This window comes from Pseudomonas nabeulensis (genome assembly GCF_004682045.1).
GTDB lineage: Bacteria > Pseudomonadota > Gammaproteobacteria > Pseudomonadales > Pseudomonadaceae > Aquipseudomonas > Aquipseudomonas nabeulensis.
On the sequence record NZ_QUZT01000012.1, the window covers coordinates 1 to 57,671 of the forward strand.

Below are 57,671 nucleotides of genomic sequence, written 5' to 3' on the forward strand. Positions count from 1 at the left end.
GAAAGCCGCTCATTTGCTGTTTCCTTAGCTGACAGGCATTAGGGCTTGCCCCCGATGACAGTGTGTCAGTCAGCCCATTGGTTACTGACCCACCGCTATCGGGGGCAAGCCCCCTCCCACATTTGACCGAGCAGGACCTTTTGGCCTTTTTGGTATCCCTCTCTGCAAGGAACGCCCATGAAACACCTCGCCGTCATCATCACCCTCGGCCTGCTCAGCGGCTGTAGCTTCAAGCCCGTCAAGAGCGAGCCCGCTTTCGGCGAGGTGCTCAAGCAACCGCCCTTGGCCGATTCGATCCTGCGCGACGGTGACCAACTCAGCTATCAGGTTCACGTCACGCCAAGCAAAGGCTCCAGCGTGCCGGACATCGCCCAGGTCCGCGCCTCCTGCGCTACACCGGAGGCGAGCCTGCTGTTCCTGGAGTCCCCAGGCACCCTGGCTGCGAACGGCCAGCCCACGCGCTTCACGGTGATGCGCACCCTCACCCCGGCAGTCGTGGACAACCTTAAACTGAACACGAGTTTTATCGACGCCTGCGCCCATACCCCACGCCCGGACTGGCGCGTGGTCAGCGGCACAGCGACCCAACGCCAGTTGCTGATCGACCGCGCCAGCCTCAGAACCGTGGGCGACAGCGTACAGGTGTGGGCCGCCATCGATGAACCGTTCATCCTGACCAACAAACTCAAGAAGATGCCCTACGCCCAGACACGCCAGCATTGGCAGGTGAGCTGCGGCCGCCAAACCTACCGCACCCTGGCAACCTTCGGCCTCAATGAGAACAATGTGGTGACCTTCGGCAAGCTCGAAACCGCCCCCCAGGATGGCGCCTTCGGTTCAGCCGACGCAGACACCCAAGCCCTGCTCAAGGCCATCTGCGCCCCCACAGTGGCGCAGTTGCCCGCCGCCACACCCCGCACCAAGACCGAAGAAACCCTGACCCCGCCGCCCCTCTCGGCAGACGTGCAACAGGCGATCAGCGCACTGGGCCTGCCAAAGGCCAGCAAGACACTGAGCCACCTGGTGCTGAAGCGCGACATGGGCTACGGCCCGACGCAGATGGACCTCTACATCCAGCCGAACACCGAGCCTGATCAACTGCGAATCCGCAACGTCACCCAGTACTCGACCTACACCACCACCTCCTGGCGCGGCCTGTTCAACCTGACGTTCCAGAGCCAATACAAAATGGATGGGATCATGGTCTCGTCCGCCAGCCACCTCCAGCAACTGAGCTTTATCGGCGACTGGCAGCAGATGACAGTAGGCGCCACCCTGGGCTACAGCACCGTCGAGATGAACCGCACCACCACCCAGGATGATCGCGCGCTGATCCGCAACGCCCGCTGCGTGGTGAAGCGCGAGTTGCCGGCGAGCAAAATCAACAGCGCGCTGAGCGGCACGGCCAAGGAGTTGAATTGCACCACCACCGGCGAGAAATACAGCGCCATCAGCACCGTGTTCTACTTGCAGGATTACGGGTATTTCTTCACCCGCCAGGACAACAGCGGAACCCTCAACGTGCGTAACAGCCTGGTGAAAGCTGAGTAATCCAGCTCAGTCACGCTCCAGCACACGACGACTGGCGAAGCTGAACGCCAGCACCGCAAAAATCAGCACGCCGGTCGCCACCTGCTGCCAGTAGAAATTCCAGCCGATCAGCAGCAGGCCGTTGGCGATCACGTTGATAAACAGGACGCCCAACAGGGTCCCGGGAATGTTCGCCCGGCCCTGTCGGCTCAAGGTAGTGCCGATAAACACCGCGCCTATCGCATTCAACAAAAACGCATTGCCGGACAACGGCACATAGGCGCTGACCGTCGAGCTGAGCAACACCCCCGCCACCCCGCACGCCAACGCAGTCGCCAGCGCCACCAGGCTGACGATGCGCCGCACCGACAACCCCGAGTAATACGCCAACAATGGTTGAGCGCCCTGGGCCAGCAACTCGCGCCCCAGGCGGCCACGGGCGAGCGCCAGGCCGTAGAACAGCGCCAGCCCCACGACGATCAACAACGGCGTCAGCCCCGTCAGTTCCGGCTTCAAACCTTGGGTGATATAGATCGGTTGGCCGCCATCCGAGAGCAATTGCTGGGCGCTGGTGCCGATAAACAACGTGCCCAGCGTGGCCAGGAACGGGCTGATCCGCAGCCCGGCAATCAACCCCGCGTTCAGCACGCCCACCAGCAACGCAGCCAGCAACGCCCCGGCCCCTGCGAACGCCCAGCCATGCCCGCCATTGAGCAACACCACAAAACTGAAACTGGCGAAATCCAGCGCCGTGCCCACCGACAAATCAATGCCACCGGCTGCCACCGCGTAGGTCATGCCGATGGCGACAATCGCCAGCAACACGAAGTTATTCAGCACCAGGCTTTTCAGGTTGCCGCTGCTCAGGAACCCCGGTGCCTGCACGGCAAACACCACGACGATCAGCACAAACACCAGCGGCAAGGTCAGCGGCAACAACGTACGCAGCTTCATGAAGGGGTGCCTCGATTCAATGCGCTGGACGCTGCCACCACCAACAGGATCAGCACACCCTGCACGCCATTGACCCAGAAGCTGGAGACGTTGAGCAGTTGAAAACCGTTGATCAAAAAACCGATCAACAAGGCGGCGAGCAAGCTGCCTGGAATACTCGCCACCAGCCGCCGCGAAAACACCACGCCAAGAAACGCAATCGCCACCACCGACAGCAGCATGTCGCCGGAGCCGGTGGTACTGCCGCTGAAAAACGCCGCCGAACACAACGCCGCCACTGCCGCGCACAGGCCCGACAGTGCATAACTCGACAACACGTAGCCAGGCACACGAATGCCCGCCGCTTCGGCAGCCTGGGGGTATTCGCCCACTGCGTGCAGGCGTAGCCCGTAGGCGGAATGCTGGATCAACAAGGTCAGCACTCCGGCCGTCAGCAGCAACACCCAGGCCAGCGCCGGAACGCCCAGCCACACACCACCGCTGAGCAGGTCCAGCAATGGCGAGTCAGTGGACACCACGGTGTTTTCTGTCAGCACCAACTCCAACCCGGCCAACACATTCATGCTGGCCAGCGTCGCCAACAACGGCGGCAAGCGCAGCAGCACCACCGCCAGGCCATTGAGCAGGCCGACCGCCAGGCCACAACCCAAGGTCAGCAGCAAGATCAACCACAGCTCCAGACCGGCATTGTTAAGCCGACTGAACACCGCCGCACACAATCCCAGGTTGGCCGCCAGCGACAGGTCCAGCCCACCCGCCACCACATTCGAGCCGCCGCCGATAATCACGCAGGTCAGCCCAAACGCCAACACGCCGAGAATCGCCGATTGGCTGAACACATTGGCCAGGTTACCCAGCGATAAAAAATTCGGTGCCGCCACGGCAAACCCCAACAGGATCGCGAGAAACACCCCCACCGAACCTCGGCGCAGTATCACCTCAAGCATGTTCGGCCTCCCGTATCGGCGCAGGTGCAGGCGTCACCGCCCCGGTAGCGCAGGCCAGCAATTGATCGCTGTCCGCCTCCCCGGCACGGAATTCACCGGCGATCTCACCACGATGCAACACCACAATCCGGTCGCTGATGCCCAGCAGCTCAGGCAAGTCCGACGACAACACCAACACGGCCGCGCCCTCCTCCACCAACCGGCCGATCAACCGGTAAATCTCCACTTTGGCGCCCACGTCCACACCCACGCAGGGCTCGTCCAGCAGGTACACCGCCGAACGTCGGCTGAGCCATTTGCCCAAGGCGACTTTCTGCTGGTTGCCGCCACTCAATTGGCTGACAGCGGCGTTCGGCCCCGGCGCCTTGATCGCCAATTCATCGATCAACCGCACGCTTTCATCCCGTTCCTGGCGCCGACTCAACAGCCCCCAACGGGTAAACCGCCCAAGCCCCGCCAACGTGAGGTTTTCCAGCACCGACAGCACCGGCGAAATCCCCTGGCTGCGGCGTTCCTCCGGCACCAGCGCAATACCCTCGGCAATCGCCTCGCCTGGCGAGCGCAGGTGCAACAAACGCCCATCCAGATGAACACTGCCGCCGTCAGCCCGTTCGACGCCGAACAGGGTCTTGAACAATGCCTTGGCGCCCGAGCCCACCAACCCGGTGAGCCCGACGATTTCACCGCGTCGCACCTCAAGGTCGATCTGCCGATAATGCCGCGCCAAACTCAGCCCGCGCACCTGCAACAAGGGCTCGCCCAACTCGACCCTGGCCTTGGGGTACATGTCCTGCACGTCGCGGTTGACCATCAGCCGCGCAATCTCTGCACTGGACGTATGCCGGGGCTGCACCACCGCCACATCGCGGCCATTGCGCAGCACCGTGACGTTGTCGCACAGGCTGTCGATTTCCTGCAGGTAATGGGAGATGTACAGGATCGACAGGCCCTGGTCGCGCAAGCGCTTGATGATGCGCAGCAACTGGTCGACCTCACGCTTGACCAACGCCACGCTGGGCTCGTCGAACACCAGGATCTTCGGCTGGCGAATCAACGCCCGGGTGATCTGCAACACCTGGCGCTCGGCGCTGCTCAGCTCGCCCACCAGAGCTCCGGCCGGCAATTGCAGATCAAAATAGTGCGCCAACAGGCGGTCCGCTTCGCGCTGCTGCCGGCGCCGATCCACAAAGGGGCCACGGCGTAATTCATGCCCGAAAAACAGCGCTTCGCCCACGGTGAAACGGGCCGGCAGCAGCCGCTCCTGGTGGATGAACTGCACGCCCAATTGATCGACCTGGCGCGGCGACAGCGCCGCGTACGCCTGGCCGTCGATAATCACCTGCCCCGCGTCCGCCTTGTGGATGCCGGCCAGCACTTTGATCAACGTCGACTTGCCGGCACCGTTCTCGCCCACCAAGCCGTGAATAGTGCCGCGCTCGACCTTAACGCTCGCGCCATCCAGCGCCTGGGTGGCACCAAAACGCTTATGCAGGTTTTGCAGATGCAACGCCGCCATCAGTCACCCCGCAGTTGCTGGACCTGTGCCAGGTTGTCGGCCGTGGTCAGCAGGGTCGGCACGTGGGTTTCCTTGGGCAGGTCATGCTGGCCGGCCAGGTAGCGCGCCACGTTCTGCACGGCGGTCTTGCCGATCAGGGCCGGTTGTTGGGCAACGACAGCGCCTACCGGCGAATTGGCCTGACCTAACAACGCCAGCACTTCCGGGGTGCCGTCGACGCCGTAGGTCTTGATCTCGGTGCGTTTGGCATCGATCAGCGCCTTGCTCGCGCCCAGTTGCGGGATATCCCACGCCGACCAGATCGCCGAGACGCTGCCCGCCGGGTATTTGTTGAGCAGTGCCGACACCTGGGAATATGCGTCCTGCACGGTATTGGGGATCACGTCGCGCAGCTCGGGCTGGATGATTTCCAGCTGTGGGTAATCCTTGAGCGCCAGCTTCAACTGGTCATAGCGGATCGCACACACCGGCACGCCGTAAAAGCCGTTGAACACCAGGATCTTGCCCTTGCCGCCCGCATCCTTGATCAACTGGTCGGCCAGCGCCTTGCCCGTGGCGACGTTGTCCGAGGTGGTGTTGTTGAGGCTGTACTGCGACGGCGCATCGATGGTGAACAACGGAATGCCGGCCTTGCTGATGCGCTTGAGCCACGGGTCTATGACGCTGAGGGTGCCGAGGGTCTGGATCACCGCGTCGGGCTTTTGGGTGACCACGGTTTGCAACTGGGTCACCAGGTTCTTGTCATTGCGCCCCGCATCCAGGGTGATCGGCGTGCCGCCCAGGCGCTTGATCTCATCGACCTGCGCCTGGAACGCCTTGATATCAAAATAGTGACTGGTGCCAGTCATGCTGACCGCAATGCGCTTGCCGGCCAGAGAAGGCACGTCGTCTGCGGCACTGGCAGCGCCACCCAGCAGCAGGGCGGCGCCGAGGCAAATCAAACGGGAAAGCGAGGAAAGGCTGGAAGGCATACAGGGCTCCTGGGCCACCGGTGAAAGGGTTCACCGGAAGGCATTGCAGAGCGCGTGCCAGGAATTTTATTCAATCAGATCAGATAGATGAAATGACTCAGTTGAGCAGGCTGTCGTTTATCGATCATCAATTGTCCGATCACTGTTGCTCACGCAACAGTTGAGCTCCCGCGCAAGGTGCGTTTGACACTCAAAAATCCCGAGCATAGAATCTGCCGCAAATGGACTGGGGGATCCCGGTCGGCGTTACAGCCTCGGTGAGTTTCATCGGGGCTTTTCGCTTTCTACAGAGGGGAAAATTTTCAACCCCCAGTTTTCAAAACCTTCGCCTGCCTTGCTCCGCCCGCCACTGCAGTAGAACTTACGCTTGAGCACGTCAAAAGCGCGGTTTTCCTGACCTGGCCGTAGAACGCTCATGCCGATGGGTCTCGCAACGAGATCAGCAAGTTGCAACTCCGTAGAATTAACCTGCTTAGTCGCGAACACGACATCAAATGGCAGGCGAATGCCCAGACGATTGATCTCATCGACCTGAGTCTAGAACGCCTTGATATCGAAGTAGTGACTGGTGCCGATCATGCTTATCGCGACGTGCTCGCGGGTCAGGGAAGGCACATCGCCTGCGGCACTGACAGCACTGATCAGCAGTAGGGCGGCACCGACGCAAAGCTGGAGACATGGAAATCAAAATGTGGGAGGGGGCTTGCCCCCGATCGCGGTGTGTCAGCTACAAAGTTGTTGCTGACACTCCCTCATCGGGGGCAAGCCCCCTCCCACTTTTTAATCGGGTTCACATCTGATGAAGCTCGGTCGACCGCTTGGGCAACCGCTGATCAATCACCTTGTACAACGCACTCTCCGGCGCCCAGTTGCGCATAAACCGCGCACGGTCCTTGGCGAACGCCGGGGCGAAGCTGGCGTCGGAGCTGTGTTGGCACATGGCGTCCAGGTCGATCAGTGACCAGCGGTCCTTGTCCCAGAACAGGTTGTGGCCTTTGAAGTCGCCGTGGCTGATGCGCTCGCGGATCAGCTCGGCGAACAGATGATCGAGGGCCAGCAGCTCATCTTCCGGCGCGTCGCCGTTTTCGACGTAGGGTGCGAAACGTTTGATGATGTCCGGGCCGGGCAGGTATTCGGTGATCAGGTAGGCCCGGCTGCGCAGCCAGAAAAAGCGCTTTTCCAATACGGCCAGCGGCTTGGGCGTGGCGATGCCCAGGAACGTGAGGCGGTTGCCCTCACGCCACGAATGCCAGGCGCGGCTCGGGCGCCAGAAGCGTTTGAGCCAGTGGGCGAAGCCCTTGATGTTGTAGCGTTTGATCACCAGCGGCCGGCCGGCCACTTCGACCTTGGCCACGCTGGCGGCACCACCGGTCTTGTACAGATGGCCCTGGTCCAGCAACGCATCCGCTTGCGCCAGCACCGGCAGCATGGCGGGCTCTTCTTCGCGACGGATGGCGCGCAAGCCGAAGGCACCGCGCACCACGCTGAACAACGTGCATTCGCGGCCGACCTTGTTCAAGAAGTCTTTGAGACGCCACGCACTGACCTTGCGCACCTGTTTTTCCAGGGCTTCCAGCGGCAGCGCATGCTCGCCGTTGCTGAGCAGGTAATACACCAGCAGCTCTTCGGTAAACGGCTCAAGATTTTTCGGCAACTGGGCGAAAAACACCCCGAGGTTTTCCAACACGCGGTTGCGTGACAGTGGCTTGCCGGCTTCTTCGACGCGGATCCCGGCGCCGTCGATCAAATACAGTTTGCCGTCGTGGCGCAGCAGGTTGTCCAGATGCAGGTCTTCCTGCCACAACCCTTGGGTGTGCATCTGCGCAATCGCGCCCAGCGCTTCGGCAAGGACGGCGGTTTGCTCATCGGCCAACGGCGGTAGCGCTTCGACAGCGTGCCAGGCGTCGGCCAGGCTTTCGGCGCCCTCGATAAATTCGAACAGCAGCCAGCCGCCCTCGCCTTCCTGCAGGCCGTCGGCCAGCAACAGCGGTGTGGTCAGGCCCTGCTCGGCGAGCAGGCGCACGCCGGTGAGCTCACGCTGAAAATGCCGCGCGGCCTTGCTGCCCACCAGCAATTTGGCCAGCACCGGGCGGCCGCGCCACACCGCCGCACCGACGTAGCGCTCGCCGGGCAACACCCGCAGCAGGCTCAACAGCTGCAACTGGCCGGGGCCTGCGGCATCGGCCAGCTCGATGGTCATCGGCAAAGCAGGGGTACGGCCAGCGGTTTTCAGCTCGGACAAACGCATCAGCGGTTTTCCTTGTGGCTGCGGCGGGCGGTCAGTTTTTGCAGCCAGCTGGAAACCAGCCCACTGTCTTCAGGCTGATCAAGATAAGCGGCCAACAATAGGCGCACGTCGTCATCCGACCATTGCCCCGCCCGGCGTAACAACGGCTCCAGATCCTTGACCCGATCACGCCAACCAAACAGCAGCGGACGGGTTTTCTCCAGGTCGATCAACTGCGCGGCGTAACCGTCACCGGTGGCCTGCAGGAAAATATGCTTGGGGTAAAAACAGCCGTGTACCTGGCCGACGCTGTGCAGGTGGCGCGCCAGTTGGCCGCACGCCTGCAGGATTGCACGGTGCTGGGCGTCGCTCAGCTGCGGCCACTCTTCCAGCAATGAATCCAGGTCATTCCAGCCATCCAGGGCGCGGGTCAGCAGCATGGCGCGGTATTCGCCAGCGACTTTGCGCTCACCGTAAAAGGCCGCCTGCAACGCCGGGATCCCGAGCTTGCGGTAGCGGCTGATGTTGCGAAATTCGCGGGAGAAACTTGGCTCGCCAAACGGCCGGTGCAGGCTGCGCGTCAGGTAGTTGCTCTGACGCTTGAGGTAGTAACCGTGGCCGTCGAGCTCCAGGCGAAACACACTGCTCCAGCCACTACCGCTGGTGTTCGGTTCGTCCACCGCATCCAGTTGCTTGGCCCACAGGGCGTCGAACGTGGCGAGGCCATGGCGCTCCAGCAGCGCACGGTCTTCTGCCGCCAGGAAGTCACTCATTCGCGTCCCTCAAAAAACTTCACCACGTGGCGAATCCGCTGTTTGTCCGATGCACTCAGGTGCCGGCGCTGACGGTACTGCATGTAGAACCGCAGGCGCTGGGTGGCGGACAGGTGATACTTGGCCACCTTGTCCAGGCACGCCAGGTCTTTGGTGATGCGGTACTTGAGCCAGAACCCGCGCCAGAAATCGCCATTGGGGCAATCGATCAGGTACAGGGTCGACTGGTCGTCGATCAGCAGGTTGCGCCACTTCAAATCGTTATGGGTAAAACGGTGATCGTGCATGGTGCGCGTGTACTCGGCGAGCTGGCGGCTCACCCCGTCGACCCACTGACGATCACGCAGGCGTGGGTCGTTGCGCTCGGCCAGCACCGACAAATCTTCGGTGCGCGGCAACTCGCGGGTAATCATCGCGCCACGGTCGTAGGCCAGGCCATTACGCTCCAAACCCCACGCCACCACGTCGGCAGTCGGAATGCCCCACTTGGCGAAGCGCTTGAGGTTCTGCCACTCGGACTTGACCCGCGGCTTGCCCAGATAACGTCGCAGGCCCTTGCCGGCACCGGTGTAGCGCTTGACGTAGTAATTGACCCCGCCCCGCTCTACGCGGATGACTTCCGACAGCGGATCACGGGTAAGCCGCTCGCCTTGCAAGGCAAACACGGCTTCGAGGCTGCCGAAATCATCCGCCAGGTTCGCGTAGGCAGGTTCCAGGTTCCAACCCGCCATTAGATTGCATCCCCCAAGCGCTGCTTGCGCGCGTAAAGCTTGTCCGCCTTACGCTGCATCAGGTTCAGCGACGCCGATTGCTCGGCGAGGATCTGGCGCAGCGGCTGACGGAAGTAGCCCTTGAGGAAACGCAGCTTGTCACGGCGGGTCAGGCCGATGTCCAACGCCGAGTAATACAGCGCCGACAAGTCCTTGTCGCGCCAACGCAGCGGCAGGTGGGCACGCATCTGAGCGCGGTGCAGGTCGATCACCGAGAGCTTGATGTCGTTGGCATCGATCGGTTTGGAGGTGTCCAGCAGGAAGTGGCACAGGTAGCAGTCGCGGTGGTTGACGCCACCACGGTGCATGTCGCCGACCATGCGCGCCAGTTCATGGGTCAGGGCATGGCGCACCGCCGCTGTTGGCGGTTCAGCCACCCAATTGACGGTCACATCTTCCAGGCTGAGGGTCGGCGCCAGTTCTTCGGTGATGATGAACGAGTGCTGGTCCGCCGGGTTGCTGCCTTTTTCGCCGAAGGCCACGCCGGTCATGGTCGGCACGCCAAGCTCCTGCAGACGATGAATCGCCGACCACTCAAGACCGGCACCCAGCACCGGCAACTTGGCGGTGATCAGGTTCTTGAAGATCTCGCCCCAACCAATACCACGGTGAATCTTCACGAAATACGGGCGGCCTTCCACCACGGTACGCAGGGTGCGACGCGCCGCCAGTTCGCGGAATACTTCGCCTTGCAGTTTCTCGACCTCGGCAAAGGCATCGAGCCCGGCCCATAAGGTCTTGAACGGTTCGGCAAGAATCAACTTCATCGTTTTGGCTCCGCCAGAATCACATCCGCAGCGTGCTGCGGCATGCTGTAGAGGTCGGCCGTCTCGGCGAAGGCCAACCCATTGCGGCTCCAGGCCGCGCGCTGTGCAGTATCGGTGAGCATCTGTGCCAGGTAGTCGTTGAGCTGGTCCTGTTCGAACGGCTCATCCAACACCCGGCCGCAATCAGCCTCGGCGATGTAGTGGGCATAACCACATACCGCCGAGACCAGCACCGGCAACCCGGCCACCAGGGCTTCGAGCAACACGGTGCCGGTGTTTTCGTTGTACGCCGGGTGGATCAACAGGTCGGCGCCCAGCAGGAAACGCGGGATATCGCTGCGGCCCTTGAGGAACTGCACGTGATCCCCCAGGCCCAGCGTGGCGCTTTGCAGTTGGAATACTTTGGGGTCGTCCTGGCCAATTACAAACAGGCGCGTGCGTTTTTTCAGTTCCGCCGGCAACGCGGCCACGGCCTTGAGGCTGCGGTCGACGCCCTTGGTCTTGAAGCCTGAGCCGATCTGCACCAGCAACAGGTCGTCGTCGCCCAGGTTGAATTCCTTGCGGAAACCGTCGCGGATTTCAGCCGCATTCGGCGGCGCACGACGGTCCTGGGCGATGCCCGGCGGCAGCAAGTGGAAGCGTTCCAGCGGCGTGTCGTAGTGCTTGATGAACAGCGGCTGCTGCACTTCGGAGATCATCAGCACTTCGGTCTTGGCGTCCTTGGCAAACACTGCACGTTCGTAGTCGGCAAAGTGCTTGTAGCGACCAAAATAACGGTACAGCCCGTGGCGTAGGTTTTGCGCCTTGTCTTCAAAGCAGCCGTCGGCGGCGTAGTACACATCCAGGCCGGGCATTTTGTTGAAGCCGATCAGGCGATCCACCGGACGCTTGGCCAGGTCGGCTTCCATCCAGGCGCTGAGCTTTTCGTTGCGCCGATGGTTGAAGAACGCCTTGACCGGCGCCACCAGCACTTCGAAACCGGGCGGAATATCTCCCTCCCAAATCAACGTGTAGACACGAATCTGGTGGCCGCGCTTCTGGCACTCCAGGGCGATGCGCATGAAGTCGCGCTGCAGGCCACCGAAGGGGAAATATTTGTACAGCACAAAAGCCAGTTGCATCAGTGCAGCTCCTCAGCCAGTAACAACGTGCTCAGTCGGCTTGCCACACGCTCAGGGTTCAAGCGCGTGAAGCACAGGGGCGACTCGCGCTTGATGTCGAACCGACGCAAGTCGTCGGCCGTCGGTTGATAGGTACAGTGCTTTTGCAGGCACGGCGCGCAGGGGAAGTCGCTGGCCAGGTGAATCTGGCCCTTGCCGTAGGCGCCGGTGAGGCCCGGGTTGGTGGGGCCGAACAGGGAAATGGTCGGCACATCCAATGCAGCGGCCAGGTGACCGAGGCCGGTGTCCACCGCGACGCAGGCGCGGGCGCCGGCCAGTACGCGGGCCACACCGGCCAGGTTCAGCTTGGGCAGCACTTCGACATTTTGCAGGCCTTGGGCCAAGCGCTCGGCGCGGGCTTTTTCGGCGGCGTTGCCCCACGGCAATTTCACGTCCACGCCCAGGCGGCCCATGCGTTCGGCCAGTTCGCGCCAGTAGGCTTCGGGCCAGTGCTTGGTGTCCCAGGTGGTGCCGTGCAACAGCAGTACGAAGGGTTTTTTCGGTGGCAGGCCGATCAGCTTGTCGACGCTCAGACCATAGTCGCCCAAGGCTTTGGGCAAGTCATAGCCGAGGGCCACGGCGAACAATTGGCGCAGACGCTCCACCGCATGTTGCCCCCGGGCTACCGCCAGGCGTCGCGAGTAGAAACGCGCCGCGATGGGTTCACGGGCCGAGTTTTTATCGAAACCGGCCATCGGAGCACGCACGTAACGCGTCAGCCAGGCGCTTTTGAACAGGCCCTGGGCGTCGATCACCAAATCGTATTTGGTCGACTGGACCTGCTGTTTGAAGCGCCGCCATTCACCGCTCTTGAGGGTCTGCCAGATGTTCTTGCGCCAGCGGCGGATCGCCACGGGAATCACCTTGTCGACCGCCGGGTGCCAGGTCGGGATTTCGGCGAAGCCTTCTTCCACCACCCAGTCGAAGCGGATGCCGGGGATCGCCCGTGCCGCGTCGGTCAATGCCGGCAAGGCGTGGATCACGTCGCCCAGGGATGAGGTCTTGATTACCAGAACGCGCAAACTATCGGACCTCGACCGCAGAGCCCTGCAACCGCTGCAAGGCTTCGTTCACCGGTTGCGGCAGCAACTGGCGCATGCAGTTGTAGTGGCCGAAACGGCAAGTGCGGTCAAAACACGGGCTGCACTCGAGGCCCAGGCGCACCACTTCGACCTGATCGGCCAACGGCGGCGTGAAGCCCGGCGAAGTGGAGCCGTACACCGCCACCAATGGGCGGTTGAGGGCGGCGGCCACGTGCATCAGGCCGGAGTCGTTGGACACCACCGAGTCGGCGCAGGACAGCAGGTCGATGGCCTCGGCCAGGGAGGTGTCGCCGCTCAGGTTGACCGCTTCTTCGCGCAAACCGGGAATCAGGCGCTGGCGGATGTCTTCACCCACCGGATGGTCCTTCTTCGAACCAAACAGCCACACCTGCCAGCCTTCGCGGATCTTGGTCTCGGCGACCTGGGCGTAGTGTTCCGCCGGCCAGCGCTTGGACTCACCAAACTCGGCGCCAGGGCACAGGGCCAATACCGGGCGGTCCAGGCTCAGGCCGAACTTGGCCAGGGCCGCGTCACGGCTCACAGGATCGATCTGCAAGCGCGGGCGCGGGTACGGCTGCGGCAACTCGGCGCCCGGCGCATAGGCCAGGGCCATGAAGCGTTCGATCATCAGCGGGTAGCGGGCTTTATCCAGGGTGCGTACGTCGTTGAGCAGCACGTAGCGGAATTCGCCGCGCCAGCCGGTGCGCTTGGGGATGCCGGCAAAGTACGGCACCAGCGCCGACTTGAGCGAGTTGGGCAGCAGGATCGCCTGGTCATACTGGCCGGCCAGGGATTTGCCGATGCGGCGGCGGGTTGCCAGCTCCAGCGCGCCGTGGCCGAGCGGAAAGCTCAAGGCCGCGCGCACTTCGGGCATGCGTTCAAGGATCGGGCGGCTCCACTCAGGGGCGAGCACGTCGATCTGGCAGTCGGGGTGACGTTGTTTCAGGCACTGGAACAGTGTCTGCGCCATCACCATGTCACCGACCCAGCTGGGCCCAACGATCAAAATATTCATGTAGTTTCCACAAACGATGCGGGGAGGCTTAATGCCTCCCCGCCTCGAAAATTAATCAGCTTAACCCCAGCTCCTGCCAGATTCGCATCACCTGGCGCCGTTCGTCGGCGAACTGATCCCCGGCCACCGTGCCGGCCTCGTTTTGCAAGGCCTGGCGGTGCGCGGCGGAACGGTAGGCCTTATACACCTCGCGCAGCAGATGGGCATCGGCGGCGGGCATCAGCCCCACCTGCTCCAGGCCTTCCAGAATGCGGATATTGTCGGTGTAGCGCAGCAACGATGGATGTTGCGCAGACCACGCCAAAGCCGCGTATTGCACCATAAATTCAATATCGACGATACCTCCGGCGTCCTGCTTGAGGTCGAACAGCGCCGTGGGCTCAAAGGCATTGGCGCCGGTGCCGGCCGCCGTGGCCTTGGTGCCCAGGTTGTCACGCATCTTGGCGCGCATCTCGCTCACCTCCTGGCGCAGCGTGACCAGGTCGCGCTCACGCCCCAACACTTTGGCCCGCACCTGCTCGAATGCATGGCCCACATCCTGGCTGCCCACCAGCACCCGCGCGCGGATCAGCGCCTGATGTTCCCAGGTCCAGGCTTCGTTTTGTTGATAGCGATCAAATGCGCCCAACGAACTCACCAGCAAGCCAGACGCGCCGGAAGGTCGCAGGCGCATGTCCACTTCATACAGCTGACCGGAGTTGGTCTGGGTGGTCAGCAGGTGAATGATGCGCTGGCCCAGTCGCGTGAAGAACTGCGCACCGTCGATGGGCTTGGCGCCATCGGTCTCGGCTTGCGGGTCGCCATCGTGGATAAACACCAGGTCCAGGTCCGAACCATGCCCCAGCTCGATACCGCCGACTTTGCCGTAACCGACGATGATGAAGCCAGGGTCGCACAGGGTGCCGTCCACCCGCTGCGGCGAGCCATGGCGCGCCACGGTCTGGCGCCAGGCCAGGGCCAGCACTTGTTCGAGGATCGCTTCGGCGAGCCAGGTCAGGTAGTCGCTGACTTTCATCAGCGGCAGGCTGCCGGCGATTTCGGACGCGGCCACGCGCAGACGGTGAGCCAGCTTGAAATGCCGCAGGGCCTCCATCTGTTGCTCAAGGTCATCCTCGGGGATGCGCGTGAGACGTTCGCGCAACTCGGCGGCCAATTCCGGCGCCAGCGGTGGTTTGAACAAGCGGCCTTCGTTAAGCAATTCGTCCAGCAGCAGCGGGAAGCGGGTGATCTGTTCGGCGATCCACGGGCTGGCGGCACACAGGGTCAGCAGGCGACGCAGGGCATCGGGGTTTTCCGTGAGCAACACCAGATACGCGGAACGCCGCGCCACGGCCTCCACCAGCGGCAACACACGCTCCAGCACCAGGTCCGGATTGGCGTGTTCGACAGCCTGGGCCAGCAGACGCGGGATAAACGCGTCCAAACGTTCGCGCCCCAGACGCTGCATGGCGCGTAACTGCGGGCTACTGCGCAGGCCGGCCAAGGCCTTGAGGGCTTTGGGCGCATCGGTAAAACCACCTTCGGCCAATTGGCGACAGGCGGCCTCTTCATCTTGGGATTCTTCCCACAATGGCAACCACTCGCCGCCCACAACCAATTCGCTTTCTTCGCCCTCTTCTTCATCCGGATCGGCGATAACTTGGCGGAAATGCCAATCCACCCGCCCACGCCAGTACATCAGGCGCTCGTGGAACGCGGCCCAATCGTTGAAGCCCAGCATAAAGGCGATACGCGCCTGGTCTTCCGGGCTGTCCGGGAGCATTTGCGTCTGGCGGTCGGCAATCGCCTGGATCGCGTGTTCGGTGTAGCGCAGGAATTCATAGCCTTCGCGCAACTCGGCGATCACGGCGGGCGGCAGGTAGCCCTGACCTTCCAGGGTGCCCAACACGTTGAGCAGCGGACGCTGTTGCAGGCTCAGGTCGCGGCCACCGTGGATCAGCTGGAACGCCTGGGCGATAAATTCCACCTCGCGAATGCCGCCCGCGCCCAGCTTGATATTGTCGGCCATGCCTTTGCGCCGCACTTCCTGCTGGATCAACTGCTTCATGGTGCGCAGCGCTTCGATGGCGGAGAAATCCAGGTAACGGCGGTAGACGAACGGTCGCAGCATCTCCAGCAGCTGTGCGCCGGCCACTTGGTCGCCAGCCACCACTCGCGCCTTGATCATGGCGTAGCGTTCCCAGTCGCGGCCCTGGTCCTGGTAGTACTGTTCCAGCGCATTGAAGCTGAGCACCAGCGAACCCGACGAACCGTAAGGGCGCAGGCGCATGTCCACGCGGAACACAAAACCATCGACGGTCATCGGGTCGAGGGCCTTGATGAGTTTCTGGCCCACGCGAATAAAGAATTCCTGGTTATCCAGAGGGCGCTTCACGCCGACCGTCTCGCCGCCTTCGGGGTAGGCGAAGATCAGGTCGATATCCGACGACAGGTTCAACTCCACCGCGCCGAGCTTGCCCATGCCGAGGATGACCATCTGCTGCGGCTCGCCGCTGCGGCGGCCGGTGGGGGTGCCGAACTGCGCGCAGTGGCGCTGGTACAACCACTGGTAGGCCTGATCGATGCTGGCGTCGGCCATGTCGGACAGGTCGCGGCAGGTTTGCACCAGGTCGGCCTGGCGGGTCAGGTCGCGCCAGATGATGCGCACTTGCTGGCGAGTGCGCTGGCGGCGCAGCACACTGCCCATCTGTTCTTCTGTTTCAGCCTGTTGCACTGCGCCGGTGATCTGCCCGCACAGCTCGCCCGGCGCATAACCCCGGTCCAGCTCGCCCCAGGCCACCAGTTCCAGCAACATCAAAGGGTCACGAACACTCTGTTCAATGACGAAATCACTGGCGGCGCACACGCGGGCAAAGTCGGCCCAGCGTTGCGGGGTCCAGGCAGAAAGTCCATGATCGTCGTCCAGCGCGGCCACTGCGTCACGAAATGACTGCTCGGCCCGCTGGGCTTTTGGCAAGAGAATGGCCGGCAATTGGGCCAGTGTTGGAAGGCTCATGGTCTATCCTTGATCGGCGTGTAATTGGCTACTTGTTGTGAACGCCAGAACCACGCTCGGTGAAGGACTGTCGAACAAAGGTTAGAAATAGCTGAAATTAATTTCATTTTGGCAGCAAACATCAAGCTTTCACCTTTTCTTGTTCGCAAAAGATCAACAATAACGATTATGCTCACCAGCCAGACCGAGCCATACGCTCAGTCTTGTGTAGTTTTACTACTCGTATATACATTCGAAAGGCTGAAATGGCCGACGATTTGTAGTAAAACTACAGGACGCCGAAGCAACCTTCGGCCATCCAAGAATTTATGTCGTCTGCCCACAAGGCCAGTCGCAAACTTCAGGCAACCGATTCTGGTAGCCTTTCCGCCCTGGAGCAAGCCATGCAAGACCTCGATCCCGTCGAAACCCAGGAATGGCTGGACGCCCTGGAATCGGTTCTCGACAAAGAAGGCGAAGACCGTGCTCACTACCTGATGACCCGTATGGGTGAACTCGCAACCCGCAGCGGTTCGCAACTGCCCTACGCCATCACCACGCCATACCGCAACACCATCCCCGTTACCCACGAAGCACGCATGCCTGGCGACCTGTTCATGGAACGCCGCATTCGCTCGCTGGTACGTTGGAACGCCATGGCGATGGTAATGCGCACGAACTTGAAAGATTCGGACCTGGGCGGTCACATCTCCAGCTTCGCATCCAGCGCAACCCTGTATGACATCGGCTTCAACTACTTCTTCCAGGCCCCGACCGACGAACACGGCGGCGACCTGATCTACTTCCAGGGCCACACCTCGCCAGGCGTCTACGCCCGTGCGTTCATGGAAGGTCGCATCAGCGAAGAACACATGAACAACTTCCGCCAGGAAGTGGACGGTAACGGCCTGTCGTCGTACCCGCACCCTTGGCTGATGCCTGACTTCTGGCAGTTCCCGACCGTTTCCATGGGTCTGGGCCCGATCCAGGCGATCTACCAGGCACGCTTCATGAAGTACCTGGAAGCCCGTGGCTTCATCCCTGAGGGCAAGCAGAAAGTCTGGTGCTTCCTGGGCGACGGCGAGTGTGACGAGCCGGAATCCCTGGGCGCCATCTCCCTGGCTGGCCGCGAGAAGCTGGACAACCTGATCTTCGTCATCAACTGCAACCTGCAGCGCCTCGACGGCCCGGTTCGCGGCAATGGCAAGATCATCCAGGAACTCGAAGGCGTGTTCCGTGGTGCTCAGTGGAACGTGACCAAAGTCATCTGGGGCCGTTTCTGGGACCCACTGCTGGCCAAGGACGTCGACGGTATCCTGCAACGCCGCATGGACGAAGTCATCGACGGCGAGTACCAGAACTACAAAGCCAAAGACGGCGCGTTCGTGCGTGAACACTTCTTCAACACGCCTGAACTCAAGGCGATGGTTGCAGACCTGTCCGACGACGAGATCTGGAAACTCAACCGTGGCGGCCACGACCCGTACAAGGTCTACGCGGCGTACCACGAAGCGGTAAACCACAAAGAACAACCGACCGTCATCCTGGCCAAGACCATCAAAGGTTATGGCACCGGTGCCGGCGAAGCGAAGAACACTGCGCACAACACCAAGAAAGTCGATGTCGACAGCCTGAAGTTGTTCCGCGACCGCTTCGACATCCCGGTCAAGGACGAAGAGCTGGAGAACCTGCCGTTCTTCAAGCCAGAGCCGAACAGCGCCGAAGCCCGTTACCTGTCCGAGCGCCGCGCCGCACTGGGTGGTTTCGTGCCACAGCGTCGCGCCAACAGCTTCAGCGTACCGACGCCAGACCTGAGCACCCTCAAGGCCATCCTTGACGGCTCGGGCGACCGTGAAATCTCCACCACCATGGCTTTCGTGCGCATCCTGGCGCAGCTGGTCAAGGACAAGGAAATCGGCCCGCGCATCGTCCCGATCATCCCGGACGAAGCCCGTACCTTCGGTATGGAAGGCATGTTCCGTCAGTTGGGCATCTACTCCTCCGTCGGCCAGCTCTACGAGCCAGTCGATAAAGACCAGGTGATGTTCTACAAGGAAGACAAGAAGGGCCAGATCCTCGAAGAAGGCATCAACGAAGCGGGCGCCATGAGCTCCTTCATCGCTGCCGGTACTTCGTACTCCAGCCACAACCAGCCGATGCTGCCGTTCTACATCTTCTACTCGATGTTCGGCTTCCAGCGTATTGGCGACCTGGCTTGGGCCGCAGGCGACAGCCGTACCCGTGGCTTCCTGATCGGCGGCACCGCCGGCCGTACCACGCTGAACGGCGAAGGCCTGCAACACGAAGACGGTCACAGCCACATCCTGGCTGCCACCATCCCGAACTGCCGCACCTTTGATCCAACCTACGGCTATGAGCTGGCGGTGATCATCCAGGACGGCATGAAGAAGATGACCGAAGAGCAGCAGGACGTTTTCTACTACATCACCGTGATGAACGAGTCCTACCAGCAGCCAGCCATGCCGGCCGGTGTGGAAGAAGGCATCATCAAGGGCATGTACCTGCTCGAAGAAGACACCAAGGAAGCAGCGCACCACGTACAGCTGATGGGCTCCGGCACCATCCTGCGCGAAGTGCGTGAAGCGGCGAAGATCCTGCGTGAAGAGTTCAACGTCGGCGCCGACGTGTGGAGCGTCACCAGCTTCAACGAACTGCGTCGCGACGGCCTGGCCGTAGAGCGTCACAACCGCCTGCACCCTGGCCAGAAGCCAAAGGTCACCTTCGTTGAAGAGTCCCTGGCTGGCCGTAAAGGCCCAGTGATTGCGTCTACCGACTACATGAAACTGTTCGCCGAACAAATTCGCCAGTGGGTCCCGTCCAAGGAATTCAAAGTCCTGGGCACCGACGGTTTCGGCCGCAGTGACAGCCGCAAGAAGCTGCGTCACTTCTTCGAAGTCGACCGTCACTTCGTGGTGTTGGCAGCCCTGGAAGCCTTGGCTGACCGTGGTGAAATCGAACCTAAGGTAGTGGCTGACGCTATCGTCAAGTTCGGGATCAACCCGGAAAAACGCAACCCACTGGACTGCTGAGGAGATTTTTTGTGAGCGAACTCATTCGCGTACCTGACATCGGCAGCGGTGAAGGTGAAGTAATCGAGCTGTTTGTGAAGGTCGGCGACAAAGTCGAAGCCGACCAGAGCATCCTGACCCTGGAATCGGACAAGGCGAGCATGGAAATCCCTGCTCCCAAGGCCGGCGTGGTCAAAAGCCTGAAAGTGAAGCTGGGCGACCGCCTGAAAGAAGGCGACGAACTGCTTGAGCTGGAAATCGAAGGTGGCGCTGCTGCGGCCCCTGCGCCAGCGGCCGCTCCGGCTGCCGCTGCTGCACCGGCGCCTGCCGAGAAGCCAGCCGAGGCCCCAGCGGCCCCGGCTGCTGCTCCGGCTGCCGAATCGGTCCAGGACATTCATGTCCCGGACATCGGTTCGTCGGGCAAGGCCAAGATCATCGAGCTGTTGGTCAAGGTCGGCGACACCGTCGAAGCCGACCAGTCGCTGATCACCCTGGAGTCCGACAAGGCCTCCATGGAAATCCCTTCGCCGGCTGCCGGCGTGGTGGAAAGCATCGCGGTCAAGCTGGAAGACGAAGTCGGCACTGGCGACTTCATCCTCAAGCTGAAAGTACAAGGCGCTGCGCCTGCAGCAGCTCCAGCACCTGCGGCAGCTCCGGCGGCCAAGGCTGAAGCTGCTCCGGCTGCCGCTGCCCCTGCGCCTGCTGCAAAAGCCGAGGCCGCTCCGGCCCCTGCTGCTGCCGCACCTGCGCCAAGCGGTGCCAAGGTGCATGCCGGCCCTGCCGTGCGTCAGTTGGCCCGCGAGTTCGGCGTTGAACTGAGCGCCGTCGCGGCCAGCGGTCCTCACGGTCGCGTGCTGAAAGAAGACGTGCAGGTTTACGTCAAGAACATGATGCAGAAAGCCAAGGAAGCTCCGGCTGCCGGCGGCGCTACTGGCGGTTCGGGTATTCCGCCGATCCGTACCGTGGACTTCAGCCGCTTCGGCGAGATCGAAGAAGTGCCGATGACTCGCCTGATGCAAATCGGCGCGGCCGGCCTGCACGCCAGCTACCTGAACATCCCGCACGTGACCCAGTTCGACCAGGCCGACATCACCGACCTGGAAGCTTTCCGCGTTGCGCAGAAAGCCGTGGCCGAAAAAGCCGGCGTGAAACTGACCGTGCTGCCACTGCTGCTCAAGGCCTGTGCACACCTGCTCAAGGAACTGCCGGACTTCAACGCATCGCTGGCGCCAAGCGGCAAGGCGATCATTCGCAAGAAGTACGTGCACATCGGCTTTGCCGTCGACACCCCCGATGGCCTGCTGGTCCCGGTCATCAAGAACGTCGACCAGAAGAGCCTGCTGCAACTGGCTGCCGAAGCCGCCGCACTGGCTGCCAAGGCCCGTGACAAGAAGCTCACCCCGGACGATATGCAGGGCGCGTGCTTCACCATCTCCAGCCTCGGTCACATTGGCGGCACTGGTTTCACGCCAATCGTCAACGCGCCGGAAGTGGCGATCCTTGGCGTGTCCAAGGCCACTATCCAGCCGGTTTGGGACGGTAAAGCGTTCCAACCGAAGCTGATGTTGCCGCTGTCGTTGTCCTACGATCACCGTGTGATCAACGGCGCCGCTGCTGCTCGCTTCACGCAGCGCCTGGGCCAACTGCTGGGCGACATCCGCACCATCCTGCTGTAAGCCTCGACAGGCCTCCCTTTGATCGGGGAGGCCTGGTTGCACCGATTTCCGAGCGCCACGCTCGTACCTCAACCCCGCCAATTGGCGGGGCTTTTTTTGCGCGTTTTTTGGCGAAAAACTGGACAGGCAAAACAGGTTTGTACACCTTCCGTCATCCCGATTGAAGAATCCCCCTTCGCGGCCGATAACACCCTTATAGCACTTAGCCTTCATCCTCTCTTGTCAGCCCGCGCCGCATGATGCAACCTTGCCGCAGGCAACAGAAAAGAGGGCGTGAGCCCGGCGCCGTGCGCGTTATTTCAAGTGAGTCTCCCCCATGAAAAGCCAACCCGATGTCGCCCGTATGGCGGCCGAGGTAGTGACGCAATTACCGGTGCCTTCGCGCCTCGGTATGCTGCGTTTCGAGCGGCTGAATGAGGCGAGCTGGGCCCTGCTCTACCTCGACCCCAATTGCGAGCGCCAATTCGGCCTGCCGGCGGTGGAGCTGTGCGCCCTGATTGGAACGCCCTACGCCAGCCTGATGGAGCCCCAGGCGCGCTATCAGTTGCACGACACCATCCAACAGCAACTGAGCCAGAGCCCGCACTACCAAGTGCGCTACACCCTGCACACCAGCGATGGCCCGCTCAGCGTGCTGGAAACCGGCGAATCCTATAAACAACACAATCGTCACCTGTTGCGCGGCTACCTGATGGTGGTCGACGGTCTGTTCAGCGAGGTCTCTTCCCCCGCACCGACGGCGGACCTGGAGAGCCAGAACAGCCGCCTGCAAATTGCCCTGGAGCTCAACCAGCGCGCGCAACAGGAACAGCTGCAACACCTGGAGCGCGTGCGCGCCCAGCAAGAGCTGATCCTGCTGCTGGCCCGTCAGCGCTACACCAACCAGAACTCCTTGCAGGAAGCCGGCGAGCTGATCACCCGTAGCGCCTGCGAGATCTATCAGGTCGACAGCGCCCGCATCTGGCACCTCGAAGACCAGCGCCTGGTACCGATTGCCGCGTACGCGCGCGCCGATCAGCAGCACTACTTGCCTGAGCCTATCGACGCCAGCGATTTTCCAGACTACCTGGAGGCCCTGCACAGCAGCCGCGCCATCGACGCCACCGACGCGTTGCGCGACCCGCGCACCCGTGAACTGGCCGAAGAACTTCGCACCAAGGACATTCACGCCCTGCTCGACGCCAGCATCCGCGTCGACGGCCAGGTAGTGGGCGTGCTCTGCCTGGAGCAAATCGGCACCACGCGCCTGTGGCAAGCCGATGAGATCGCCTTTGCCGGTGAACTGGCGGACCAGTTCGCGCAAGTCATCAACAACCACAACCGCCGCACCGCCACCAGCGCCTTGCACCTGTTCCAGCGTGCCGTGGAGCAAAGCGCCAACGCCTTTTTGCTGGTCAATTGCGACGGTGTGGTGGAGTACGTTAACCCAAGCTTTACCGCGATCACCCAGTACAGTGCCGAAGAAGTCCACGGCCACCGCCTGGCCCAACTGCCAGCGCTGGAGAACCTCAGCGAATTGCTGTTCGACGCACCGTCGAGCCTGGCCAAGAGCAACAGCTGGCAAGGCGAATTCAAGAGCCGGCGCAAGAACCTGGAGCCCTACTGGGGCCAGCTGTCGATTTCCAAGGTGTATGGCGACAACCGTGAGTTGACCCACTACATCGGCATTTACGAAGACATCACCCAGGCCAAGCTGGCCCAGCAGCGCATCGAGCGCCTGGCGTACACCGACAACCTGACCAACCTGGGCAACCGCCCGGCGTTCATTCGCAACCTCGACGAACGTTTTGCCCGCGACAGCGACAGCCCGATCAGCCTGCTGCTGGTGGACATCGACAACTTCAAGCGGATCAACGACAGCCTTGGCCACCAGACCGGCGACAAGCTGCTGATCAGCCTGGCCCGACGCCTGCGCAACAGCCTGAGCAGCGGCGGCAGCCTGGCGCGATTTGCCAGTAATGAGTTCGCGGTGCTGCTGGACGACACCGACCTGGAGAGCGGTCAGCAAGTCGCCTGTCAGTTGCTGGCGACCCTCGACAAGCCGATGTTCGTCGACAACCAACTGATCAGCGTCACCGGCTCCGTGGGCCTGGCCTGCGCGCCGCTGCATGGGCGCGACCCGCAGACCCTGATGCGTAACGCCGGGCTCGCGCTGCACAAGGCCAAGGCCAACGGCAAACATCAGGTGCAGGTGTTCACCGAAGCGTTGAACGCCGAGGCCAGCTACAAGCTGTTCGTGGAAAACAACCTGCGTCGCGCCCTCACCCAGAACGAGCTGGACGTGTTCTACCAGCCCAAGCTGTGCCTGCGCAGTGGCCGCTTGCTGGGCATGGAAGCGCTGTTGCGCTGGAACCATCCGGAAAAGGGCATGATCCGCCCCGACCAGTTCATCAGCGTGGCCGAAGAGACCGGGCTGATTATCCCCATCGGCAAATGGATCGCACGCCAGGCCTGCCGCATGAGCAAGCAACTGAGCGCCGCCGGCCTGGGCAATTTGCAGGTGGCGATCAACCTGTCGCCCAAGCAGTTTTCCGACCCGGACCTGGTGGCCTCGATTGCCACCATCCTCAAAGAGGAACAGCTGCCAGCCAACCTGCTGGAGCTGGAACTGACCGAAGGCCTGCTGCTGGAAGCCACCGAAGACACACGCCTGCAACTGGACCAACTGAAAAGCTTCGGCCTGACCCTGGCCATGGACGACTTCGGCACCGGTTACTCGTCGCTGAGCTACTTGAAAAAATTCCCCATCGACATCATTAAGATTGATCGCAGCTTTATCCACGAAATCCCGGACAACCAGGACGATATGGAAATCACCTCGGCAGTGATCGCCATGGCCCACAACCTCAAGCTCAAGGTGGTGGCCGAAGGCATCGAGACTGCCGAGCAACTGGCGTTCCTGCGCCGGCACCGCTGCGATGTGGGCCAGGGTTACTTGTTCGACCGGCCAATCCCCGGTGCAGAGCTGCTGGCGATGCTAAAACGCTACCCGCGTGGGCCAATCCCCTGACAGCGCTGTAACACTCGGGCACACTGGCGGTCTGATTTCTTACCCAACTTAATCTGACTGAGAGGACTGATCATGGTCTTGCGCTCGGAAATTCTGGTGAACAAAAACGTGTTGCCTACTCAAGAACAAGCTTTGCCTGGCCGTGAAACCCCGATGGCGCTGCCGGAGACCCACTTCGTCAACGGCAACCCGCTGCTGGGCCCGTTCCTCGATGACGTTAGCTTTGCGATCTTTGGCCTGGGTTGCTTCTGGGGCGCCGAGCGTAAGTTCTGGCAGCGCGATGGCGTGGTCAGCACCGTGGTCGGCTACGCCGGCGGCTTCACGCCGAACCCGACCTATGAAGAAGTGTGCTCAGGCCTGACCGGCCACAGTGAAGTGGTGCTGGTGGTGTACGACCAGGCCAAGGTGAAATACGAAGACCTACTGAAGATGTTCTGGGAACTGCACAACCCGACCCAGGGTATGCGCCAGGGCAACGACATTGGCAGCCAGTACCGCTCGGTGATCTATGCGACCACGCCGGAGCAGTTGGCGGCGGCGCAGGCCAGTGCCCAGGCTTATCAGCAAGAGCTGACCAAGGCCGGGCTGGGTGAGATCACAACGGAAATCGACCAGGCGCCCACGGTGTTCTTCGCCGAGGCGTACCACCAGCAGTATCTGGCGAAGAACCCGCAGGGGTATTGCGGCATCGGCGGTACTGGCGTGACTTGCCCGATCTGACGCCAGGCACAGTTACAAATGTGGGAGGGGGCTTGCCCCCGATAGCGGTGTATCAGTTACAGATGTATTGACTGACACACTGCTATCGGGGGCAAGCCCCCTCCCACATTGGGTTCTATGTTCGGCTTGGATGCGGGTTATTCAGCAATCAGCCAATCCATCTGCCACCCACCCTGGCTCTGCCCAAGCTTCTTGGACAACCACGGCAGCAGCTCACGCAGTTCCTCCTCCAAGCCCCACGGCGGGTTGGCAATCGCCAGGCCCGAGCCGGTCAGGGTGTTCGGCGTATCCAGTGGATGCACCAGTAACTCCACACGCAGTAACTTCGGCGCACCCGTGCCGGCCAGGTCCTGGTAGAAACGGCGCAACATGCGCTGGTCCTTCACCGGGTACCAGATAGCGGCGACCGTCTGGCGCATGCGGCCCACGGCTTCCTTGAGGGATGCGGCGCAGCGTTGCATCTCGTCGAGTTTTTCGAATGGCGGGTCGATCAGCATCAACGCGCGCTTTTCTGGCACCGGCAGCAAGGCGCGTGGCACATGCCAGCCTTCGCCCAAGTGCACCTTGACCCGACGGTCGCCCTTCATGTTGTCCTTGAGCAACACGCCATCGTCCGGGTGCTTTTCATTGAGCAGCACGCGATCCTGTGGCCGCGTAAGGCGCCGCGCCAGCTCCGGCGAGCCAGGGTAGTAACGCAACTGGCCGTCCGGGTTCATCTCATGCAGCACGCGCATGTAGTCGGCGGTCAACGGCGGCAGGTCGCTCTCGCCCCACAGGCGCGCGATGCCTTCCAGGTATTCACCGGTGCGGTTGGCCTGGTCGCCCTGCAGGTCATACAGACCAATCCCGGCGTGGGTGTCGAGGTAGGCGAACGGCTGCTCCTTGCGCGACATCAGGGCGATGAGGCGGGTCAAGGTCAGGTGTTTGAAGACATCGGCATGGTTGCCGGCGTGAAAGGCGTGACGATAATTCATGGTTGCTCCTGCGCAGGGGGCGAAGTTTACCTTCTACGCAGGTTTTGGTGCAGTGCGGCGTGCCGGGCGGTTGATCAGCTCAACTCGGATGTCAGGTAATCGGCCAGCGTCTCATGGTTGATCTCCAGGCCACGGGCGAAATAGGCGACCTTGTGCCGCAAGGTCGATGCCGGAAAGGCCGTGTACAGGTCAGGGCGCTGTTCTTCGAGCCATTGCAGCAGGTTGTCGATCAAGGTCTGCGGCGACTGCTCTGCCAGATGCGCCAATAACGGTGCGGGCACCCGCCACCATGGACCGGGTTTGGCGGCAGTGACCGGCACCGTCTCAACCGTCAGCGACTGGCCATTGATCAAATACCGCTGGAACACCGGCAATACCTCTGTACCGCATTGCTGGAGGATCGGTAGCAGCTGCGCCCCGTCCCAAAACCGCAAGAACACCTCCCGACCCTCCGGCAGGTACACCTTGGTCAGGCTTTGCAGATGCGCCACAACCGTTTCCACTGGGCTGGACGAGACGGCCAACCAGCCCCAATCCGTCGCGTCGGCAGAGGCGACCCAATCGAGAAACGGGCTCCCCGGCTCGACGATGCCGACGTAGGGCATGACCGCTTCCCACGTCGCATAGGGTGTGTCGGCCCAAAGGGGTTGCAACTGCGTCCTGCCGACCAGCGTTCGCCAGGCCTCCTGAGGCTTGGCGTCGCTGGCAGCGCTGAGTACCGCAAAGATCTGTTCACCCGCTAGCAAGGGTTCAAACATCGACGTAACGTCCTTTTAAAGTAAGCGTCAGGCAATCTCGCACTGACCGTTCTTGCAGCGCTCACACTCTTCGCAAAACGGTGCGCTGCGTTTGAAGGTGGCTATCTGCACCGCGCTCAATGGCGCAGGCATCACCGCCAGCACCTTCTCAGCCAATCCGGTCACCAAAGGCACGGGGGCGCCGCCGAGCCCAATTGGCACACTGCTGAAAATTCCGGCTGCAGACAGCGAAATCGAGTGCCCGCCGGCCTGAATCGTCACGCTGGCACCTGCATCGATCACCACGCTTTGCCCTGCGCCGATTTGAATGGCCCGCCCCACTTTGAGCCGCTGGTCATGCAACACATCCTGGACCCAGTCACGCTCGGCACGCAGGTAGATTTCCTCGGCTCCCTTGCGGTCCTCGATGCGCAGCTCGTTGTAGCCACCCCCACCGGGGCTACTCTGGCTGCGGAAGATACTGCGCGTCTTGTCTGCCGGCAGGTCGAGGGGAACAGGCGTTGCGGCATTGGGCAAGCAACCCACCACCACGGGCATGTCCATATCGCCATTGACGAACCCCACCAGCACCTCCATGCCAACACGCGGGATCAGCACCGTACCGTAGCGATCATGGGCCCAACCGCTGGCCACCCGCAGCCAACAGCTGGAATGGTCGTTATGCTCACCCTTGCGGTCCCAGGCCAGTTGCACCTTGACCCGGCCATACTCGTCGCAATGGATTTCATTGTCGGCCGGGCCGGTGACTACGGCGTTTTGATAACCCGCCATACTCGGGCGCGGAGGCTCCGGCATTGGCGGACGGAAAATCACCTCCCACGGCGTGGCAGTGAATGTATTGCGGTAACCCTGACGAAAATCCCCGTCGGCCACATCGGTCACGGCCTCTTCCAGTACCTGGGGTTGTTTACCTTCGTGGCAGACATGGGTCACCAGCCACAGGTCGTTCAAGTCTTCCCGCGGATGCCCCGCCAGCTTGAAAAAGTGCCCGCTGAGCAACGCCGACTCATCACCGCTGCCACGGGCGACCCGATAGTCGCTGCGATGACGCTCCAAGCCACGCTGCGCGAGGTATTTGCCATGGGCCCGGTCACTGAAACGGCCGGGATAAGCCTGTTCTTCAAGCCGAGGCAACTGCTCGCCGGAGGCCGTACTTTCCAGTACCAGGCGCGGCTTGCCCAAATCGTAATCCCGCAGGCTTACCGCTGTGGCGCGGGTTTCCAGCTGCACTGCAAAGCGCTTGATCGCCGGAGTATCCGCGACCATCCCGGAGCCGGGGGTGTAAGGCGTGGGCTGCTCAGCGTTGAGGAACACGGTCTGATCATCGCCAAACACCAGCAAATGCCGCTCGGCCGAATGCTGGAAGTGATAGTGAATACCCAGTTCGGCGCACAGCCGCTGAATGAACGCCAGGTCGGTCTCGCCAAACTGCACGCAGTACTCACGCTCGGGGTAAGCGCCACTGAGCCGGAACTCAAAACAATCACTCGGGATGCCCTGCCCCACCAGCACCTGCGCAATGATCTGCGGCACCGCCTGGTGTTGGAAAATGCGTTGATGCGTGCTGTGTTTCAGATAAGCCAGCTGCGGCACCAGACTGACCTGATAACGCGTCAACCGCCGCCCGGAATCGCCTTGCGCCACTCGGTAGACCAGGCCGTGCACACCATGGTCCTGGTCGTCGAAACCGAGATACGCCGGATGATGCAGCAGGCCTTCCAGATCCAGGTCGGGCTGCTCGCTGACCAGTTCAAGGTCAAAACGATAGGGCTGGCTGAGCGCTTCGTTACCTTTGAAGCTGTAGACCTTGAGGTCACTGACAACCCCATCCAGGGTCAGGTTGAAGGCACTTTGATTGGCAGGAGCGAACATCCGGTGTTTCTCTGCGAGGGGGTGGGCAACGGATTCTGCACCACCGCCCTACCCTGCTGAGCATCCCCGGAAGAAATCAGTAAAGCCCTACACGGCCACGTCAGAATCGTCTTCGAACCGTCTCAAATCCAACGCAAAAAAAGACCCGCCATCCGTAGGACGCGGGTCTTTCTTGCAATTCATGGAGCGCCAGGCGCTCGACGAATCACTTATTGAGGTTGTAATCCTTCTCCGCCGCATCAAAACGCTCGACCATACCTGCCGTCGGTGCGCCCAGCTTGCTCACGAAGTAGATCGCCAGGCTGGCGAAGATGAAGCCTGGGATGATTTCGTACAGGCCCAGCAGTTCGAAGTGTTTCCACACGATCACAGTGACTGCACCCACCAGAATGCCGGCCAGTGCGCCGTTGCGGGTCATGCCTTTCCAGATCACCGAGATCAGCACCACAGGACCGAATGCGGCGCCGAAGCCAGCCCAGGCGTAGCTCACCAGGCCCAACACACGGTTTTCCGGGTTGGCGGCCATGGCGATGGCGATCAGGGCGACGACCAGTACCATCAGGCGGCCGACCCACACCAGCTCAAGCTGGGAGGCGTTTTTGCGCAGGAAGGTCTTGTAGAAGTCTTCGGTCAGGGCGCTGGAGCACACCAGCAACTGGCAGCTCAGGGTGCTCATCACCGCCGCCAGAATGGCGGACAGCAGCACGCCGGCAATCCATGGGTTGAACAGCAGCTTGGCCAGTTCGATGAACACACGCTCGTGGTTCTCGTTGACCGGGCCCGCGACTTCCGGGTGCGCCGAGAAGTAGGCGATACCGAAGAAGCCCACCGCCACGGTGCCGGCCAGGCACAGGATCATCCAGGTCATGGAGATGCGACGGGCGCTGGCAATCGACTTCACCGAATCCGCCGCCATGAAGCGCGCCAGGATGTGCGGCTGGCCGAAGTAACCCAGGCCCCAGCCCATCAGCGAGATGATGCCGATGAAGGTGGTGTTTTTCAGCATGTTGAAGTTGTCGGGGTTCTTGGCTTCGATGGCCAGGAAGGTGGTGTCAACGCCACCGGTGGCCAGCAGCACGATGATCGGCGTCAGGATCAGCGCGAAGATCATCAAGGTGGCTTGTACGGTATCGGTCCAGCTCACGGCCAGGAAACCACCAACGAAGGTGTAGGCAATCGTCGCCGCCGCGCCGGCCCACAGCGCAGTCTCGTAGGACATGCCGAAAGTGCTTTCGAACAGGCGGGCACCGGCCACGATGCCGGAAGCGCAGTAAATGGTGAAGAACACCAGGATCACGACCGCAGAGATGATCCGCAGCAGGCCGCTTTTATCTTCGAAACGGCTGGAGAAGTAGTCCGGCAGGGTCAGGGCATCACCGTTGTGTTCGGTCTGGACCCGCAGGCGACCGGCCACGAACAGCCAGTTGAGGTAGGCACCGACGATCAGGCCGATGGCGATCCAGCTTTCCGACAGGCCGGACATGTAGATCGCGCCCGGCAAGCCCATCAACAACCAGCCGCTCATATCGGAAGCACCGGCCGACAAGGCCGTGACCACGCTACCGAGGCTGCGACCGCCCAGGATGTAATCGGAGAGGTTATTGGTGGAGCGATAGGCCATGAAGCCGATCAGCACCATTGCTGCGATGTAGATCACAAACGTGATCAGGGTTGGATTACTAACGCTCATAAGAGTGATGCCCTGGCTTTGTTTTTATGTAGCGGCGGTCTGTCAGACGGCCACCCATCTGTTCAGAGGGGTAGACGAAACTGCCTGCCGCGCATTTATGACCGACGTTTCCCCAGGAAAGCCGTCAGCCGATGAACCGAACCTTGAGGTGGTTGCACCTAGGGCGCGAATCCTATTCAACAATGCAAATAGGGTGCAACCAGTTTCTTGGGAATTAGTTGCACCTACGGCGAAAATCGAGAAAACCTGCTGTTTATGCTCCCTTTTGGAGCAAGCACAGCCGATTCCGCAATAAAGCGCACCAACACAAAGCAGATTCGGTCGTGTGGAAATTCATTCAGATGAGAGGTCGAAAAATTCATCAACAAAATGGGTTGCACCCGGTTGCACCTCTCCAAGCGCACAGCTAATCTTGCCGCCAGCTGATGCCACTCGGTAGTGGCACCCATGAGGATAAGAAAATGGCTACGACCACCCTTGGGGTCAAACTCGACGACCCGACCCGCGAACGCCTGAAGGCTGCCGCGACCTCCATTGATCGCACGCCGCACTGGCTGATCAAGCAGGCGATTTTCAATTACCTGGAGAAACTGGAGGGGGGTGCAACCCTGACCGAACTCAATGGTTTGACCACCAAGGACGCCGATGACGCTGGCGAGGTCCAGACCGACCACGCCCATCAGTGCTTCCTGGAATTCGCCGAGAGCATCCTGCCGCAATCCGTATTGCGCGCCTCGATCACCGCCGCTTACCGTCGCCCCGAGCCGGAAGTCGTGCCAATGCTGATCGAACAGGCCCGCCTGCCAGCACCGATGGCCGAGGCCACCAACAAGCTGGCCGCCACCATTGCCGAAAAACTGCGCAACCAGAAAAGTGCCGGCGGCCGTGCCGGTATTGTTCAGGGCCTGCTGCAAGAATTTTCCCTGTCGTCCCAGGAAGGCGTGGCACTGATGTGCCTGGCCGAAGCGCTGCTGCGCATCCCGGACAAGGGCACCCGTGACGCACTGATCCGCGACAAAATCAGCACCGGCAACTGGCAGCCGCACTTGGGCAACAGCCCGTCGCTGTTCGTCAACGCTGCCACCTGGGGCCTGCTGCTGACCGGCAAACTGGTGTCCACCCACAACGAAGCAGGCCTGACGTCGTCCCTCAGCCGCATCATCGGCAAGAGCGGCGAGCCGATGATCCGCAAGGGCGTCGACATGGCCATGCGCCTGATGGGCGAGCAGTTTGTCACCGGCGAAACCATCGCCGAAGCCCTGGCCAACGCGAGCAAGTTCGAAGCCAAGGGCTTCCGCTATTCCTACGACATGCTCGGTGAAGCCGCACTCACCGAACACGATGCCCAGAAGTACCTGGCCTCGTACGAACAAGCCATTCATTCCATCGGCAAGGCGTCCCACGGCCGTGGGATTTATGAAGGCCCGGGCATCTCCATCAAGCTCTCGGCGCTGCACCCGCGTTACAGCCGTGCGCAGTACGAGCGCGTGATGGACGAGCTGTACCCGCGCCTGCTGTCCCTGACCCTGCTGGCCAAGCAATACGACATCGGTTTGAACATCGACGCCGAAGAAGCCGACCGCCTGGAGCTATCCCTGGATCTGCTGGAGCGCCTGTGCTTCGAGCCGCAACTGACCGGCTGGAACGGCATCGGTTTCGTGATCCAGGCCTACCAGAAGCGCTGCCCGTATGTGATCGACTACGTCATCGACCTGGCACGCCGCAGCCGCCATCGCCTGATGATCCGCCTGGTAAAAGGCGCGTACTGGGACAGCGAAATCAAGCGCGCCCAGGTCGAAGGCCTGGAAGGCTACCCGGTGTACACCCGCAAGGTGTACACCGACGTTTCCTACATCGCCTGTGCACGTAAACTGCTGTCGGTGCCGGAAGTCATCTACCCGCAATTCGCTACGCACAACGCCCACACCCTGTCGGCCATTTACCATATCGCCGGTCAGAACTATTACCCCGGCCAGTACGAGTTCCAATGCCTGCACGGCATGGGTGAACCGCTGTACGAGCAAGTTGTAGGCAAGGTCTCCGATGGCAAGCTGAACCGTCCGTGCCGCGTGTACGCACCGGTTGGCACCCACGAAACGCTGCTGGCTTATCTGGTACGTCGCCTGTTGGAAAACGGCGCCAACACCTCGTTCGTCAACCGTATTGCCGACCAGTCCATCTCGATTCAGGAACTGGTCGCCGATCCAGTTGCCAGCATCGAGCAAATGGCGACGCTGGAAGGTGGCTTCGGCCTGCCGCACCCGCGCATCCCATTGCCGCGTGACCTGTATGGCAGCGAGCGCGCCAACTCGGCGGGTATCGACCTGGCCAACGAACACCGTCTGGCGTCGTTGTCCTGCGCCCTGCTGGCAACGGCCCACAACAACTGGAAAGCCGCGCCGATGCTCGGCTGTGCAGCCAGCAATCAACCCGCCGCACCGGTGCTGAACCCGTCCGACCTGCGTGATGTGGTCGGCCATGTGCAAGAAGCCACCGTCGAAGACGTGGATAACGCGATCCAATGCGCCATCAACGCCGGCCCGATCTGGCAGGCCACCCCGCCCGCCGAACGTGCCGCGATCCTGGAACGCGCCGCCGACCTAATGGAAAGCGAGATCCAGCCACTGATGGGCCTGCTGGCCCGTGAAGCCGGCAAGACCTTCGCCAACGCCATCGCCGAAGTGCGCGAAGCCGTGGATTTCCTGCGCTACTACGCGGTGCAGGCACGCAACGATTTCACCAACGACGCCCACCGCCCACTGGGCCCGGTGGTGTGCATCAGCCCGTGGAACTTCCCGCTGGCGATTTTCAGCGGCCAGGTCGCAGCGGCATTGGCCGCCGGCAACCCGGTACTGGCCAAGCCTGCCGAGCAGACCCCGCTGGTCGCCGCACAAGCCGTGCGCATCCTGCTGGAAGCTGGCATCCCCGAAGGCGTGCTGCAATTGCTGCCGGGCCAGGGCGAAACCGTCGGTGCCCGCCTGGTGGGTGATGATCGCGTCAAAGGCGTGATGTTCACCGGTTCCACCGAAGTTGCACGCCTGCTGCAACGCAACATCGCCGGGCGCCTGGATGCCCAGGGCCGGCCGATTCCGCTGATCGCCGAAACCGGCGGCCAGAACGCGATGATCGTCGATTCTTCGGCACTGACCGAGCAAGTGGTGATCGATGTGGTGTCCTCGGCCTTCGACAGTGCCGGCCAACGTTGCTCGGCCCTGCGCGTGCTGTGCTTGCAGGAAGATTCGGCAGACCGCGTGATCGAAATGCTCAAGGGCGCCATGGCGGAATGCCGCCTGGGCAACCCGGAGCGCCTGTCGGTAGACATCGGTCCGGTGATCGACGCCGAAGCCAAGGCCGGTATCGAGAAGCACATCCAGGCCATGCGCGACAAAGGTCGCAATGTGTACCAGGTGGCGATTGCCGACGGCGAGGAGATCAAGCGCGGCACCTTCGTGATGCCGACCCTGATCGAACTGGAAAGCTTCGACGAGCTGCAACGGGAAATCTTCGGCCCGGTGCTGCACGTGGTGCGCTACAAGCGCAAAGAGATCGACCAGTTGATCGGGCAGATCAACGCATCGGGCTACGGTCTGACCCTGGGCGTGCACACCCGTATCGACGAGACCATCGCCAAGGTGATCGACAACGTCAATGCCGGTAACGTCTACGTGAACCGCAACATTGTTGGCGCTGTAGTGGGTGTGCAACCGTTCGGCGGCGAAGGCCTGTCGGGCACTGGCCCGAAAGCCGGTGGCCCGCTGTACCTGTATCGTTTGTTGTCGACACGTCCTACGGATGCCATTGAGCAATCCTTCGTACGTGGCGACGCATTGGCCGCACCGGATGTGCGCCTGCGGGATGCCATGAGCCAACCGCTGACAGCCCTGAAAGCCTGGGCCGACAGCAATCAGTTCAGCGACCTGAGTGCCCTGTGCAGCCAGTTCGCCGCGCAATCGCAAAGCGGTATCACCCGCCAACTGGCCGGCCCGACCGGCGAGCGCAACAGCTACGCCATCCTGCCCCGCGAGCACGTGCTGTGCCTGGCGGAAGTGGAAGGCGACCTGCTGACTCAATTGGCGGCGGTGCTGGCAGTCGGTGGTTCGGCGGTATGGCCGGAAACCGAGCTGACCAAGACCTTGTTCCCACGCCTGCCGAAAGAGATTCAGGCGAAGATCAAGCGTGTGGCTGACTGGACCAAGGACGAAGTAGTGTTCGATGCGGTTCTGCATCACGGCGATTCCGACCAACTGCGTGCGGTGTGCCAGCAAGTGGCCCAGCGCGGTGGTGCGATTGTTGGGGTGCAGGGTTTGTCGCAAGGTGAAACGGCGATTGCGCTGGAGCGTCTGGTGATTGAACGGGCGTTGAGCGTTAACACCGCAGCGGCGGGTGGTAACGCGAGCCTGATGACCATCGGCTAACTGACTGAAAGAATGCAGTAACAAATGTGGGAGGGGGCTTGCCCCCGATGGCAGGGTGTCAAACACAGATAAGTTGACTGACACACCGCAATCGGGGGCAAGCCCCCTCCCACATTTTGCCACTCCATCACCCAGATCAATCTTGCTATCCACCCTCCATTCGCACACTTAGACTCAGGCCAATTCCTCCAAAGGTAAGCCGCCATGTCCGAGACGCTGCTCAGTTCCCGCAATCTGGCTTTCGAGCTGTACGAAGTCCTCGATGCCGAGGGCTTGACCCAGCGAGAGCGGTTTGCCGAGCACAATCGGGAAACCTTCGATGCCGCCATCAGCACGGCGCGCACCATCGCAGAAAAATACTTCGCCCCCCACAACCGCAAGAACGACGAAAACGAACCGCGCTACGAAGACGGCAAGGCCATCCTGATTCCGGAAGTGAAACCGGCCGTGGATGCTTTCCTCGAAGCCGGCTTCCTCAACGCTGCGCGCAGTTTTGAAGCTGGCGGTATGCAACTGCCTACGCTTCTGTCCCAGGCGTGCTTTGCGCATTTCCAATCCGCCAACGCCGCGTCGACCTCCTACCCGTTCCTGACCATGGGCGCCGCCAACCTGATCGAGAGCTTCGGCACTGAGGAGCAGAAACAACGCTTTCTGCAACCGATGATCGATGGCCGTTTCTTCGGCACCATGGCCCTGACCGAGCCTCATGCTGGCTCGTCGCTGTCGGATATTCGTACACGCGCAGAACCCGCGGCTGACGGCACCTATCGACTCAAGGGCAACAAGATTTTTATCTCCGGCGGCGACCACCCGTTGTCGGAAAACATCGTGCACATGGTGCTGGCCAAGCTGCCGGACGCGCCCGCTGGGGTGAAGGGCATTTCGCTATTTATCGTGCCCAAGTTCCTGGTGAACGACGATGGCAGCCTGGGCGAGCGCAATGATGTGCTGCTGGCCGGGCTGTTCCATAAGATGGGTTGGCGCGGCACCACCTCCACCGCGCTCAACTTCGGCGATAACGGCAACTGCGTCGGCTATCTGGTGGGCAAGCCGCATCAGGGCCTGAGCTGCATGTTCCAGATGATGAACGAGGCACGCATTGGCGTGGGCATGGGCGCGGTGATGTTGGGCTACGCCGGTTATCTCTATTCCCTGGAATACGCTCGCGAGCGCCCCCAAGGCCGTCTGCCCGATAGCAAAGATCCCACAACGGCACCGGTCTCGATCATTCAGCACGCCGACATAAAACGCATGCTGCTCACGCAAAAAGCCTACGTCGAAGGCGCCTTCGACCTGGGCCTGTACGCCGCGCGCCTGTTCGATGACACCACGACGCTGGAAACCGAGACCGAGCGTAAACAGGCCCACGAACTGCTGGACCTGCTAACCCCCATCGTCAAATCCTGGCCCTCGGAGTTCTGCCTCAAGGCCAACGAACTGGCGATCCAGATCCTCGGCGGCCACGGCTATACCCGCGAGTACCCGGTGGAACAGTACTACCGTGACAACCGCCTGAATCCGATCCATGAAGGCACCCATGGCATCCAGTCCCTGGATTTGCTCGGACGCAAATTGGCACAGAACGGCGGCGCTGGCTTGAAACAGTTAATTCGGTTGATCGCCGAGACCGGTGCACGCGCGCAGGAATACCCAACACTCACAGCGCTACGTGAACCGCTGGAGCAACTGGTGAACCGCTTGCAAAGCGTCACCCTTGGCCTGCTGACGGATCTCGCCCAGGGTAAGGTCAACAGCAGCCTGGCGAACTCGGCGCTGTACTTGAAGGTATTCGGGCATACGGTGATCGGCTGGCGCTGGCTGGAACAAGCGGTTCGCGCCGAAGAAGGGCTGGCCAAGGGCAGTGCGGCCGATGCTGCCTTCTATAAAGGCAAGCTCCAGGCCGCCCGCTACTTCCTGACGTGGGAAATACCGGGCTGCCATCATGAACTGGCAATTCTGGAGGCACGCGATGATACGTGCCTGGGGATGCAGGATGAGTGGTTCTAAGGCGTTGCGATTGCCTTGGAAATCACATCGACCGTGGCGCTGACTTGCTCTTGGTAACGGTCGAGTTCCGCTTGGTGCGCCTGCTGCAGTTCGATCTGCTCGGCGCACAGGTTCAGCGCGGCCAACACCAGTAACTTGTCCCCAATCAGCGTCGGGTACTTTTTCTTGGTGGTGGCCAGGGAGGCCTTGAGCATGGTCACGGCGTGCATCAGGGTTTTGTCTTCCCCGGCCGGGGCCTTGATCGAGTAATCCTCTCCGAGAATCGAAACGACCTTTATCCCTTCATTCATGCGCCGACAGGACCTGCGCTCACACGCTCAACCAGGGCTTGAATGCGTGCGGCAGTGGCGCCGTGCTTTTCTTCCTGTTCCATCAGGTTCAGTTGCAGGCTGTCGTTCTCGTCCTTGGCGCGGGCCAGTTCGGCCTTGAGGGATTCGTTGCTGCCCAGCAGGTCCTGGTTCTGCTGTACGAGGTCGCTGACCAGTTGTTCCAATTGGCTGAGGGATGCTTCTAACATTTTGATTTCTCGGGCATTTTCAAAGGGCGGTGACGATAAAGAAATTTCACCTCGGATGCCAGGGTTATCCCCGGCGCGCAGCCCGATATTTAAGGGCCGGGCCGCACTTTCGAGCCTTAGTGACTGCAATTCCCCGATCTGGTTCCTGAATCGGCCCAACCCCTCGTCAGATGCGACAAAAGCACGCGCCCATTTAAGACTTTAGTCGTATGGCCGATACCTGATGCACACCCCGCCCCATGGCCGCACGGATCGCGCTTTTCCCCAGGATTCCAGCATGTCCCTTCGTAATATGAATATCGCGCCGCGCGCCTTCCTCGGCTTTGCGTTTATTGGCGCGCTCATGTTGTTTCTCGGTGTGTTCGCCTTGAACCAGATGAGCAAGATCCGTGGCGCTGCCGAGGACATCACCCTGTCCAGCGTGCCGAGCATTCGCGCCCTGGATGAGTTCACCCAACTGACCCTGCGCCTGCGCGTGCTGTCGTATCGCCTGCTGACCAACCGCGAGCCGGAGGTGCAGCAGAAGACCCTGGAAACCTTTGAACTGCGCGACCAGCAGATCCGCGCCGCCCAGGCCATCTACGAAAAACTCATCGACAGCCGCGAAGAGCGCGCCGCCTATGACGAATACGTGAACCTGCTTGGCCAGTACCGCCAGATCGAAGCGCGCATGAAGAGCCTGTCGCGGGCCAACCAGGTGGAAGAGCTGCGCACGCTGATCAATACCGAGCTGTTGAGCAACTCGGAGCTGGTCAATACGGTGTTGGCGCGCCTGTTGGACATCAATAACAAAATGGCCTTGGTCACCAACCAGGAAGCCAAGGATCAATACGACCTGGCCTTCAAGCTGGTCGTAGGCCTGCTGGTACTCGCTACCGCGTTGACGGTGCTGTTCGCGTGGCTGCTGACCCGCAGCATCACCGTGCCCATCGCCCAGGCCCTGGAAGCCGCCGAAGAAGTCGCCGAAGGCAACCTGACGCGCCCGATCAAGGTCGACGGCAACGACGAAGCCGGGCGCCTGCTGGCCGCCATGGCCAAGATGCAGGACAAGCTGCGCGACACGCTGCAACGCATCGCCGGTTCCGCCACCCAGTTGGCCTCGGCTGCCGAAGAACTGAACGCCGTCACCGACGAAAGCGCTCGTGGCCTGACCCAGCAGAACAACGAAATCGAACAGGCCGCCACGGCCGTCAACGAGATGACCAGCGCGGTAGAAGAAGTCGCACGCAATGCGGTGAGCACTTCCGAAGCTTCGCGCAATGCCACCACCAGCGCCGGTGATGGCCGTGACCTGGTGCAGGAAACCGTCAGTGCCATCGAACGCATGAGCGGCGACGTGCAGGCCACCGCCAGCCTGATCGGCGACCTGGCCAACGAGTCGCGGGACATCGGCAAGGTGCTGGACGTGATTCGCGGCCTGGCCGACCAGACCAATCTGCTGGCCTTGAACGCGGCTATCGAAGCGGCACGGGCGGGTGAAGCCGGTCGCGGGTTCGCTGTGGTGGCCGATGAGGTACGTGCCCTGGCCCATCGCACCCAGCAGTCCACCAGCGAGATCGAGCGGATGATCGGCAGCATCCAGGCCGGCACCGAACACGCGGTGGACTCGATGCGCAACAGCACCGAGCGGGCGGAATCGACGTTGAACATCGCCAAAGGCGCGGGGATGTCGCTGGACACCATCAACACCGCGATTGTCGAGATCAACGAGCGCAATTTGGTGATCGCCAGCGCGGCGGAAGAGCAGGCGCAGGTGGCGCGGGAAGTGGACCGTAACCTGGTGAATATCCGGGATCTGTCGGTGCAGTCGGCGACGGGTGCCAGCCAGACCAGTGCGGCGAGCAGTGAGTTGTCGCGCCTGGCGGTGGATCTGAACGGCATGGTCGGGCGTTTCCGCCTTTAACTGCCACACCTCGGTCAAAAATGTGGGAGGGGGCTTGCCCCCGATGGCGGTGTGTCAGTCGACACATCCTCTCCTGATCCACCGCCATCGGGGGCAAGCCCCCTCCCACATTGGATCTACGCCAACCGGCAAAAGCTTTTTGACAGCACAGCAATTCAACAGGTTAGAATCGCTGGCACGCAGACTGCATGGTCAGTTTGCGCCCCGTCTTGTTTACTCATGGAGTACTGCCTTTGAATGCGACGACCATCAACAGCCTGTTCTTGATCGGCGCGTTGCTGGTGAGTGCGAGCATTCTGGTGAGTTCCCTTTCGTCCCGCCTGGGGATCCCGATCCTGGTGATCATCCTGGCCGTGGGCATGGTCGCCGGCGTCGATGGCGGCGGCATCATTTTCGATAACTACCCGACTGCCTATTTGGTGGGCAACCTTGCACTGGCGGTGATCCTGCTGGACGGCGGCTTGCGCACGCGGGTGGCGAGTTTCCGCGTGGCACTCTGGCCGGCGTTGTCGCTGGCCACGGTGGGGGTGTTGATTACCACCGGCCTCACCGGCATGGCGGCGGCCTGGTTGTTCGACCTCAATATCATCCAGGGCTTGCTGATCGGCGCCATCGTCGGTTCTACGGACGCGGCGGCAGTGTTCTCGCTGCTGGGCGGCAAGGGCCTGAACGAACGGGTCACCGCCAGCCTGGAAATCGAATCCGGCAGTAACGACCCGATGGCGGTGTTCCTCACCGTTACGCTGATCGACATGCTCGCCAGCGGCCAGACCGGCCTGCATTGGAGCCTGCTGACACACCTGGTGCGCGAATTCGGCATCGGCGGCATCATCGGCCTGGGTGGCGGCTGGCTGATGTTGCAGATGGTCAACCGTATCAACCTGGCCACCGGCCTGTACCCGATCCTGGTGATCGCCGGCGGCCTGTTCGTGTTCGCCGTGACCAACGCCCTACACGGCAGCGGCTTCCTCGCCGTGTACCTGTGCGGCCTGGTGATCGGCAACCGCCCGGTGCGCAGCCGCCATGGCATTCTGCATATGCTCGACGGCATGGCCTGGCTGGCGCAGATCGGCATGTTCCTGGTGCTGGGCTTGCTGGTCACGCCCCATGATTTGCTGCCGATTGCTTTGCCTGCGCTGGGCCTGGCCCTGTGGATGATTTTGTTTGCGCGGCCGCTGTCGGTGATGGTTGGCCTGCTGCCCTTCAAAGCGTTCCACGGCCGTGAAAAAGCCTTTATTGCCTGGGTTGGCCTGCGCGGCGCGGTCCCGATCATTCTGGCGGTGTTCCCGCTGATGGCCGGCCTGCCCCATGCGCAGCTGTACTTCAACCTGGCGTTCTTTATCGTGCTGGTCTCGCTGCTGGTGCAGGGCACCAGCCTGCCGTGGGTAGCCAAGTTGCTCAAGGTCACCGTACCTCCGGATCCCGCGCCGATCTCTCGGGCTGCGCTGGAAGTGCACGTCACCAGCGAGTGGGAGCTGTTCGTCTACCGCCTGGGCGCCGAAAAGTGGTGCATCGGCGCCGCTTTGCGCGAGCTGAAAATGCCCGAAGGCACGCGTATTGCCGCACTGTTCCGTGGCCAGCAACTGCTCCATCCGTCGGGTAGTACGGTGCTGGAAGTGGACGATTTGCTCTGCGTGATCGGCCATGAACATAACCTCTCGGCCCTGGGCAAACTGTTCAGCCAGGCGCCACAACGTGGTCTCGATTTGCGCTTCTTCGGCGACTTCGTGCTGGAAGGCGACGCCCAGCTGGGCGCGGTTTCGGCCCTGTATGGCCTCAAGCTCGAAGGCATCGACCCGGACATGCCGCTGAGCAGTTTCATCACCCAGAAAGTCGGCGGCGCCCCCATCGTCGGCGACCAGGTGGAATGGAACAACACCATCTGGACCGTCGCGGTCATGGACGGGAACAAGATCGGCAAAGTGGGCGTCAGATTCCCCGAAGGAAGTCGCCCGGGGCCCGGACTCTTCCTCTAAACTGCGGAGCGACAGTTCGCTCCCTTTTTCCCATTTTGCTCGACCGGTCTCTATGCCAACCCTGCGCACGTTCCTCGCCACTGCCCTGCTGGGCCTGACCCTCTGTGTCGGCACCGTTCACGCGGCCGACCCGCCCAGCGCCGACGCCATCCAGCAATCCCTGGACAAACTGCCCGACCGCAAGTTGCCCGACGCCGACATGAAGGCGTTGCAGACCGTCCTGCAACAAACCCTCACTTACCTGGGCAACAAGCAGGATTACGAGCAACGCCTGGTCGACCTCAAGCGCCAGCTGGAAGACGCGCCGCGCCAGACCGCCGAAAACCAACGCGAACTCACCCGCCTCAAGGCCACCAAGGTCATCCCGGTGGCCCAACGCTACGCCACCCTGCCGGTGCCGCAGCTTGAGCAACTGCTGGTGCAGCGCACCACCCAGCAAGGCGACCTGCAAAAAGACCTGGCCGACGCCAACAGCCTGAGCATCGCCGCCCAGACCCGCCCCGAGCGCGCCCAGACCGAGATCAGCAGCAGCCAGTCGCGCATTCTGCAAATCAATTCGATCCTCAAGGCCGGCAAGGACAATGGCAAAACCCTCAGCGGCGACCAGCGCAACCAACTGAATGCCGAACTTGCCGCCCTGAATGCACTGATCCCGCTGCGCCGCCAGGAACTGGCCGGCAACAGCCAACTGCAAGACCTGGGCAACAGCCAGCACGACCTGGTGCTGGAAAAGACCGCGCGCCTGGAACAAGAGATCCAGGACCTGCAAACCCTGATCAACCAGAAACGCCTGGCCCAGTCCCAGCAAACGGTGACGCAGCAGTCCATCGAAGCGCAAAAGGCCGGCGGCAGCAGCCTGCTGGCCACCGAAAGCGCAGCCAACCTGAAACTCTCCGACTACCTGCTCAAAAGCACCGACCGCCTCAACGACCTGACCCAGAAAAACCTGCAAACCAAGCAGCAACTGGACTCGGTAACTCAGAGCGACGCCGCCCTGGATGAGCAGATCAACGTGCTCAAGGGCAGCCTGTTGCTGTCCAAGATTCTCTATAAACAGAAGCAAGCCCTGCCGCGTCTCAGCGTGGACCGCGACCTGGCGGACGACATCGCCAACATTCGCCTGTACCAGTTCGAGGTGAACCAGCAGCGCGAGTTGATCAGCTCACCCAGCACCTATGTGGATAACTTACTGGCCAACCAGTCGCCGGAAGACGTTACCCCACAATTGCGCCGCACCCTGCTGGAACTGGCGATCACCCGCAGCGACTTGCTGGAGCGCCTGAGCCGTGAGCTGAGCGCGCTGCTCAATGAATCGATCACGTTGCAACTGAACCAGAAACAATTGCTCAGCACCGCGACGACCCTGCGCGCAACGCTGGACGAGCAGATGTTCTGGATCCCCAGCAACAAGCCGCTGGACACCGAGTGGCTGGAAACCGTACCCGCGCGCCTGAGCAAGCAAGTCACCAGCCTGCCATGGGCCTCCAGCGTCAGCGAACTGTACGACGGCCTGACCCAACGCCCGTTGCTGTTCCTGCCGCTGCTGCTGTTGATCGGCGCGCTGCTGTGGCGCCGTAAGAACCTGTATCAACGCTTGAACAAGGTCCACCAGGACATCGGCCACTTCAAGCGTGACAGCCAGTGGCATACGCCCCAGGCCATCCTGATCAATATCCTGTTGGCGATGCCGGTGGCGCTGGGCCTGGCGCTGTGCGGCTACGCATTGCAGATCGATGCCCGCGGGCAGAACGCCAACCTGGGCGCGGCACTGCTGCAAATCGCCCAGGCGTGGATGGTGTTCTACACCGCCTACCGCATCCTTGCGCCGGGCGGCGTGGCCGAGTTGCACTTCCGCTGGGAAAAACCCCAGGTCGAATTCCTGCAAGGCTGGGTGCGCAAGCTCGGGCTGGTGGTACTGGCGCTGGTGGCCGTGGTGGCCATCGCCGAGCATCAACCGGCGGCGCTGGCCGACGACGTGCTGGGCATCGGCGTGGTGCTGCTGTGCTACGCGCTGATGGCCTGGCTGCTGGGGCGCCTGCTGCTCAACAGCCCGACCCACGAAAAGGCCTCGCTGTTCCGCAAGGCCGTGGGCCTGGTGTTCACCGCCCTGCCCATCGCGCTGTTTGTCGCCGTGTGCTTTGGCTACTACTACACCGCGCTCAAGCTCAGCGACCGGTTGATCAACACCCTGTACCTGCTGATGTTCTGGCTGGTAATCGAAGCCACCTTCGTCCGCGGCCTGGGTGTTGCTGCACGACGCCTGGCCTACGCCCGCGCCCTGGCCAAGCGCCAGGCCGCCAAGGAGGCTGGCGAAGGCGAAGTGGTGATCGAAGAGCCGACCCTGGACATCGAACAGGTCAACGAACAATCCATGCGCCTGATCCGTCTGGCCTTGCTCGGCGGCTTTATCGCGGCGCTGTACTGGGTGTGGTCGGACCTGATTTCGGTGTTCTCCTACCTGGACAACGTCACCCTCTACGAATACACCAGCGGCACCGGCGCCAATATCAGCATGGTGCCCATCAGCATCGGCGACTTGCTCGGCGCGCTGATCATCGTCGGTATCACCTTTGCACTGGCGCGCAACTTGCCCGGTCTGTTGGAAGTACTGGTGCTGTCCAAGCTGGATTTGGCCCAGGGCAGCGCCTATGCGACCACCACGCTGCTGTCCTATGTGATTGCCGGCGTGGGCTTTGTCTCCACCCTGTCCACCCTCGGCGTGAGCTGGGACAAGTTGCAATGGCTGGTGGCGGCACTGTCGGTGGGCCTGGGCTTCGGCATGCAGGAGATCTTCGCCAACTTTATCTCCGGCATCATGATCTTGTTCGAGCGCCCAGTGCGGATTGGCGACACCATCACCATCGGCAACCTGTCAGGCACCGTGAGCAAGATCCGCATCCGCGCCACCACGATTACCGACTTTGATCGCAAGGACATCATTGTCCCGAACAAAACCTTCATTACCGGGCAACTGATCAACTGGTCGCTGACCGACACCATCACCCGCGTCACGCTGAAACTGGGCGTGGACTACGGCTCGGACCTGGACCGCGTGAAGGAGCTGCTGCTCAAGGCTGCCCGCGACAACCCGCGCGTGCTCAAGGAGCCCGAGCCCCACGTGTACTTCCTCAACTTCGGTGAAAGTACCCTCGACCACGAGCTGCGCATGCACGTGCGCGACCTGGGCGACCGCAACCCGGTGATCGACGAAGTGAACCGCTTTATCAACCGCGAGTTCAAGAAAGAGAACATCAATATTTCCTTCCGTCAGATGGAGGTCTACCTCAAGAACCTCCACGGCCAGGAATACAAACTGGTGGAAGTCGACGGCCCGCCCAAGCCCGCCAACGACGGCGGCGTGCAGGAACCGCCACCGAGCAAACTCGACTAACCGCGCTATCCCCAGCAGAATGCTCGGACATTCTGCTGGAGATGGCCGGTGAAAGCCCTCGACGAACTGACCTTCGACAACCGCTTCGCACGCTTGGGCGACGCGTTCTCAACCCACGTACTGCCCGAACCCCTCGACGCACCGCGCCTGGTGGTCGCCAGTGATGCCGCCATGGCGTTGCTCGACCTCGACCCGGCCGTGGCCGAAACACCGGTGTTTGCCGAGCTGTTTGGCGGGCACAAACTGTGGGCGGAGGCGGAGCCACGGGCGATGGTCTATTCCGGGCATCAGTTCGGCGGCTACACCCCGCAACTGGGGGATGGCCGAGGATTGTTGCTGGGCGAGGTCTACAACGCAGCGGGCGAGCATTGGGACCTGCACCTCAAGGGCGCAGGGATGACGCCTTACTCGCGCATGGGCGACGGTCGCGCCGTATTGCGCTCGTCGATCCGCGAATTCCTGGCCTCCGAGGCACTGCATGCACTGGGCATCCCCAGCAGCCGGGCGCTGTGCGTGATCGGTTCCGACACGCCCGTCTGGCGTGAGAAACAGGAACGCGGCGCGATGGTGCTGCGCATGGCGCCCAGCCATATCCGCTTTGGGCATTTCGAATATTTCTACTACACCAAAAAGCCCGAGCAGCAGGCGCTGTTGGCCGAGCATGTGCTGAATCTTCACTACCCTGAATGCCGGGAACAGCCTGAGCCGTACCTGGCGATGTTTCGCGAAATCGTCGAGCGCAATGCCGAGTTGATTGCCAAGTGGCAGGCGTATGGTTTCTGCCATGGGGTGATGAACACCGACAACATGTCGATCCTGGGCATCACCTTCGACTTCGGACCGTTTGCGTTTCTGGATGATTTTGACGCGCACTTCATCTGCAACCATTCCGATCATGAAGGGCGGTACTCCTTCAGTAATCAGGTGCCGATTGGGCAGTGGAACCTCAGCGCATTGGCGCAGGCATTGACGCCGTTTATCAGCGTGGATGCGCTGAAGGAAACGCTAGGGCTGTATCTGCCGTTGTACCAGGCCAACTATCTGGACTTGATGCGCCGCCGCCTGGGGCTGACCACCGCCGAGGATGATGACCAGAAACTCGTGGAGCGGCTGCTCAAGCTGATGCAGAACAGTGGGGTGGATTACACCTTGTTCTTCCGCCGGCTGGGGGATGAGTCGACGGCGTTGGCCGTGGCGAAGTTGCGGGATGATTTTGTCGATAGGGCCGGGTTTGATGCCTGGGCCGAGCTTTACAAGGCCCGTGTTGAACGGGACGGCGATTACACCCAGGAACAACGCCGTGAGCGGATGCATGGGGTGAATCCGTTGTACATCCTGCGCAATTACCTGGCACAAAACGCCATCGCTGCCGCCGAATCAGGAGATTACAGCGAAGTGCGACGACTGCATGAGGTGCTGAGCAAGCCGTTTGAGGAGCAAGCGGGGATGGAGCAATACGCGCAGCGGCCGCCGGATTGGGGCAAGCATTTGGAGATTAGTTGTTCGTCATAAGAAGGCATATCCAGAGGATCACCCATCACTTCAATCGTGATCAGATGAACATGTCCACCGGCACCTTGAAGAACTCCGCCAGCCAACGAATCTGTCGAACGTTCAGCTGGCGTTTTCCACTAAGAATTTCTGACACAACTGACTGAGGCCCGACGCCAGGCAAATCACTCTGCGTCAAACCATGCTCTTGCATCATTGACCTCAGCACCTCGACACCGCTCACTTCTGGTATTGGCCAATGCTCCAAGTCATAGGCCTCCACCCAGTCACCGATGATATCGACCACCCCCATCAGCGGGTGGGTTTCATCTTCTCCGACGATATCTAGCAACTCGTCGAGCGCTTCCACCAGCACATCGTAATCTGCCTCGGTTTTTGGCTTGCGCAATAGGGGTGACACGAATCGCCAATGCTGGGCAACTTGCTCGATCAATGCACTCAATTCTCGGTTACTCCTTCCATTTTCCCTTGTCGTATTCGCGATGATCCAGAACATGTCGGATATACAGACGCTGCACCCGAAAGCGCACAAGCGCAATGAGGCGTAGCTTGTTCCCTCCGACGTTGAAAACATGCAGCTCGCCCACCTTGTCCACAGCCGGAAACACCGCTTTCAATGCCGCAAAGTCTTCAGGACTGACGACTTTGACTTTCCGATACCACTCATCCAACGCGCTGGACGAATGAGGCCATTTTTCCTTGGCACTACGGATTTGCTTCGCACTAATCACTCGCACGCAACATCCTTATCGCATCTTGCTATGAAGGTTAAACCCGAAACACAGCTATCGCAATTTGCTATAGCGTGCAACAGACCAATGGCGCGTTGTCTAACACGCCTTCACAGACTAGATAGGCATGCGCAGTTGGCACTGATAATTCTGTGAGCATATGCAACGCTGCCATTAGCCTTGATAACACCTCTGTCCGACTCCAAATTGGACCTTATTGATTCGTTTCGCTGGAGCCTTCGACATGCCTGAACCTCTCGTAATCCCGTGCCCTCACTGCAACGGCCTCAACCGCATCCCCGGCGAGCGCCTAGGCGATGCGCCCAAGTGCGGGCGCTGCAAGCAACCGGTTTTGCTGGATGAGCCTTTCGAACTGAAACAAGGCGACTATGCCAGTCAGATCAAAGGCGACTTGCCGTTGCTGGTGGATGTGTGGGCTGAGTGGTGCGGGCCGTGTAAATCGTTCGCGCCGGTGTTTGAGCAGGCGGCTGGGCAGCTGGAGGGCAAGTGCCGGCTGGCGAAGCTGGACAGTGAGGCGAATCAGCAGTTGTCGGCGCAGTTGGGGATCCGCTCGATCCCGAGCTTGATTCTGTTCAAGAACGGTCGCGAAGTGGCGCGCCAGAGCGGGGCGTTTCCGTTGCCGCAGTTGATGGCGTGGTTGCGCAGCCAGGGTGTGTAACCCAACCCTTAAAGCAACACAGATCAAATGTGGGAGGGGGCTTGCCCCCGATGGCGGTGTTCAGGCAATACATGTGCTGACTGAACCACTGCTATCGGGGGCAAGCCCCCTCCCACATTTTGACTGTGCGCTACCTTGAGGTCAGCGGCGCTTCGCGGTCCATCATTTGGCCGACCAGCATCACGCCCAGTTCGCTTAATTGATGGATAGCCAGGGCCACGTCGCGGTGTTCGCCGGTGAGGTCGTTGGACAGGTTGAGCAAGAGGGTGCGCACGGAGGAGAAGGTCTCGTAGCTGTTGAGCACGAGGGTCTCGGTGGGGAGGTTGGGGGTAACGGTGAATAACATGCTTTTCGTTCTCTGATAGGGCCGTCACCTATTCGCTACTAAACGAGGGCGGCAGCTGTACGCAGGTTAGTAGACCGGGAACGAAAGCAAAAACCGGCGCACCCAAAGGTGCCCTGCGCACAGCTACCATAAGATTTTGGAGCCTTGCACATGCTTTCGTCTGACTGGGCTACTAAACCCGACCACTGAGAATTCAGCGACCCGAGAACCTTAAGAGACACCCCGCCAGACGCACAAGCCGGCGGATTCTGGCGTACCTGTAGGCAACGTTACAAGGCTCAACCCCTATTGCCAGACCCGTCCTACAGCCTCTGTGGGACAAATCCAAATTCCCCATGTGAAATGCAATACAAATGTGGGAGGGGGCTTGCCCCCGATGACAGTGGGTCAGCCAATACATCTGGTGGCTGATACACCGCTATCGGGGGCAAGCCCCCTCCCACAGGGGATCTCAGTTGCCTGTCAGATCAGGCGTTTTCCAGCAGGTTATGCAGCTCCACAAACTGCTGCGTCAGCTTGTGCCGAGGGTCCAGGTGGATCAGCGGTTTGCTCTCCTGGTGCGACTCACGCATGCGCACGGAACTGGCCAGGTACACCGGCAACACCGGCAAGCCCTCTGCAATCAACTCATCCAGCATCTGCTGCGGCAGGCTTGCGCGGGCCTGGAACTGGTTGACCACGATGCCTTCCACTTCGAGGCCTTCGTTGTGGTCTTCCTTCAATTCTTCGATTTCAGACAACAGGCCATACAGCGCCTGGCGCGAAAAGCTGTCGCAGTCGAAAGGGATCAACACGCGATCAGCGGCGATCAACGCCGAAACCGCATAAAAATTCAGCGCCGGCGGAGTATCCAGGTAAATCCGGTCGTAGTCCTCGGCCAGCTCGTCCAGCAACTTTCGCAGCTTGTTGATCTTGTGCTTGGCCTCAAGCTTGGGCTGCAAATCGGCCAGTTCTGCGGTGGCGGTGACAACGTGCAGGTTGTCGAACGGTGTTTCGTAGATATCCACCTTGTTCTTCTTGGAAAACGGCCCGGAAGACAGGGTTTGCTTGAAAAAATCCGCGATCCCCATGGGGATATCGTCGCCCGTCAGCCCGGTCAGGTACTGGGTGGAGTTGGCTTGTGCATCGAGGTCGACCAACAGGGTTCGATAGCCTTCGCTGGCACTGACTGCTGCCAGGTTGCAGGCAATGCTGGACTTGCCCACACCGCCTTTCTGATTGAACACCACGCGCCGCATGGAAAAACCTCCGTGTATCAATGAATGTCCGAGTGTAGAGGGCAAAAGCGCCTGTTAGCTACCTCGTTCATCCATGCATTGCTGCATTGCCGGCCATTGGCGCAATAGCTGTCATCCGTCGGCGACTCAATAAAGAGAACGGTCCGACAATCCTTTCAAGCCTCAGGTAAAGGACAATCTGCAAATCTTTCCCAGCAAATTGTATTCAGCCTTGAACAATTCTTTACCAAAGTTTGCTAGAACCCCACTGCACCGGGATAATGCGCGCCATTCGGCCATTGCTCCCTGTCCCGGTATTCGGGGCCACCACTGGCTGCACATGGAAGCCCGCAGGGGCGGGATAACGTCTCAGTGATCACTTTCAACATCGCCCAATGGCGCGCCTGGGCCCCAGGGCTCGAAAGCGCGGACGACTGGCAAACCTGGTGCCAGGCCCCGGTGTTGCTGCCCGCCAGCGAAGCTTCGCCCGACGTGTCATTTCTGCCGGCCATGCAGCGCCGTCGCCTGAGCCGCCTGGCACGCATGGCGTTCAGCGTGGGTTGGCCACTGGCCGAGGGCCTGCAGGACCTACCGCTGGTGTTCATCTCCCGACATGGCGAAACCCCACGCACCCTCGATATCCTCAGCGATCTGGCCAACGAACAGCCTCTGTCGCCGACCCAGTTCAGCCTGTCGGTGCATAACGCGGTGATTGGCCTGTGGTCGATCCTGCGCAATGAAACCAGCGAAATGACCGCCCTCGCCGCCGCCGGCGACGGCCTGGAGCACGGCATGCTCGAAGCCGCCGCACTGCTCAACGAAGGCGCCCCTGCGGTGTTGCTGGTGATCACCGAAGAACAGCCACCCGAGGCCTACTCCAGCTGGATCCATGACGTGCCCTTCCCCTACGCCCTTGGCCTGTTGCTGACACCGGGCGACGAATGGCAGCTGGAACTGCGTACGGGCACTGTCCAACCCTCGCAAAACCAGTGGCCCCACGCCCTGAACCTGCTGCGCACCCTGCTCAACCAGCAGGCCACTTGCCAACATGCCTGGAAGAACCGTGTATGGAACTGGCAACGCAAGCCGTGACCGACAAGCCGCGGGACGCCTATTACTGGCGCCTGCTCGCCACCGCCGCCAGCTTCTTCCTGTTCGGCGTTGGAGGCCTGTGCCTGCGTTTGTTGGTCTTTCCGTTGCTCAGTTGCCTGCCGGGCAGTGCCGAAAAGCACCGCCGCCGCGCCCGCCACACCATCAGCAAGTTGTTCTGGCTGTTTATCCGCCTGATGCAACGTGCAGGCGTGCTCACCTACAGCGTCGAAGGCGCCGAAAAGCTCGGCCGCCCTGGCCAGATGATCATCGCCAACCACCCGTCGCTGATCGATGTGGTGTTCCTGATCGGCCTGGTGCGCCAGGCCAACTGCGTGGTCAAACAGAGCCTGTGGCAGAACCCCTTTACCCGTGGGCCGGTGCGTGACGCCGGCTACATCAGCAATGACGGCAGCGCCGAAATGCTCGATGCCGCCGCCGATGCCCTGCGCGAAGGCCAGACCCTGATCATCTTTCCCGAAGGCACCCGCACCACGCCCGGCGCGGCGCCTGCCTTTCATCGCGGGGGCGCCGCCATTGCCCTGCGCGGTGCGACAATCGTCACCCCCGTGGTGATCAAGGTCAGCCCTACCACGCTGACCAAGGCTGAACCCTGGTATCGCATCCCAAAATGCCGCGTGCACTTCAGTTTGCGGGTGGGTGCCGATATAGAACCACAGGCGTTCGCCACACTGGGGCCCGCGCCCCAGGCCTCACGCAAGCTCAACGATTACCTGCACCACTATTTTATTAAGGAGCTCGCCGAAGATGAGCGACCAACACCGCCTTGAGCACGACATAAAGGCACTGATCATCGAAGCCCTGGGCCTGGAAGACATCAGTGTCGACGACATCGGTAGCGAGCAGACCCTGTTCGGCGAAGGCCTCGGCCTGGATTCGGTAGATGCCCTGGAATTGGGCCTGGCGATCCAGAAAAAGTACGGTATCAAGATCGATGCCGACGCCAAGGACACCCGCAATCACTTCACCAACGTGGCCAGCCTTGCGGCATTTGTCACGGCCAGACAGGCAGCTTGAGACCGGACCATGCAAACTCGTGACGATATTTTCAACACCCTGCGCGATGCCTTGGTGGAACTGTTTGAACTGCCGCCGGAGCGCGTCACCCTCGACGCCAACCTGTATCAGGACCTGGAAATCGACAGCATCGACGCCGTCGACTTGATCGACCATATCAAGCGCCAGACCGGCAAGAAAATCGCTGCCGAGGAATTCAAGGCCGTGCGTACTGTGAACGACGTGGTTGAGGCGGTGTACCGCCTGGTGCAACCGGCCGCATGAGCCGGCTGATCGGCCTTGGCCTGTTGTTGGCGGGGCTGCTGTACCCCTTTGCGGTGTATTACGGCACCGAGCACTTTGCACCGTGGCAATTCGGTCTGTTGCTGGGCAGCCTGTGGCTGTTGCGCGCACTCACCGGCGCGCGTCGTCCCGGCAGCCGCTGGATGGCGGTGGCGGTGATTGTGTTCTGCCTGCTGTTGGCCTGGTTCGACAACCCGCACCTGCTGCGCTGGTACCCGAGCCTGGTCAGTGCGTTCATGTTGGCGCTGTTCGGCTTGAGCCTCAAATACGGCCCGCCGATGGTGGAGCGCCTGGCACGCATGACCGACCCGGTGCTGCCGCCCCACGCCGTTGTGTATACCCGCCGGGTCACCGTGGTGTGGAGTGTGTTTTTTCTGTGTAATGGCCTGCTTGCCGCCGCCCTCACCCTGTGGGCGCCGCTGAGTTGGTGGACGTTGTACAACGGCCTGATCGCCTACGGGCTGATGGGGCTGTTGTTTGCCGTGGAATGGCTGGTACGACAAAGGGTTCGAGGCCGCGTATGAAAGGGTTGAAACTTGAGCACTTGCTGCTTGAGCCGTTGGAACAGCGTGGGGTCACTTACGAACCTGCGATGAATCATGCACAGCTGTGGGAGCAATCCCTGAGCCTCGCGGCGGGCTTGCAGGCGCGTGGCATCCAGCGCCTGGCGGTGTACCTGGAAGACGCCGGCCTGCTGGCGATTGCCCTGCTGGGCGCCTGGCGGGCCGGGGTCGACGTACTGCTGCCCGCCGACCTGCAACCGCAAACCCGCCACCGTTGGGATGAGGCGGTTGATGCCTGGCTGACAGAAGCTGCGGACCTCGACACGCTGTATCAAACGCCGTTGAGCCCTGCCCCCCTCGATTTGGATACGTGCCAGCTAAGCCTGTGCACCTCCGGCTCCAGCGGCGAACCCAAACGCATCGACAAGACCCTGCGCCAATTGGCCAATGAGGTAGAGGCGCTGGAAGCCTTGTGGGGCGCAGAGCTCAAAGAGGCCTGCATCATCGGCAGCGTCGCTACCCAGCATATCTACGGTTTGCTGTTCCGCGTGCTGTGGCCGCTGTGCGCCGGGCGTACCTTCGTGCGCAAACAGCTGGCCTTCCCCGAAGACTTGCAACGCGCCAGCCGTGAGCACACGCAGTTCGCCTGGGTGGCCAGCCCGGCGCTGCTCAAACGCATGGGCGACAACCTTGACTGGCCGGCGCTGAGCCAAGTGTCGCGGGTGTTTTCTTCCGGTGGCGCGCTGCCGGTAGAGGCCGCCGGCGACCTGTACGACCGCCTGCAACAATGGCCCACGGAAATCCTCGGCAGCTCGGAAACCGGCGGCATCGCCTGGCGCCAGGGTGCGCAGCCGTGGCAGCCGTTCGCCGATGTGGAGCTAAGCCAGGACGCCGATGGCGCGCTGCGCATCGCCTCGCCTTATCTGCCCGCCGGGCATATCGAACAGACCGCCGACGCTGCACGTATCCATGCCGATGGCCGCTTCGAACTGCTGGGTCGCCTGGACCGCATCGTCAAGCTGGAAGAAAAACGCATCTCCCTGCCCATGCTGGAACAGGCACTGATGGCTCACCCGTGGGTCGCCGAGACACGCCTGGGCGTGGTGCAAGAAAACCGCGCCTCCCTCGGCGCTCTGGTGGTACTGAGCGCCGAGGGCCTGCATGCCCTGCGCAATCAGGGCCGGCGCACGCTGACCCAAACCTTGCGCCAGCACCTGAGCCAACATTGCGAAGCGCTCGCCCTGCCCCGTCGCTGGCGTTTGCTGCGGCAATTGCCGCTGACCAGCCAAGGCAAGCTGCCCCAGGCACACGTCGAGGCACTGCTGTTGGCGCCACGGCCAAAAGCCCCGGAAGTCCTGGAGCAAGTCGAAGCCGACGGCGAGTGGACCCTGCAACTGAGCATCCCGCCTGACTTGGCGTATTTCAGCGGCCACTTCCCGGTCACGCCGGTGCTGCCGGGGGTGGTGCAGGTGGAATGGGCGTTCAATCTGGGCCAGCAACTGCTCGACCTGCCGGCGACGTTTGCCGGGATGGAAGTGCTCAAGTTCCAGCAGTTGGTAAGACCGGGCGACCGGATCGAATTGCACCTGCGTTTTGACCAGGAGCGCAGCAAGCTGTACTTCGCTTATCGCAACGGCGTTGCGGCCTGCTCCAGCGGTCGCATCCTGTTGGAGACCAGCCAGTGAACCCGCGTCTGTGGCGAGGGAGCTTGCTCCCGCTGGGCTGCAAAGCAGCCCCAATACAGGTAACCCAAATAACCCTGGAAAATCTCGGTGCCTGGGTTGGGAGCGCTGCGCACTCCAGCGGGAGCAAGCTCCCTCGCCACAAAGGTCAACACCATGCATAAGCCCTGCGCCCTGATCCCGGTCTACAACCACGAAGCGGCCGTGCCCGCCGTGGTCCAGAGCCTGCTCAGCAGCGACCTGCCGTGCCTGCTGGTCGACGACGGCAGCAGCCCGGCCTGCGCAGCGGTGTTGGCACAACTGGCCACGCTAGACAACGTCACCCTGTTCACCCTGCCCACCAACCAGGGCAAGGGCGGCGCCGTGATGGCCGGCTTTCGCGAGGCCGCACGCCTGGGCTTTACCCACGCCCTGCAAGTGGACGCCGACGGCCAGCACGACCTGCGCGACGTCACCCTTTTCCTCGACGCCTCCCGCACCCACCCCAACGCGGTCATCTGCGGCTATCCCGAATACGACGACAGCGTGCCCAAGGGCCGCCTGTACGCACGCTACCTGACCCACGTGTGGGTGTGGATCAACACCCTGTCGCTGCAAATCCGCGACTCGATGTGCGGCTTTCGCGTGTACCCATTGGCCCCCGTACTGGCGCTGATGGACTCGGCGTATATCGGCACGCGCATGGATTTCGACTCCGACATCCTCGTGCGCCTGGCCTGGCGCAACCAGCCGATGCGCTGGCTGCCAACCCGTGTGCATTACCCCGCCGATGGCCTGTCGCACTTCCGTTTGTTCCGCGACAACGTACGTATCTCGGCCATGCACACCCGGCTGTTCTTCGGCATGCTGGTGCGTGCGCCGATGATCCTGTGGCGACGGTGGCAAGCATGAGCGACAGCACCAAGCACTGGGCCGACCGCGAGGAGCGCGGCAGCTATTGGCTGATGAAACTGACGGCGTTTGCCGCCAAAGTCCTCGGCCGACGCCTGTTGAGTCCGGTGCTGTATGGCATCGTCTTGTACTTCTTCCTGTTTGGCCGCACGGCGCGCCAGAGCGCCTGGCAGTACCAGCAACGCCTGGCCGACTGGAGCGGACGGGATGACCTGCGCCCCACCCACCGCCGGGTCTTCGGCCAGTTCATGGCCTTCGCCGACTCCCTGCTCGACAAGCTCGATGTGTGGAATGGCAAGCTGCGCCTGGAACAGATCGAGATCAACGACCCAGCCCAATTGCGCGGGCAGTTGCGGGGCGAACGCGGGCAGATGCTGGTGGGTGCGCACCTGGGCAACCTGGAAGTGTGCCGCGCCCTCGCCGAAATCGGCGAACAGGTGACCATGAACGTGCTGGTGCACACCAAGCACGCCGAACAATTCAACCGCCTGCTGGGCGAAGCCGGCGCGACCCATTTGCGCCTGATCCAGGTCAGCGAACTGGACCCGGCCACCATGCTGCTGCTCAGCCAGCGCTTGGACGACGGCGAGTGGCTGGCCATTGCCGGCGACCGCGTACCGCTGCACGGCGGGCGCACGGTGCGGGTGGACTTCCTCGGCCACGACGCCGCATTCCCCCAGGGCCCGTGGCTGCTGGCCGGTTTGCTCAAGTGCCCGGTGAACCTGCTGATGTGCCTCAAGCACAACAACCGCTACCGCCTGACCATCGAGCCGTTCGCCGAGCGGATCGAGTGGAAACGTAATACCCGCGAGCAGGTCATAGCCCTGTGGACCGCGCGCTACGCCGCACGCCTGGGCCAGTTCTGCCTGGAAGCGCCCCAACAATGGTTCAACTTTTACCCTTTCTGGAAGACCGATGACGACGCATCTTGAGCCGGTAACCTTTGGCGAACGCGCTCTGCGCATTGAGGACGTACTGGCCCTGGCCAACCGTCAGGCGCCGACCCACTTGCAGGGCGACACCGCCTATCGCCAGCGTATCGCCAAGGGCGCGCAGTTCCTCGACTCGCTGCTGGACAAGGAAGGCGTCATCTACGGCGTGACCACCGGCTACGGCGACTCATGCGTGGTGGCGGTGCCGCTGCAACACGTCGAGGCGCTGCCCCGTCATCTGTACACCTTCCATGGTTGCGGGCTGGGCAAGTTGCTGGATGCCCAAGCCACCCGTGCGGTGTTGGCCGCGCGCTTGCAGTCGCTGTGCCACGGCGTCTCCGGCGTGCGCGTGGAGCTGCTGGAACGCCTGCACGCGTTCCTTGAACACGACGTGCTGCCGCTGATCCCGGAAGAAGGCTCGGTAGGCGCCAGCGGTGATTTGACCCCACTGTCCTACGTGGCCGCGACCTTGTCCGGCGAGCGCGAAGTGATGTTCCGTGGCGAACGCCGCCAAGCCGCTGACGTGCACCGCGAGCTGGGCTGGGACCCGCTGGTCCTGCGCCCGAAGGAAGCCCTGGCGCTGATGAACGGCACCGCCGTAATGACCGGCCTGGCCTGCCTGGCCTTCGCCCGCGCCGATTACCTGCTGCAACTGGCCACGCGCATCACCGCGCTGAACGTGGTGGCGCTGCAAGGCAACCCGGAACACTTCGACGAGCGTCTGTTCGCCGCCAAGCCGCATCCGGGGCAGATGCAAGTGGCGGCGTGGCTGCGCAAGGACTTGGCGATTGACGCGCCGACCGCGCCGCTGCATCGCTTGCAGGACCGCTATTCGCTGCGCTGCGCGCCCCACGTCCTCGGTGTGTTGGCCGACAGCCTCGGCTGGCTGCGCGGGTTCATCGAGACCGAACTGAACAGCGCCAACGACAACCCGATCATCGATGCCGAAGAAGAGCGCGTGTTGCACGGCGGCCACTTCTACGGCGGCCATATCGCGTTCGCCATGGACAGCCTCAAGACCCTGGTGGCCAACGTCGCCGACCTGCTCGACCGCCAGCTCGCGCTATTGGTAGACGTGCGCTACAACCACGGCCTGCCCAGCAACCTGTCCGGCGCGCCAGCGGATCGCGCCATGATCAACCACGGCTTCAAGGCCGTGCAGATCGGCACCAGCGCCTGGACCGCCGAAGCACTGAAAAACACCATGCCGGCCAGCGTGTTCTCGCGCTCCACCGAATGCCATAACCAGGACAAAGTCAGCATGGGCACCATCGCCGCCCGCGATGCGATCCGCGTGCTGGAGCTGACCGAACAGGTCGCCGCCGCCACCCTGCTCGCTGCCAACCAGGGTGTATGGCTGCGCGCCCAGGCCGAGGATGCGCGTCCACTGCCGCCCGCATTGGCCGCGATGCATGAACAACTGGCCAACGACTTCCCGCCGGTCATAGAAGACCGCGCCCTGGAAGGCGAGTTGCGCCTGTGCCTGCAACGCATCGCCGAGCAACACTGGAGGCTGCATGCGTAGCCCCGGCGTACTGCATTGCGACACCCAAATCCTCGTGCCGTTTTTTGACGTCGACACCATGAACGTCGTGTGGCACGGACATTACGTGAAGTACCTGGAAGTGGCGCGCTGTGCGTTGCTGGACAAGATCGGCCACAACTACACAGCCATGCTTGAAGCGGGTTACGCGTGGCCAGTGATCGACCTGCAACTGCGCTATGTGCGCGGCGCGGTGTTCGGCCAGACCATCAACGTGCGCGCCAGCCTGGTGGAGTGGGAGAACCGCTTGAAGGTCAATTACCTGATTACCGACGTGGCCAGCGGCGAGCGTTTGACCCGCGCCAGCACGGTTCAGGTGGCAGTGGAAATCGCCAGCCGTGAGATGCAGCTGGCCTCCCCCAAAGTATTCACAGACGCCGTAGAGAGAGCCTTGAAATGAGAACCCCTGTGGGAGGGGCGGTGCGACGATTCGACTTGCCCCCGATGGTCGTCAACGATAACGCGATTCGCCTGATACTCCGCAGCGTCCTCAGGCTCATCGCGGGCAAGCCCGCTCCCACATTTTTGATCGGGTTGTTGCTGAGTTTCAGTGCTCACGCTTTCGACTTGCAGCAATTGAGCGATCAGTTGGCCAAACCCTCCGTCATCCACGGCAGCTTCATCCAGGAAAAACACCTGCG

Annotated in this window: 45 protein-coding genes and 3 pseudogenes (1 of these 48 running past the window's edge); 24 read left to right on the forward strand and 24 right to left on the reverse strand. The window is 61.7% G+C overall.

From position 1 onward, the window contains the following. Positions 1 to 177 precede the first annotated feature (177 nt). Positions 178 to 1,551 carry a surface-adhesin E family protein gene (locus DYL61_RS08795; RefSeq protein WP_135308005.1) on the forward strand — a complete coding sequence of 458 codons (1,374 nt, stop codon included), beginning with the start codon at positions 178 to 180 and terminating at the stop codon, positions 1,549 to 1,551. A gap of 6 nt (positions 1,552 to 1,557) precedes the next feature. Here the strand turns inward: DYL61_RS08795 and DYL61_RS08800 are convergent, their stop codons facing one another. From DYL61_RS08800 to glnE, 14 genes and pseudogenes are all read right to left on the reverse strand, one after another. After that, positions 1,558 to 2,484, reverse strand: coding sequence for an ABC transporter permease (locus DYL61_RS08800; protein ID WP_135308006.1), 927 nt, complete (start codon positions 2,482 to 2,484; stop codon positions 1,558 to 1,560). Continuing rightward, the gene (locus DYL61_RS08805) at positions 2,481 to 3,431 is read right to left on the reverse strand and encodes an ABC transporter permease (protein ID WP_135308007.1); all 951 of its coding nucleotides are present in this window, start codon (positions 3,429 to 3,431) and stop codon (positions 2,481 to 2,483) included. The genes DYL61_RS08800 and DYL61_RS08805 overlap by 4 nt, the downstream gene beginning before the upstream one ends. After that, complete coding sequence (locus tag DYL61_RS08810; protein ID WP_135308008.1) at positions 3,424 to 4,947, reverse strand: sugar ABC transporter ATP-binding protein; 1,524 nt, start codon at positions 4,945 to 4,947, stop codon at positions 3,424 to 3,426. Before DYL61_RS08810 ends, DYL61_RS08805 begins: the two co-directional genes overlap by 8 nt. Beyond that, complete coding sequence (locus DYL61_RS08815; protein ID WP_105695116.1) at positions 4,947 to 5,918, reverse strand: sugar ABC transporter substrate-binding protein; 972 nt, start codon at positions 5,916 to 5,918, stop codon at positions 4,947 to 4,949. The genes DYL61_RS08810 and DYL61_RS08815 overlap by 1 nt, the downstream gene beginning before the upstream one ends. Positions 5,919 to 6,182: 264 nt before the next feature. Continuing rightward, positions 6,183 to 6,446 (reverse strand): annotated as a pseudogene (locus DYL61_RS31555) (DUF3800 domain-containing protein); the annotation flags it as partial. A gap of 12 nt (positions 6,447 to 6,458) precedes the next feature. Next, positions 6,459 to 6,566: pseudogene (locus DYL61_RS31560) on the reverse strand (sugar ABC transporter substrate-binding protein); the annotation flags it as partial. A 142-nt stretch (positions 6,567 to 6,708) separates the two neighbouring features. Then, a complete protein-coding gene (locus tag DYL61_RS08825) occupies positions 6,709 to 8,166 on the reverse strand; it encodes a lipopolysaccharide kinase InaA family protein (RefSeq protein ID WP_135308009.1) in 1,458 nt (485 codons plus the stop codon). Beyond that, a complete protein-coding gene (locus DYL61_RS08830) occupies positions 8,166 to 8,918 on the reverse strand; it encodes a lipopolysaccharide kinase InaA family protein (protein ID WP_135308010.1) in 753 nt (250 codons plus the stop codon). Before DYL61_RS08830 ends, DYL61_RS08825 begins: the two co-directional genes overlap by 1 nt. Further along, positions 8,915 to 9,649 carry a lipopolysaccharide kinase InaA family protein gene (locus DYL61_RS08835; protein ID WP_135308011.1) on the reverse strand — a complete coding sequence of 245 codons (735 nt, stop codon included), beginning with the start codon at positions 9,647 to 9,649 and terminating at the stop codon, positions 8,915 to 8,917. The genes DYL61_RS08830 and DYL61_RS08835 overlap by 4 nt, the downstream gene beginning before the upstream one ends. Then, positions 9,649 to 10,455 (reverse strand): lipopolysaccharide core heptose(I) kinase RfaP, encoded by an 807-nt coding sequence (gene rfaP, locus DYL61_RS08840; protein ID WP_135308012.1) that lies wholly within the window; start codon positions 10,453 to 10,455, stop codon positions 9,649 to 9,651. Before rfaP ends, DYL61_RS08835 begins: the two co-directional genes overlap by 1 nt. Further along, positions 10,452 to 11,576, reverse strand: coding sequence for a glycosyltransferase family 4 protein (locus DYL61_RS08845; RefSeq protein ID WP_135308013.1), 1,125 nt, complete (start codon positions 11,574 to 11,576; stop codon positions 10,452 to 10,454). The genes rfaP and DYL61_RS08845 overlap by 4 nt, the downstream gene beginning before the upstream one ends. Continuing rightward, entirely contained in the window at positions 11,576 to 12,637 is a 1,062-nt protein-coding gene (waaC, locus tag DYL61_RS08850) for a lipopolysaccharide heptosyltransferase I (protein WP_135308014.1), read from the reverse strand. The genes DYL61_RS08845 and waaC overlap by 1 nt, the downstream gene beginning before the upstream one ends. 1 nt (position 12,638) lies before the next feature. Next, the gene (waaF, locus tag DYL61_RS08855) at positions 12,639 to 13,673 is read right to left on the reverse strand and encodes a lipopolysaccharide heptosyltransferase II (protein ID WP_135308015.1); all 1,035 of its coding nucleotides are present in this window, start codon (positions 13,671 to 13,673) and stop codon (positions 12,639 to 12,641) included. A gap of 55 nt (positions 13,674 to 13,728) precedes the next feature. Then, positions 13,729 to 16,668, reverse strand: a complete 2,940-nt coding sequence (gene glnE, locus DYL61_RS08860; RefSeq protein WP_135308016.1) for a bifunctional [glutamate--ammonia ligase]-adenylyl-L-tyrosine phosphorylase/[glutamate--ammonia-ligase] adenylyltransferase — start codon at positions 16,666 to 16,668, stop codon at positions 13,729 to 13,731. Positions 16,669 to 17,051: 383 nt separating this feature from the next. Between glnE and aceE the strand changes: the two genes are divergently transcribed. The 4 genes from aceE (at position 17,052) to msrA (ending at position 25,082) form a co-directional block, all read left to right on the forward strand. Beyond that, positions 17,052 to 19,697 carry a pyruvate dehydrogenase (acetyl-transferring), homodimeric type gene (gene aceE / locus DYL61_RS08865; protein WP_135308017.1) on the forward strand — a complete coding sequence of 882 codons (2,646 nt, stop codon included), beginning with the start codon at positions 17,052 to 17,054 and terminating at the stop codon, positions 19,695 to 19,697. Positions 19,698 to 19,708: 11 nt separating this feature from the next. Then, complete coding sequence (aceF, locus tag DYL61_RS08870; protein ID WP_135308018.1) at positions 19,709 to 21,352, forward strand: dihydrolipoyllysine-residue acetyltransferase; 1,644 nt, start codon at positions 19,709 to 19,711, stop codon at positions 21,350 to 21,352. Positions 21,353 to 21,668: 316 nt separating this feature from the next. Next, entirely contained in the window at positions 21,669 to 24,362 is a 2,694-nt protein-coding gene (locus DYL61_RS08875) for a putative bifunctional diguanylate cyclase/phosphodiesterase (protein WP_135308019.1), read from the forward strand. Positions 24,363 to 24,434: 72 nt separating this feature from the next. Beyond that, positions 24,435 to 25,082, forward strand: coding sequence for a peptide-methionine (S)-S-oxide reductase MsrA (gene msrA / locus DYL61_RS08880; RefSeq protein ID WP_135308020.1), 648 nt, complete (start codon positions 24,435 to 24,437; stop codon positions 25,080 to 25,082). Positions 25,083 to 25,219: 137 nt separating this feature from the next. On the opposite strand, the gene DYL61_RS08885 is transcribed toward msrA, so the two are convergent. The 4 genes from DYL61_RS08885 to putP all read right to left on the reverse strand — a co-directional run bounded on the left by DYL61_RS08885 (position 25,220) and on the right by putP (position 30,376). Next, positions 25,220 to 26,056, reverse strand: a complete 837-nt coding sequence (locus DYL61_RS08885) for a 23S rRNA (adenine(2030)-N(6))-methyltransferase RlmJ (RefSeq protein ID WP_135308021.1) — start codon at positions 26,054 to 26,056, stop codon at positions 25,220 to 25,222. A 74-nt stretch (positions 26,057 to 26,130) separates the two neighbouring features. Continuing rightward, entirely contained in the window at positions 26,131 to 26,814 is a 684-nt protein-coding gene (locus DYL61_RS08890; protein ID WP_135308022.1) for a DUF4123 domain-containing protein, read from the reverse strand. A 27-nt stretch (positions 26,815 to 26,841) separates the two neighbouring features. Continuing rightward, a complete protein-coding gene (gene tssI / locus DYL61_RS08895) occupies positions 26,842 to 28,686 on the reverse strand; it encodes a type VI secretion system tip protein TssI/VgrG (protein ID WP_135308023.1) in 1,845 nt (614 codons plus the stop codon). A gap of 205 nt (positions 28,687 to 28,891) precedes the next feature. Further along, complete coding sequence (gene putP / locus DYL61_RS08900) at positions 28,892 to 30,376, reverse strand: sodium/proline symporter PutP (RefSeq protein WP_135308024.1); 1,485 nt, start codon at positions 30,374 to 30,376, stop codon at positions 28,892 to 28,894. 461 nt (positions 30,377 to 30,837) lie between these two features. On the opposite strand from putP, the gene putA reads away from it, so the two are divergent. Beyond that, positions 30,838 to 34,791 carry a trifunctional transcriptional regulator/proline dehydrogenase/L-glutamate gamma-semialdehyde dehydrogenase gene (gene putA, locus DYL61_RS08905; protein ID WP_135308025.1) on the forward strand — a complete coding sequence of 1,318 codons (3,954 nt, stop codon included), beginning with the start codon at positions 30,838 to 30,840 and terminating at the stop codon, positions 34,789 to 34,791. A gap of 204 nt (positions 34,792 to 34,995) precedes the next feature. Continuing rightward, positions 34,996 to 36,798 (forward strand): acyl-CoA dehydrogenase, encoded by a 1,803-nt coding sequence (locus tag DYL61_RS08910; RefSeq protein WP_135308026.1) that lies wholly within the window; start codon positions 34,996 to 34,998, stop codon positions 36,796 to 36,798. Here DYL61_RS08910 and DYL61_RS08915 read toward each other — a convergent pair. Beyond that, the gene (locus DYL61_RS08915; RefSeq protein WP_135308027.1) at positions 36,795 to 37,088 is read right to left on the reverse strand and encodes a cell division protein ZapA; all 294 of its coding nucleotides are present in this window, start codon (positions 37,086 to 37,088) and stop codon (positions 36,795 to 36,797) included. The two genes, DYL61_RS08910 and DYL61_RS08915, sit on opposite strands and share 4 nt — an antisense overlap. After that, a complete protein-coding gene (locus DYL61_RS08920) occupies positions 37,085 to 37,315 on the reverse strand; it encodes a hypothetical protein (RefSeq protein WP_038844376.1) in 231 nt (76 codons plus the stop codon). Before DYL61_RS08920 ends, DYL61_RS08915 begins: the two co-directional genes overlap by 4 nt. A gap of 292 nt (positions 37,316 to 37,607) precedes the next feature. On the opposite strand from DYL61_RS08920, the pseudogene DYL61_RS31860 reads away from it, so the two are divergent. The 5 genes and pseudogenes from DYL61_RS31860 to selO all read left to right on the forward strand — a co-directional run. Continuing rightward, positions 37,608 to 38,363, forward strand: a pseudogene (locus tag DYL61_RS31860) (MCP four helix bundle domain-containing protein); the annotation flags it as partial. Further along, a complete protein-coding gene (locus DYL61_RS31865) occupies positions 38,355 to 39,218 on the forward strand; it encodes a methyl-accepting chemotaxis protein (RefSeq protein WP_374956523.1) in 864 nt (287 codons plus the stop codon). The pseudogene DYL61_RS31860 and the gene DYL61_RS31865, both read left to right, overlap by 9 nt. A gap of 233 nt (positions 39,219 to 39,451) precedes the next feature. Next, the gene (locus DYL61_RS08930; protein WP_135308029.1) at positions 39,452 to 41,194 is read left to right on the forward strand and encodes a potassium/proton antiporter; all 1,743 of its coding nucleotides are present in this window, start codon (positions 39,452 to 39,454) and stop codon (positions 41,192 to 41,194) included. Positions 41,195 to 41,246: 52 nt separating this feature from the next. Next, positions 41,247 to 44,585 carry a mechanosensitive channel MscK gene (gene mscK, locus DYL61_RS08935; RefSeq protein WP_135308030.1) on the forward strand — a complete coding sequence of 1,113 codons (3,339 nt, stop codon included), beginning with the start codon at positions 41,247 to 41,249 and terminating at the stop codon, positions 44,583 to 44,585. Between the two features lie 48 nt (positions 44,586 to 44,633). Beyond that, complete coding sequence (gene selO / locus DYL61_RS08940; RefSeq protein WP_135308031.1) at positions 44,634 to 46,097, forward strand: protein adenylyltransferase SelO; 1,464 nt, start codon at positions 44,634 to 44,636, stop codon at positions 46,095 to 46,097. 40 nt (positions 46,098 to 46,137) lie between these two features. Here selO and DYL61_RS08945 read toward each other — a convergent pair whose 3' ends face one another. After that, entirely contained in the window at positions 46,138 to 46,539 is a 402-nt protein-coding gene (locus DYL61_RS08945) for a helix-turn-helix domain-containing protein (RefSeq protein WP_135308032.1), read from the reverse strand. A gap of 7 nt (positions 46,540 to 46,546) precedes the next feature. Continuing rightward, complete coding sequence (locus tag DYL61_RS08950; protein ID WP_135308033.1) at positions 46,547 to 46,834, reverse strand: type II toxin-antitoxin system HigB family toxin; 288 nt, start codon at positions 46,832 to 46,834, stop codon at positions 46,547 to 46,549. A gap of 238 nt (positions 46,835 to 47,072) precedes the next feature. Between DYL61_RS08950 and trxC the strand changes: the two genes are divergently transcribed. Beyond that, complete coding sequence (trxC, locus tag DYL61_RS08955; protein ID WP_105695090.1) at positions 47,073 to 47,507, forward strand: thioredoxin TrxC; 435 nt, start codon at positions 47,073 to 47,075, stop codon at positions 47,505 to 47,507. A gap of 130 nt (positions 47,508 to 47,637) precedes the next feature. Here trxC and DYL61_RS08960 read toward each other — a convergent pair whose 3' ends face one another. Further along, positions 47,638 to 47,853, reverse strand: coding sequence for a DUF6124 family protein (locus DYL61_RS08960; RefSeq protein ID WP_135308034.1), 216 nt, complete (start codon positions 47,851 to 47,853; stop codon positions 47,638 to 47,640). Between the two features lie 467 nt (positions 47,854 to 48,320). Beyond that, positions 48,321 to 49,091 carry a ParA family protein gene (locus DYL61_RS08970; RefSeq protein WP_105695088.1) on the reverse strand — a complete coding sequence of 257 codons (771 nt, stop codon included), beginning with the start codon at positions 49,089 to 49,091 and terminating at the stop codon, positions 48,321 to 48,323. 351 nt (positions 49,092 to 49,442) lie between these two features. Between DYL61_RS08970 and DYL61_RS08975 the strand changes: the two genes are divergently transcribed. The 11 genes from DYL61_RS08975 to DYL61_RS09025 form a co-directional block, all read left to right on the forward strand. Then, entirely contained in the window at positions 49,443 to 50,162 is a 720-nt protein-coding gene (locus DYL61_RS08975; protein WP_135308036.1) for a beta-ketoacyl synthase chain length factor, read from the forward strand. Further along, on the forward strand, positions 50,138 to 50,950 hold the full coding sequence (locus DYL61_RS08980) for a lysophospholipid acyltransferase family protein (protein ID WP_135308037.1): 813 nt from the start codon (positions 50,138 to 50,140) through the stop codon (positions 50,948 to 50,950). Before DYL61_RS08975 ends, DYL61_RS08980 begins: the two co-directional genes overlap by 25 nt. Then, positions 50,928 to 51,197: a phosphopantetheine-binding protein gene (locus DYL61_RS08985; RefSeq protein WP_058423641.1), complete on the forward strand. Its 270-nt coding sequence runs from the start codon at positions 50,928 to 50,930 to the stop codon at positions 51,195 to 51,197. Before DYL61_RS08980 ends, DYL61_RS08985 begins: the two co-directional genes overlap by 23 nt. Positions 51,198 to 51,206: 9 nt before the next feature. Next, complete coding sequence (locus DYL61_RS08990) at positions 51,207 to 51,461, forward strand: acyl carrier protein (RefSeq protein WP_003187949.1); 255 nt, start codon at positions 51,207 to 51,209, stop codon at positions 51,459 to 51,461. Further along, a complete protein-coding gene (locus DYL61_RS08995) occupies positions 51,458 to 52,003 on the forward strand; it encodes a COG4648 family protein (RefSeq protein WP_135308038.1) in 546 nt (181 codons plus the stop codon). Before DYL61_RS08990 ends, DYL61_RS08995 begins: the two co-directional genes overlap by 4 nt. Continuing rightward, the gene (locus DYL61_RS09000) at positions 52,000 to 53,667 is read left to right on the forward strand and encodes an acyl-CoA synthetase family protein (protein ID WP_135308039.1); all 1,668 of its coding nucleotides are present in this window, start codon (positions 52,000 to 52,002) and stop codon (positions 53,665 to 53,667) included. The genes DYL61_RS08995 and DYL61_RS09000 overlap by 4 nt, the downstream gene beginning before the upstream one ends. A gap of 153 nt (positions 53,668 to 53,820) precedes the next feature. Further along, positions 53,821 to 54,555, forward strand: a complete 735-nt coding sequence (locus tag DYL61_RS09005; RefSeq protein WP_135308040.1) for a glycosyltransferase family 2 protein — start codon at positions 53,821 to 53,823, stop codon at positions 54,553 to 54,555. Next, positions 54,552 to 55,487, forward strand: coding sequence for an LpxL/LpxP family acyltransferase (locus DYL61_RS09010; RefSeq protein WP_135308041.1), 936 nt, complete (start codon positions 54,552 to 54,554; stop codon positions 55,485 to 55,487). Before DYL61_RS09005 ends, DYL61_RS09010 begins: the two co-directional genes overlap by 4 nt. Next, positions 55,471 to 57,012, forward strand: coding sequence for an HAL/PAL/TAL family ammonia-lyase (locus DYL61_RS09015; protein ID WP_135308042.1), 1,542 nt, complete (start codon positions 55,471 to 55,473; stop codon positions 57,010 to 57,012). Before DYL61_RS09010 ends, DYL61_RS09015 begins: the two co-directional genes overlap by 17 nt. Next, positions 57,005 to 57,430, forward strand: coding sequence for an acyl-CoA thioesterase (locus DYL61_RS09020; protein ID WP_135308043.1), 426 nt, complete (start codon positions 57,005 to 57,007; stop codon positions 57,428 to 57,430). Before DYL61_RS09015 ends, DYL61_RS09020 begins: the two co-directional genes overlap by 8 nt. A 44-nt stretch (positions 57,431 to 57,474) precedes the next feature. Next, positions 57,475 to 57,671 carry the beginning of an outer membrane lipoprotein carrier protein LolA gene (locus DYL61_RS09025; RefSeq protein ID WP_135308085.1) on the forward strand. It continues 457 nt past the right edge of the window, so 197 of the gene's 654 nt are visible here — the first part of the coding sequence; its start codon is at positions 57,475 to 57,477; the stop codon falls past the right edge of the window.

Coding starts and splice junctions, on each gene's coding strand:
- DYL61_RS08815 (WP_105695116.1), bottom strand. CDS start 5,918: ATGCCTTCCAGCCTTTCCTCGCTTTCCCGTTTGATTTGCCTCGGCGCC.
- mscK (WP_135308030.1), top strand. CDS start 41,247: ATGCCAACCCTGCGCACGTTCCTCGCCACTGCCCTGCTGGGCCTGACC.
- DYL61_RS08985 (WP_058423641.1), top strand. CDS start 50,928: ATGAGCGACCAACACCGCCTTGAGCACGACATAAAGGCACTGATCATC.
- DYL61_RS08845 (WP_135308013.1), bottom strand. CDS start 11,576: ATGCAACTGGCTTTTGTGCTGTACAAATATTTCCCCTTCGGTGGCCTG.
- DYL61_RS08970 (WP_105695088.1), bottom strand. CDS start 49,091: ATGCGGCGCGTGGTGTTCAATCAGAAAGGCGGTGTGGGCAAGTCCAGC.
- DYL61_RS08795 (WP_135308005.1), top strand. CDS start 178: ATGAAACACCTCGCCGTCATCATCACCCTCGGCCTGCTCAGCGGCTGT.
- putP (WP_135308024.1), bottom strand. CDS start 30,376: ATGAGCGTTAGTAATCCAACCCTGATCACGTTTGTGATCTACATCGCA.
- DYL61_RS08910 (WP_135308026.1), top strand. CDS start 34,996: ATGTCCGAGACGCTGCTCAGTTCCCGCAATCTGGCTTTCGAGCTGTAC.
- DYL61_RS08995 (WP_135308038.1), top strand. CDS start 51,458: ATGAGCCGGCTGATCGGCCTTGGCCTGTTGTTGGCGGGGCTGCTGTAC.
- DYL61_RS08915 (WP_135308027.1), bottom strand. CDS start 37,088: ATGAATGAAGGGATAAAGGTCGTTTCGATTCTCGGAGAGGATTACTCG.
- DYL61_RS08890 (WP_135308022.1), bottom strand. CDS start 26,814: ATGTTTGAACCCTTGCTAGCGGGTGAACAGATCTTTGCGGTACTCAGC.
- DYL61_RS08960 (WP_135308034.1), bottom strand. CDS start 47,853: ATGTTATTCACCGTTACCCCCAACCTCCCCACCGAGACCCTCGTGCTC.
- DYL61_RS09015 (WP_135308042.1), top strand. CDS start 55,471: ATGACGACGCATCTTGAGCCGGTAACCTTTGGCGAACGCGCTCTGCGC.
- DYL61_RS09000 (WP_135308039.1), top strand. CDS start 52,000: ATGAAAGGGTTGAAACTTGAGCACTTGCTGCTTGAGCCGTTGGAACAG.
- DYL61_RS09005 (WP_135308040.1), top strand. CDS start 53,821: ATGCATAAGCCCTGCGCCCTGATCCCGGTCTACAACCACGAAGCGGCC.
- DYL61_RS09010 (WP_135308041.1), top strand. CDS start 54,552: ATGAGCGACAGCACCAAGCACTGGGCCGACCGCGAGGAGCGCGGCAGC.
- glnE (WP_135308016.1), bottom strand. CDS start 16,668: ATGAGCCTTCCAACACTGGCCCAATTGCCGGCCATTCTCTTGCCAAAA.
- DYL61_RS08980 (WP_135308037.1), top strand. CDS start 50,138: ATGGAACTGGCAACGCAAGCCGTGACCGACAAGCCGCGGGACGCCTAT.
- DYL61_RS09020 (WP_135308043.1), top strand. CDS start 57,005: ATGCGTAGCCCCGGCGTACTGCATTGCGACACCCAAATCCTCGTGCCG.
- DYL61_RS08875 (WP_135308019.1), top strand. CDS start 21,669: ATGAAAAGCCAACCCGATGTCGCCCGTATGGCGGCCGAGGTAGTGACG.
- DYL61_RS08835 (WP_135308011.1), bottom strand. CDS start 9,649: ATGGCGGGTTGGAACCTGGAACCTGCCTACGCGAACCTGGCGGATGAT.
- DYL61_RS08885 (WP_135308021.1), bottom strand. CDS start 26,056: ATGAATTATCGTCACGCCTTTCACGCCGGCAACCATGCCGATGTCTTC.
- DYL61_RS08825 (WP_135308009.1), bottom strand. CDS start 8,166: ATGCGTTTGTCCGAGCTGAAAACCGCTGGCCGTACCCCTGCTTTGCCG.
- DYL61_RS08990 (WP_003187949.1), top strand. CDS start 51,207: ATGCAAACTCGTGACGATATTTTCAACACCCTGCGCGATGCCTTGGTG.
- tssI (WP_135308023.1), bottom strand. CDS start 28,686: ATGTTCGCTCCTGCCAATCAAAGTGCCTTCAACCTGACCCTGGATGGG.
- DYL61_RS08920 (WP_038844376.1), bottom strand. CDS start 37,315: ATGTTAGAAGCATCCCTCAGCCAATTGGAACAACTGGTCAGCGACCTC.
- rfaP (WP_135308012.1), bottom strand. CDS start 10,455: ATGAAGTTGATTCTTGCCGAACCGTTCAAGACCTTATGGGCCGGGCTC.
- trxC (WP_105695090.1), top strand. CDS start 47,073: ATGCCTGAACCTCTCGTAATCCCGTGCCCTCACTGCAACGGCCTCAAC.
- DYL61_RS08805 (WP_135308007.1), bottom strand. CDS start 3,431: ATGCTTGAGGTGATACTGCGCCGAGGTTCGGTGGGGGTGTTTCTCGCG.
- DYL61_RS08830 (WP_135308010.1), bottom strand. CDS start 8,918: ATGAGTGACTTCCTGGCGGCAGAAGACCGTGCGCTGCTGGAGCGCCAT.
- DYL61_RS08800 (WP_135308006.1), bottom strand. CDS start 2,484: ATGAAGCTGCGTACGTTGTTGCCGCTGACCTTGCCGCTGGTGTTTGTG.
- msrA (WP_135308020.1), top strand. CDS start 24,435: ATGGTCTTGCGCTCGGAAATTCTGGTGAACAAAAACGTGTTGCCTACT.
- putA (WP_135308025.1), top strand. CDS start 30,838: ATGGCTACGACCACCCTTGGGGTCAAACTCGACGACCCGACCCGCGAA.
- waaF (WP_135308015.1), bottom strand. CDS start 13,673: ATGAATATTTTGATCGTTGGGCCCAGCTGGGTCGGTGACATGGTGATG.
- DYL61_RS31865 (WP_374956523.1), top strand. CDS start 38,355: ATGCAGGACAAGCTGCGCGACACGCTGCAACGCATCGCCGGTTCCGCC.
- aceE (WP_135308017.1), top strand. CDS start 17,052: ATGCAAGACCTCGATCCCGTCGAAACCCAGGAATGGCTGGACGCCCTG.
- DYL61_RS08810 (WP_135308008.1), bottom strand. CDS start 4,947: ATGGCGGCGTTGCATCTGCAAAACCTGCATAAGCGTTTTGGTGCCACC.